58 protein-coding genes (2 of these 58 only partly in view) are annotated in these 57,671 nt (G+C 32.4%); 10 read left to right on the top strand and 48 right to left on the bottom strand.

Annotated features, from left to right (window positions below):
- Nucleotides 1-374, bottom strand: partial view of a translocation/assembly module TamB domain-containing protein gene (locus Q0829_RS01000; RefSeq protein ID WP_298538891.1) — the 5' end (the start) only. It extends 4,051 nt beyond the left edge of the window; 374 of the gene's 4,425 nt are visible here — the first part of the coding sequence; its start codon is at nt 372-374; its stop codon lies off the left edge, out of view.
- Between the two features lie 81 nt (nt 375-455).
- Between Q0829_RS01000 and tsaD the strand changes: the two genes are divergently transcribed.
- The 3 genes from tsaD (at nt 456) to Q0829_RS00985 (ending at nt 4,762) form a co-directional block, all read left to right on the top strand.
- A complete protein-coding gene (gene tsaD, locus Q0829_RS00995; protein ID WP_298538889.1) occupies nt 456-1,478 on the top strand; it encodes a tRNA (adenosine(37)-N6)-threonylcarbamoyltransferase complex transferase subunit TsaD in 1,023 nt (340 codons plus the stop codon).
- Between the two features lie 68 nt (nt 1,479-1,546).
- On the top strand, nt 1,547-2,251 hold the full coding sequence (locus tag Q0829_RS00990) for a 16S rRNA (uracil(1498)-N(3))-methyltransferase (protein WP_298538888.1): 705 nt from the start codon (nt 1,547-1,549) through the stop codon (nt 2,249-2,251).
- A gap of 447 nt (nt 2,252-2,698) precedes the next feature.
- The gene (locus Q0829_RS00985; RefSeq protein WP_298538885.1) at nt 2,699-4,762 is read left to right on the top strand and encodes a T9SS type A sorting domain-containing protein; all 2,064 of its coding nucleotides are present in this window, start codon (nt 2,699-2,701) and stop codon (nt 4,760-4,762) included.
- An 84-nt stretch (nt 4,763-4,846) separates the two neighbouring features.
- On the opposite strand, the gene Q0829_RS00980 is transcribed toward Q0829_RS00985, so the two are convergent.
- The 9 genes from Q0829_RS00980 to Q0829_RS00940 all read right to left on the bottom strand — a co-directional run bounded on the left by Q0829_RS00980 (nt 4,847) and on the right by Q0829_RS00940 (nt 12,162).
- Entirely contained in the window at nt 4,847-5,581 is a 735-nt protein-coding gene (locus Q0829_RS00980) for a GNAT family N-acetyltransferase (protein WP_298538884.1), read from the bottom strand.
- A gap of 87 nt (nt 5,582-5,668) precedes the next feature.
- On the bottom strand, nt 5,669-6,046 hold the full coding sequence (locus Q0829_RS00975; RefSeq protein WP_298538881.1) for a nuclear transport factor 2 family protein: 378 nt from the start codon (nt 6,044-6,046) through the stop codon (nt 5,669-5,671).
- A 9-nt stretch (nt 6,047-6,055) separates the two neighbouring features.
- Nucleotides 6,056-6,499 carry a GNAT family N-acetyltransferase gene (locus Q0829_RS00970; protein ID WP_298538878.1) on the bottom strand — a complete coding sequence of 148 codons (444 nt, stop codon included), beginning with the start codon at nt 6,497-6,499 and terminating at the stop codon, nt 6,056-6,058.
- A gap of 6 nt (nt 6,500-6,505) precedes the next feature.
- Nucleotides 6,506-8,341 carry a DUF885 family protein gene (locus Q0829_RS00965; protein WP_298538876.1) on the bottom strand — a complete coding sequence of 612 codons (1,836 nt, stop codon included), beginning with the start codon at nt 8,339-8,341 and terminating at the stop codon, nt 6,506-6,508.
- A gap of 94 nt (nt 8,342-8,435) precedes the next feature.
- Entirely contained in the window at nt 8,436-8,792 is a 357-nt protein-coding gene (locus Q0829_RS00960) for a VOC family protein (RefSeq protein ID WP_298538874.1), read from the bottom strand.
- Nucleotides 8,793-8,919: 127 nt separating this feature from the next.
- On the bottom strand, nt 8,920-9,345 hold the full coding sequence (locus Q0829_RS00955; RefSeq protein ID WP_298538873.1) for a DUF2262 domain-containing protein: 426 nt from the start codon (nt 9,343-9,345) through the stop codon (nt 8,920-8,922).
- 52 nt (nt 9,346-9,397) lie between these two features.
- Entirely contained in the window at nt 9,398-10,333 is a 936-nt protein-coding gene (locus tag Q0829_RS00950) for a hypothetical protein (RefSeq protein ID WP_298538871.1), read from the bottom strand.
- A 73-nt stretch (nt 10,334-10,406) separates the two neighbouring features.
- Nucleotides 10,407-11,228 carry a hypothetical protein gene (locus Q0829_RS00945; protein ID WP_298538867.1) on the bottom strand — a complete coding sequence of 274 codons (822 nt, stop codon included), beginning with the start codon at nt 11,226-11,228 and terminating at the stop codon, nt 10,407-10,409.
- A 214-nt stretch (nt 11,229-11,442) separates the two neighbouring features.
- Nucleotides 11,443-12,162, bottom strand: coding sequence for a thioredoxin family protein (locus tag Q0829_RS00940; protein ID WP_298538865.1), 720 nt, complete (start codon nt 12,160-12,162; stop codon nt 11,443-11,445).
- 43 nt (nt 12,163-12,205) lie between these two features.
- On the opposite strand from Q0829_RS00940, the gene Q0829_RS00935 reads away from it, so the two are divergent.
- From Q0829_RS00935 to Q0829_RS00915, 5 genes are read left to right on the top strand one after another with little or no spacing between them, the layout of a single operon-like run.
- Complete coding sequence (locus Q0829_RS00935; RefSeq protein ID WP_298541185.1) at nt 12,206-12,853, top strand: DUF4159 domain-containing protein; 648 nt, start codon at nt 12,206-12,208, stop codon at nt 12,851-12,853.
- A gap of 4 nt (nt 12,854-12,857) precedes the next feature.
- Nucleotides 12,858-13,376 carry a TrmH family RNA methyltransferase gene (locus tag Q0829_RS00930; protein ID WP_298538863.1) on the top strand — a complete coding sequence of 173 codons (519 nt, stop codon included), beginning with the start codon at nt 12,858-12,860 and terminating at the stop codon, nt 13,374-13,376.
- A 58-nt stretch (nt 13,377-13,434) separates the two neighbouring features.
- Nucleotides 13,435-14,523, top strand: coding sequence for an AI-2E family transporter (locus Q0829_RS00925; RefSeq protein WP_298538861.1), 1,089 nt, complete (start codon nt 13,435-13,437; stop codon nt 14,521-14,523).
- 32 nt (nt 14,524-14,555) lie between these two features.
- Nucleotides 14,556-15,143, top strand: coding sequence for a GrpB family protein (locus Q0829_RS00920; RefSeq protein ID WP_298538859.1), 588 nt, complete (start codon nt 14,556-14,558; stop codon nt 15,141-15,143).
- Nucleotides 15,144-15,198: 55 nt separating this feature from the next.
- Nucleotides 15,199-16,380 (top strand): class I SAM-dependent methyltransferase, encoded by a 1,182-nt coding sequence (locus Q0829_RS00915; protein ID WP_298538857.1) that lies wholly within the window; start codon nt 15,199-15,201, stop codon nt 16,378-16,380.
- 128 nt (nt 16,381-16,508) lie between these two features.
- On the opposite strand, the gene Q0829_RS00910 is transcribed toward Q0829_RS00915, so the two are convergent.
- From Q0829_RS00910 to Q0829_RS00740, 35 genes are all read right to left on the bottom strand, one after another.
- Nucleotides 16,509-17,177: a response regulator transcription factor gene (locus Q0829_RS00910; protein WP_298538854.1), complete on the bottom strand. Its 669-nt coding sequence runs from the start codon at nt 17,175-17,177 to the stop codon at nt 16,509-16,511.
- A complete protein-coding gene (locus Q0829_RS00905; RefSeq protein WP_298538852.1) occupies nt 17,174-17,980 on the bottom strand; it encodes an ATP-binding protein in 807 nt (268 codons plus the stop codon). The genes Q0829_RS00910 and Q0829_RS00905 overlap by 4 nt, the downstream gene beginning before the upstream one ends.
- Nucleotides 17,981-18,578: 598 nt before the next feature.
- The gene (locus Q0829_RS00900; protein ID WP_298538851.1) at nt 18,579-19,001 is read right to left on the bottom strand and encodes a hypothetical protein; all 423 of its coding nucleotides are present in this window, start codon (nt 18,999-19,001) and stop codon (nt 18,579-18,581) included.
- A 618-nt stretch (nt 19,002-19,619) separates the two neighbouring features.
- Nucleotides 19,620-20,357: a hypothetical protein gene (locus tag Q0829_RS00895; protein WP_298538848.1), complete on the bottom strand. Its 738-nt coding sequence runs from the start codon at nt 20,355-20,357 to the stop codon at nt 19,620-19,622.
- Nucleotides 20,358-20,515: 158 nt separating this feature from the next.
- Nucleotides 20,516-21,799 (bottom strand): AMP-binding protein, encoded by a 1,284-nt coding sequence (locus Q0829_RS00890; RefSeq protein WP_298538845.1) that lies wholly within the window; start codon nt 21,797-21,799, stop codon nt 20,516-20,518.
- Nucleotides 21,800-21,878: 79 nt separating this feature from the next.
- Entirely contained in the window at nt 21,879-23,546 is a 1,668-nt protein-coding gene (locus tag Q0829_RS00885; protein ID WP_298538843.1) for a C45 family autoproteolytic acyltransferase/hydolase, read from the bottom strand.
- Complete coding sequence (locus Q0829_RS00880; protein WP_298538841.1) at nt 23,546-25,087, bottom strand: NAD(P)/FAD-dependent oxidoreductase; 1,542 nt, start codon at nt 25,085-25,087, stop codon at nt 23,546-23,548. Before Q0829_RS00880 ends, Q0829_RS00885 begins: the two co-directional genes overlap by 1 nt.
- The gene (locus tag Q0829_RS00875; protein ID WP_298538840.1) at nt 25,088-28,768 is read right to left on the bottom strand and encodes an MMPL family transporter; all 3,681 of its coding nucleotides are present in this window, start codon (nt 28,766-28,768) and stop codon (nt 25,088-25,090) included.
- On the bottom strand, nt 28,761-29,969 hold the full coding sequence (locus Q0829_RS00870; RefSeq protein WP_298538836.1) for a DUF2062 domain-containing protein: 1,209 nt from the start codon (nt 29,967-29,969) through the stop codon (nt 28,761-28,763). Before Q0829_RS00870 ends, Q0829_RS00875 begins: the two co-directional genes overlap by 8 nt.
- Before the next feature lie 57 nt (nt 29,970-30,026).
- On the bottom strand, nt 30,027-30,467 hold the full coding sequence (locus tag Q0829_RS00865; protein WP_298538835.1) for a hypothetical protein: 441 nt from the start codon (nt 30,465-30,467) through the stop codon (nt 30,027-30,029).
- Nucleotides 30,468-30,544: 77 nt separating this feature from the next.
- Nucleotides 30,545-33,037, bottom strand: a complete 2,493-nt coding sequence (locus Q0829_RS00860; RefSeq protein WP_298538832.1) for a T9SS type A sorting domain-containing protein — start codon at nt 33,035-33,037, stop codon at nt 30,545-30,547.
- A 75-nt stretch (nt 33,038-33,112) separates the two neighbouring features.
- On the bottom strand, nt 33,113-33,583 hold the full coding sequence (locus tag Q0829_RS00855) for a hypothetical protein (protein ID WP_298538830.1): 471 nt from the start codon (nt 33,581-33,583) through the stop codon (nt 33,113-33,115).
- A gap of 8 nt (nt 33,584-33,591) precedes the next feature.
- Nucleotides 33,592-33,957, bottom strand: coding sequence for a 3-hydroxyacyl-ACP dehydratase (locus Q0829_RS00850; RefSeq protein WP_298538828.1), 366 nt, complete (start codon nt 33,955-33,957; stop codon nt 33,592-33,594).
- Nucleotide 33,958: 1 nt separating this feature from the next.
- Complete coding sequence (locus Q0829_RS00845; RefSeq protein WP_298538825.1) at nt 33,959-34,582, bottom strand: hypothetical protein; 624 nt, start codon at nt 34,580-34,582, stop codon at nt 33,959-33,961.
- Nucleotides 34,563-35,192, bottom strand: coding sequence for an outer membrane lipoprotein carrier protein LolA (locus Q0829_RS00840; RefSeq protein ID WP_298538822.1), 630 nt, complete (start codon nt 35,190-35,192; stop codon nt 34,563-34,565). The genes Q0829_RS00845 and Q0829_RS00840 overlap by 20 nt, the downstream gene beginning before the upstream one ends.
- The gene (locus tag Q0829_RS00835; protein WP_298538820.1) at nt 35,185-35,958 is read right to left on the bottom strand and encodes a polysaccharide deacetylase family protein; all 774 of its coding nucleotides are present in this window, start codon (nt 35,956-35,958) and stop codon (nt 35,185-35,187) included. The genes Q0829_RS00840 and Q0829_RS00835 overlap by 8 nt, the downstream gene beginning before the upstream one ends.
- Complete coding sequence (locus Q0829_RS00830) at nt 35,952-37,013, bottom strand: beta-ketoacyl synthase N-terminal-like domain-containing protein (RefSeq protein ID WP_298538817.1); 1,062 nt, start codon at nt 37,011-37,013, stop codon at nt 35,952-35,954. The genes Q0829_RS00835 and Q0829_RS00830 overlap by 7 nt, the downstream gene beginning before the upstream one ends.
- Nucleotides 37,013-38,209 carry a beta-ketoacyl-[acyl-carrier-protein] synthase family protein gene (locus Q0829_RS00825; protein WP_298538814.1) on the bottom strand — a complete coding sequence of 399 codons (1,197 nt, stop codon included), beginning with the start codon at nt 38,207-38,209 and terminating at the stop codon, nt 37,013-37,015. The genes Q0829_RS00830 and Q0829_RS00825 overlap by 1 nt, the downstream gene beginning before the upstream one ends.
- Nucleotide 38,210: 1 nt before the next feature.
- Nucleotides 38,211-38,468 carry a phosphopantetheine-binding protein gene (locus Q0829_RS00820; RefSeq protein ID WP_298538811.1) on the bottom strand — a complete coding sequence of 86 codons (258 nt, stop codon included), beginning with the start codon at nt 38,466-38,468 and terminating at the stop codon, nt 38,211-38,213.
- A gap of 2 nt (nt 38,469-38,470) precedes the next feature.
- Nucleotides 38,471-39,085: a 3-oxoacyl-ACP synthase gene (locus tag Q0829_RS00815; protein WP_298538809.1), complete on the bottom strand. Its 615-nt coding sequence runs from the start codon at nt 39,083-39,085 to the stop codon at nt 38,471-38,473.
- Nucleotides 39,082-40,221, bottom strand: a complete 1,140-nt coding sequence (locus Q0829_RS00810; protein ID WP_298538806.1) for a beta-ketoacyl synthase N-terminal-like domain-containing protein — start codon at nt 40,219-40,221, stop codon at nt 39,082-39,084. Before Q0829_RS00810 ends, Q0829_RS00815 begins: the two co-directional genes overlap by 4 nt.
- Complete coding sequence (locus tag Q0829_RS00805) at nt 40,218-40,664, bottom strand: thioesterase family protein (protein WP_298538803.1); 447 nt, start codon at nt 40,662-40,664, stop codon at nt 40,218-40,220. Before Q0829_RS00805 ends, Q0829_RS00810 begins: the two co-directional genes overlap by 4 nt.
- The gene (locus Q0829_RS00800) at nt 40,642-41,931 is read right to left on the bottom strand and encodes an ABC transporter permease (protein WP_298538801.1); all 1,290 of its coding nucleotides are present in this window, start codon (nt 41,929-41,931) and stop codon (nt 40,642-40,644) included. The genes Q0829_RS00805 and Q0829_RS00800 overlap by 23 nt, the downstream gene beginning before the upstream one ends.
- Entirely contained in the window at nt 41,924-42,682 is a 759-nt protein-coding gene (locus tag Q0829_RS00795; protein ID WP_298538798.1) for an ABC transporter ATP-binding protein, read from the bottom strand. Before Q0829_RS00795 ends, Q0829_RS00800 begins: the two co-directional genes overlap by 8 nt.
- A gap of 7 nt (nt 42,683-42,689) precedes the next feature.
- Nucleotides 42,690-43,688: a BtrH N-terminal domain-containing protein gene (locus Q0829_RS00790; RefSeq protein ID WP_298538795.1), complete on the bottom strand. Its 999-nt coding sequence runs from the start codon at nt 43,686-43,688 to the stop codon at nt 42,690-42,692.
- Nucleotides 43,685-44,086, bottom strand: a complete 402-nt coding sequence (locus tag Q0829_RS00785; RefSeq protein ID WP_298538794.1) for a hypothetical protein — start codon at nt 44,084-44,086, stop codon at nt 43,685-43,687. Before Q0829_RS00785 ends, Q0829_RS00790 begins: the two co-directional genes overlap by 4 nt.
- A gap of 28 nt (nt 44,087-44,114) precedes the next feature.
- A complete protein-coding gene (locus Q0829_RS00780; protein WP_298538793.1) occupies nt 44,115-44,570 on the bottom strand; it encodes a hypothetical protein in 456 nt (151 codons plus the stop codon).
- The gene (locus tag Q0829_RS00775) at nt 44,570-45,706 is read right to left on the bottom strand and encodes a beta-ketoacyl-ACP synthase III (RefSeq protein ID WP_298538791.1); all 1,137 of its coding nucleotides are present in this window, start codon (nt 45,704-45,706) and stop codon (nt 44,570-44,572) included. Before Q0829_RS00775 ends, Q0829_RS00780 begins: the two co-directional genes overlap by 1 nt.
- A gap of 13 nt (nt 45,707-45,719) precedes the next feature.
- Nucleotides 45,720-46,643, bottom strand: a complete 924-nt coding sequence (locus tag Q0829_RS00770; RefSeq protein WP_298538790.1) for a dialkylrecorsinol condensing enzyme DarA — start codon at nt 46,641-46,643, stop codon at nt 45,720-45,722.
- Between the two features lie 3 nt (nt 46,644-46,646).
- Nucleotides 46,647-47,537 carry a lipid A biosynthesis acyltransferase gene (locus Q0829_RS00765; RefSeq protein WP_298538789.1) on the bottom strand — a complete coding sequence of 297 codons (891 nt, stop codon included), beginning with the start codon at nt 47,535-47,537 and terminating at the stop codon, nt 46,647-46,649.
- A gap of 8 nt (nt 47,538-47,545) precedes the next feature.
- On the bottom strand, nt 47,546-47,791 hold the full coding sequence (locus tag Q0829_RS00760; RefSeq protein ID WP_298541182.1) for a phosphopantetheine-binding protein: 246 nt from the start codon (nt 47,789-47,791) through the stop codon (nt 47,546-47,548).
- A gap of 26 nt (nt 47,792-47,817) precedes the next feature.
- Nucleotides 47,818-49,035, bottom strand: coding sequence for a beta-ketoacyl-[acyl-carrier-protein] synthase family protein (locus tag Q0829_RS00755; RefSeq protein WP_298538786.1), 1,218 nt, complete (start codon nt 49,033-49,035; stop codon nt 47,818-47,820).
- A 6-nt stretch (nt 49,036-49,041) separates the two neighbouring features.
- Nucleotides 49,042-49,773, bottom strand: a complete 732-nt coding sequence (fabG, locus tag Q0829_RS00750; protein WP_298538784.1) for a 3-oxoacyl-ACP reductase FabG — start codon at nt 49,771-49,773, stop codon at nt 49,042-49,044.
- 139 nt (nt 49,774-49,912) lie between these two features.
- The gene (locus Q0829_RS00745) at nt 49,913-51,052 is read right to left on the bottom strand and encodes a WG repeat-containing protein (RefSeq protein WP_298538783.1); all 1,140 of its coding nucleotides are present in this window, start codon (nt 51,050-51,052) and stop codon (nt 49,913-49,915) included.
- 101 nt (nt 51,053-51,153) lie between these two features.
- The gene (locus tag Q0829_RS00740) at nt 51,154-52,683 is read right to left on the bottom strand and encodes a histidine ammonia-lyase (RefSeq protein ID WP_298538782.1); all 1,530 of its coding nucleotides are present in this window, start codon (nt 52,681-52,683) and stop codon (nt 51,154-51,156) included.
- A 103-nt stretch (nt 52,684-52,786) separates the two neighbouring features.
- Here Q0829_RS00740 and Q0829_RS00735 point away from each other — a divergent pair, with 103 nt between their 5' ends.
- Entirely contained in the window at nt 52,787-54,025 is a 1,239-nt protein-coding gene (locus Q0829_RS00735) for an NAD(P)/FAD-dependent oxidoreductase (RefSeq protein WP_298538781.1), read from the top strand.
- A gap of 77 nt (nt 54,026-54,102) precedes the next feature.
- On the opposite strand, the gene Q0829_RS00730 is transcribed toward Q0829_RS00735, so the two are convergent.
- Both Q0829_RS00730 and Q0829_RS00725 read right to left on the bottom strand, forming a co-directional pair.
- A complete protein-coding gene (locus tag Q0829_RS00730; RefSeq protein WP_298538780.1) occupies nt 54,103-55,758 on the bottom strand; it encodes a hypothetical protein in 1,656 nt (551 codons plus the stop codon).
- A gap of 127 nt (nt 55,759-55,885) precedes the next feature.
- Nucleotides 55,886-56,686, bottom strand: a complete 801-nt coding sequence (locus tag Q0829_RS00725) for a hypothetical protein (RefSeq protein ID WP_298538779.1) — start codon at nt 56,684-56,686, stop codon at nt 55,886-55,888.
- A 62-nt stretch (nt 56,687-56,748) separates the two neighbouring features.
- Between Q0829_RS00725 and Q0829_RS00720 the strand changes: the two genes are divergently transcribed.
- The gene (locus Q0829_RS00720) at nt 56,749-57,405 is read left to right on the top strand and encodes an outer membrane beta-barrel protein (protein WP_298538778.1); all 657 of its coding nucleotides are present in this window, start codon (nt 56,749-56,751) and stop codon (nt 57,403-57,405) included.
- 18 nt (nt 57,406-57,423) lie between these two features.
- Here Q0829_RS00720 and Q0829_RS00715 read toward each other — a convergent pair whose 3' ends face one another.
- Nucleotides 57,424-57,671, bottom strand: the final stretch of a protein-coding gene (locus Q0829_RS00715) for a hypothetical protein (protein ID WP_298538777.1). It continues 1,348 nt past the right edge of the window; the window shows 248 of its 1,596 coding nt (coding positions 1,349-1,596); its start codon lies off the right edge, out of view; it ends in the stop codon at nt 57,424-57,426.

The raw sequence follows: 57,671 nt of genomic DNA, 5'->3' as shown, positions 1-57,671 counted from the left end.
AATTTTCTAATAAAAGTCATTAGGTTATCACTACGCTCATCTTTATACATTTTCATTCTAAATGTGAGATCATCTATAGAAACATCACCTAATTCCGGTTGGCCTTTAGAAATTTCTCTAATATTCAGAACTGATGTGGCGATGCTTTTAGCGTATAACAATGTATCCTGATGATGGTCTTTTACAAAAACCTCTTTAAGGCTAACATCTCCTGAATATGTTAATCCTACACGACCAACATTTATATCTACTCCATATTCTTTATTAAGATAGTTTGTGATTTTTCTGCCAAAAAAAGTTTGAACAGCGGGAATGGAAAATAAGATCACCAATAGTATAAATAGCGAAATAAGGGTAAGTAAAACCCTCTTCAATATTTTCCCGAATTTTTTGATACGTTTTATTGTTTTAACTTTGCTGACAATATTAACAATTTCTATGCCCTTTTCCTCATAATGAGTTCACAAAATGTATACATCTTAGGTATTGAATCTTCTTGCGATGATACCTCCGCTTCTATATTATCCAACGGTACAGTATTATCAAATGTTGTAGCCACACAAAAAATTCATGAACAATATGGTGGGGTGGTTCCCGAATTAGCTTCTAGAGCGCATCAACAAAACATTGTTCCTGTAATTGATCAGGCTATAAAACAAGCTAATATTGATAAATCTGATCTAAGCGCTATAGCATTTACCAGCGGCCCTGGTTTAATGGGATCATTATTAGTAGGAACATCATTTGCTAAGTCTCTAGCGTTAGCTTTAAACATCCCTCTAATCGATGTAAATCACATGCAGGCACATATACTCGCACATTTTATTGATGAAGACGCATTTGAAAAACCAGATTTTCCGTTCCTTGCTTTAACAATTAGTGGGGGTCATACCCAAATTGTTAAAGTGAATGATCATTTTGATATGGAAATTATTGGTGAAACTATCGATGATGCTGTTGGAGAAGCATTTGATAAAAGTGCCAAAATACTAGGTCTTCCTTATCCTGGTGGACCTTTGATCGATAAACATGCACAATCTGGTAACCCTAAGGCATTTCCATTTACAAAACCACGTGTAGATGGATTAAATTTTAGTTTTAGTGGACTTAAAACTGCAGTATTATATTTTGTTCAAAAACAGGTAAAAGAAAATCCTAACTTTATTAAAGAAAATCTGGAAGATGTTTGTGCATCTATTCAATATACAATTATCAATATCTTAATTGATAAATTAAAAAAAGCTTCTAAAGAAACTGGAATAAAATCTATTGCTATCGGTGGTGGTGTTTCTGCTAATTCGGGAATACGAAAAGCTCTTAAAGAAGGTGAACAGAAATATGGCTGGAAAACTTTTATACCAAAATTTGAATATACTACTGATAATGCGGCCATGATAGGGATCGTTGGGTATCTAAAATATCTTAAAAAAGATTTTACTGATATGAGTGTTGTCGCAAAAGCTAGAATTAAGTTTTGAATAAATTGTTAGATTATTCAATTATTATAGCCTTGGATTGTTATAAATGAGAAATCAGAAATTAAAACATGCAATTATTCTATAGCAAAGATATTACAGAAGCTACTAAAGAATTTGAATTCTCTAGAGAAGAAAGTAAACATATTTCTAAAGTATTACGAAAAAAAGAAGGTGACATGCTTCAGATCACAAATGGCTTGGGATTACTTTGTAAAGGGGTAATAACATTTTCTAGCCCTAATAAATGCATTATACAGTTAAAACATAAAGAACTCCAAACTCCTAAAAAATATAGATTACATCTAGCAGTTGCTCCAACTAAAATGAATGATCGATACGAATGGTTTTTAGAAAAAGCCACTGAAATCGGAATTGATGAAATCACACCAATCATTTGCGATCATAGTGAGAGAAAAGTTATAAAAACAGAACGTTTTGAACGTATTTTACAGAGTGCTATGAAACAGTCTTTACAATGTTATTTACCTAAACTGAACCCTGCTATTTCATTTTCCGAGTTTATACAGAAAGAAAATACAGATCAACTACTCATTGCCCATTGCGAAGAAACTAAAAAGCAATCTCTAAAAGATATATTGACTATAAAAAACAGCAGCACCATATTAATCGGTCCTGAAGGTGATTTTTCTGCTAAAGAAATTGAAAAAGCAATAAAGGTAGGATATAAACCAGTCACTCTAGGAGAAACCAGACTTAGAACGGAAACTGCTGCTATTGTTGCTGCACATAGCGTTGCTTTTCTAAATTCGTAATACGATAATTTGGTGTCTTTATTATTACCAATAAAAATATAGTATTAAAAATTAGACACTTAAAATGTGTCTTTACACCTTTTGATGGTTATTTTTAAATTGATGACACTACAGAACCTGCCCCCATTACATCAGTTAATACCATTAGCAGTCTAAAGTTTATCAATGAATTCATTATTTCAGTTCAAGATATTAATGGAATACCAATTGGTGGTTTCTAAGAATAATTTTAATGCCTTTTTACATCAATTAAGTCAATTAATTATTTTTAAGGTGTTTCCTTAGCAATCGATGTTTCTTCTGAATAAATTATTAACTTTAACTTACAAAAGTAAAATTATTGTTACGTAATAATTAAGGTTGATAAATTACTAAAAACTATGGTTTTACCCTTCTTATTTCTTCGTATATTTAACGCTCAATTTTCACTCAATTATAATTACTATTATGAAAAAACTTTATTTTTTACTTTTTACTATTACACTCTCTTTAGCTTCTTATGGTCAAAATCCCATAATAACTGCTATTGTGGATGGAGATTGTTCTGGAGGAAATCCGAAATTGTTAGAGATTTATGCTGACGGAATGGTTGATTTTTCTTTATACTCTTTAGAAAATCAAATTAATGCTGGTACAACTTGGGGAAACACTCAGGATCTTTCTGGACTTGGAACAGTAACAGACGGGTTTGTTTATATCACTACTACGGGAAGCGCAACTAGTATTACTTCAGAATTCCCCTCATTGGCTACTGCTAATATTATTACCTCTAATACTATAAACCTTAATGGGGATGATAGAGTTAGAATTATATTAAATAGTTCTGGTGCAACGGTAGATCAATACGGTGTAGATGGTACGGATGGAACTGGTGCTACTTGGGAATATGCGGATTCTTATGCTAAACGAGTTGATGGAACAGGGCCTGATGCTGGCTTTATAGAAGTAAACTGGACGATACCTGGAGTAAGAACTTTAAACAATCTTGGAACTTGTCAAGGCGGCACAGATACATTTGAAACACTTATCGGTGGTATCGGAACATATACAACTACTGTGTCTACAACACCTTCAATAAATGTTGGTGGTGCAGTTTCAGGGTTAAATTATTTTGAAGCAAATGGCCCTTCTAATGAGGGTACATTTACAGTTTCTGCTTTAAACTTAACCGCAGATCTTACAGTAACTGCTCCAATGAATTTTGAAGTTTCACTAACTACAGGAACTGGTTTTGGATCTTCCGTTGCAATTACTCCTAATATGGGAACAATCGCAACTACTACAATTTTTGTACGTTTAGCGGCTGGTTTAACATCTAATTCTTATATGGGAGATGCTACTGCATCATCTACAGGAGCCGCTGATCAAACTGTGGCATTAAGCGGAACTGTTTCTCCAGCTGATCCTCAATTTACAATTACTGGATTTATTGGTGATTTTTCATATTTTGAAGGAGCAGGTCCTTCTGCTGAAGACAGTTTTAACGTAGAAGGTTTATTCCTTACTAATGACATTACTGTAACTGCACCAATGAATTTTGAAGTTTCGCTAACTACAGGAACTGGTTTTGGATCTTCTGTTTCTATTACGCCAACTACGGGAACTGTAAATAGTACTGAAATTTTCGTAAGAATGGTATCTGGTCTTACTGCTAATTCATATACAGGAGACATTATAGTATCTTCAACTGGCGTAGCAATGGATGAAACCATTGGATTAAGTGGCACAGTATCTCCAGTTGCGACATGTGCAAACGTTGGTGATATTATCATTACAGAAGTGATGCAAAACCCATCAGCTGCTGGAAATGATCCTAATGGAGAATATTTTGAGCTATATAATACTACAGGAAGTCCAATTGATATACAAAGTTGGATCATTAAAGATGAAACTTCTACCACAGAAATACATGTGATAGCATCATCAGTAGTTGTTCCAGCAATGGGATATGTGTTGTTAGCTAATGAAGCAACTCCAAATGGGGGAATTACACCGGATTATACTTATGATGTAATTTCTCTAGGAAATTCTACAGATGGGCTTATTATAGAATGTAGTTCTACAATTATAGATCAGGTTATCTGGGATAATGGAGCTACGTTTCCTGATCCTACAGGAGCGAGTATGGAATTATCCATTAACGATTTAAATAGTACTGCTAACGATGATGGTGCTAATTGGGCCGAAGCTATTACAGCATTTGGTAGTGGTGATCTAGGTACTCCTGGCGCTGCTAATGATAATGCAAGTACACTATCTGTTGATTCGTTTGATGAACCTACAAATAACTTCGCTATATCTCCTAACCCTACAAATACAGGTTTTGTAAATATTACTACAAAATCTAACACTACTGTTAGTGTTAGCATTTTTGATATGTTAGGGAAACAAGTTATTTCTAAAACTTTAAACGATACTCGTTTAAATGTATCAGACCTAAATACTGGTATTTATATCGTGAAATTAGATCAAAATGGCACATCGGTTACTAAGAAATTAGTGATCAAATAAGCTTTAAATTATACTAATTAAAAAGAGCATTATCATTGTTGATAATGCTCTTTTTAAATTCTAAGTTTTAGTATTAAAATAAATCTAAGCATAATAAATCCAAATATTTTCTTCCTTATATTCTCCAAAATTGTTTTTCACATCTATTTTTATCAGATTCAAAGCTCCATCAACCATATAAGTCCCCGATTTTATTATTTTTATATCTAGTAAGTTTTCCCAGAAATGAATATCACCAATAACATTCATAGACTTTTCACATACTTTAATAATCTTTGCTCCACTCTCTAAATGAGTTCGGATCCAAGGATCCATAATCTTACCGTTCTCTTGTAAGCTCATATAATTCTTCATCTTCATCTCAGGAAATTTATATTTTAGAATTGGTCTTATAGGGATTATAAAATTCTTATGCCCCAAATCTTCCTTGACTTTTTTAGCTCTTGCTATTAATAATTTACTAAATCCCTGCCCTTGAAACTCTTGAGTAACAACAATCTGCAAACCACCTAAACTATTTGGTTGTATACCGCTTTCAAAATCACTAATTCCTTTTTTAACAAGCCAATCCCATCCTTCTTCAGGTAATTCCGTAAAAGGTTGGTCCCAAAAAATAGGCACTATATTCATAAAGCCAATGAGCTTATTATCCTCTCTTATCATAAAAAGTTGGGTATTGGGAAAGTACTCCTCCAGCCTACTCCAATATTTTTTGGTGGTTTGAGAATTTAAAATAACTTCTGGGAATGCAAAGTTTATCGCGTTTCTGTATTGTTCCAAAAGGTGTGCATCTAAATCAGAAAACGTTAGATATTGCATCTATATTCTTGTTAATTAGTAAATGAGATTATGGTATTTTATGGAACATAATAAAGTTCAAACAACCTATGGTTCCACGCTTTCTTCTTAATACATGGTATTAGGGTTTGCTGATTTTTTTGGAATCTGCTGAATGGAATCCCAATGTTCACATATTTTTCCATGCTCATCAAACCGAAAAAAATCCATCGTAACATATTCGTCATTACCAGGCCAGGTTTGATGGGTATGAAGTGCCACCAAATTGCCTTCAGCAATACATCTCACAAACTTAATAGACTTATCCGGATACTCTTTTTGCATCCTGTCAAAGTAAGCAATAAACCCTTCGGTACCATCTGCAACGTCCGGATTGTGTTGAATGTATTGATTGCCAAGATATTTTTTCACTGCTTCTTTTGGATTACCTTCATAAGCCATTTTATAAAAAGCAATGGCATTCTTTTTATTTTCTTGTTGGTTCATATTTCTCTTCTATTTCTGCAATTCCATATGCAAAATTGGATACGGTTTTCCCGAAGCATCTAATTCAGAACGACTGATAGTTTTAAATCCAGAATGCTCATAAAATCCAACTGCCTGTTCATTCTGGTCATTTACATCTACTTTAGTTATATCGAGTTCATTAATCGAATATTGCAATAGTGTTTTGCCTATACGCTTTCCTCGATATTCGGGATGAATAAAAAGCATCTCCAAATTCTGTTCCGCTACCCCTAAAAAACCAACAATATCTTTGTGTTCATTTCTGATGCATCGTAACTCTACAGCATCTAAATATTGGTTTAAAATTAACGGTTTAAAATATGCTATATCTTCCTCCTTTAAAAAATGATGAGTAGCCCTGACTGAAGCTTCCCAAACTTCTACAATCTCTGGATATTCAGTTTTATCAACCTTATCGATATTGTATTTCATATTGTATTAACTTTCGCTGCTTTTCAAAGTTTGATCAACATAAGCGTCTATAATCTCTTCCAAAATATCCAAAGGAACGGCTCCGTTTTTTAGTACCGCATTATGAAAATCCCTTAAATCAAAACGATCACCAAGCTTTTGTTTCGCTTTTTCTCTAAGTTCTAATATTTTAAGCATCCCTATCTTATAGGCACAGGCTTGTCCTGGCCAAACGATATACCGTTCTATTTCTGTAGTTACTTCGCTAGTAGTCATTCCGGTATTTTGTACCATATAATCAATCGCCTGTTCTCTTGTCCATTTTTTATGGTGAATTCCTGTATCTACAACAAGACGTACTGCTCTAAACATTTCTGCCTGTAACCTTCCCAGATTTCCAAAAGGATCATTTTCATAAAACCCTAGCTCCCAAGCTAACTGCTCAGAATATAATGCCCAACCTTCTATATATGAGGTAAAAAGTCCAATGGTTCTAAAAATCGGAACTCCTTCGAGCTCTGACTGAATCGCTATTTGAAAATGATGTCCAGGCACTCCTTCGTGATAAGCTAATGTTTTCATCCCAAATTTCACGGATTCATGAACATTTCTCAGGTTTGCATAAAAAACTCCACCTCGTGAGCCATCCATAGCGGGTCTGTTATAATATGCTCCAGCCGATCCTTCTTCTTTAAATTCTGGAACTCGTTTTACCTCCAAACCTGCTTTTGGTCTGATATCAAAAGCATCATCTAGACCTGCACTAATTTCGGATAGTATGCGATCATATTCATCGAGTACCATTTGTCTGCCTTCGTCATTATTAGGAAAAAGAAAACGTTCTTCTTTATTTAATTCCTGAATAATAGCTCCCAAGGTCTTTGTAGAATCGACATATCCTTCTGAAGTGAGAATTTCTTGCATTTCAGCTTTTATTCTTGCTACTTCAGATAATCCTATTTGATGTACTTGTTCAGGATCTAAATCTGTTGTGGTACGCTGTTTTAGCTGATAGCGATAGAAAGCTTCTCCATCAGGCAATTTCCATACGCCATCATCGGTTGTAGCCTTTCCTTTAAGTTGTTCGAAATAAGTAATTAGTTTCTTATAAGCACCAAAAACAGTAGTTTCTATTTCTTCTTCAACTTGTGTTTTAAGTACTTCTTTTTCTTCTTGAGATAGTTCCTCTAATTTGTCAATTTTGGTTTCAAAATTAGTATATAGAATATTTGATTTTTTCTTCTCAATGAAACCATTCATCTCATCTAATACCCGATCGATAACAAACTTAGGAGGAATGACTCCTTTTCCTTCTCTTATTTTTAAGTTATCGATTAATTGATTAAACTTTACTTCAAATAGTGATAAACGAGTGATATATGCTTCTGCATCACTTTTATCCCGAAGTTTATGCGAATTTTCCATAAGACTTGGCAGTGAGCTCTGTATACCACCCATTTGATTTACTGGATAATCGTGATAGAAAAAACGTTCGCCTTCCATGAGCCCTTCCAGATAAAATCCTAAAATCTTAGTGTTTAATTGATTGTTTTCTGACTGATTCTCAAAATTATAACTTTGTAAGGTTTCATAATCCTCTTTCATTTTATTGAAAGATTCCCATTGTTTTGTATCAGAAATATCATCCAGTTCATCCTTAGACCAATCATAGATCACCGGAATACCCATAGCTGTGGTAAGTTCCGGGCTATCTAAAGCTAGTTCTACAAATACTTTATCATAAAAATGACTGATATTAAAAGGTTTAAACCAAATTAGGTTGGTTAACCACAATAGTCCTAATACTAAAATGAGGAGAATGGTCCTTGAGGTCCAAAATTTCCAGCTACGTTTTTTTGACATGATGAATGATTTATGTGAATATGATTGATTGTTATGCTAAGATAGCGAATGTGAATGAAAACAGCTATCAAAGGGTAGTACGTGATCGGTTTTTCTAAATACTTTGTCCAAATGTTAATAGGTTACTATCAGGGTCCAGAACGGAAAATTCCTTTTGCCCCCAAGGCTTAATTTCTAATGGTCCATTTGGATGGATTTTAGTCTGCTTTTCCAACAATGAATTATAAAACTCTTCAATATTGTCTGTACGAATATAAACCTGTCCATAATTCCCTTTAGGATCCAGCTCCTTAAATTCGAAGAAATGAATTTGAATTTGGTCTTTTTCTATCATTAAATAACCATCAAAATCAGCACTCCCAAACTCTTTAAATCCTAGCTTATTAATATAAAATTCTCTGGTAATATTTTTGTCACGCATTGGTAATTTCGGATTGATATCTGTTAGCATAATTCTATTTTAAATTTTATAAAACCATTCTCTGAGTTTTTATTTTAACACAGAGCTTTGTTTTAAGTTTATACATTCATTGAATTATTTGAATTACTATTAATTAGCATTGTATCACCTGCATATTTTATCCATACATGGTTGTATCTTCAAAATTTACCCCATCAAACGATTGAGCAATCAAAGAATGATTTCCAAACATTCCACTTTCATTGAAAAAGACATCAATACTATCCTTTGATAAAAAATTAATTGCGCTTAACTCTAATTTATCTCTAAAACCTTGTTCGTTTAGTTCAGGAAAACCATTTTCACTATCAGACCAGTTTTCATTGTAATTATCCAGAAAGTCCTTTACGATAATATCTTCTGCATTTTTAAAATAAACATCAAAGTTTTCGAGCATATTATTTGCTAATATCAAGGTGTCATCAATGGAAACATCATCGGGATCAAGCCTCAATTTAATTTTTTTATCATTAAAGATAAATTCCGTAATAAAAGAATCTTCTATGTCTGGGTCTTGTTTAAGTATTTCTTTAGTTAATTTCATTTCGGTGTATATAACATTTAGCGGCACAAATAAACGACCATTTTAAGGGCGTTTATTTTGCGTTAACAACATTGTTTATTTTTTTAAGAGCTTCTTTAGCAACTTTTGATGTTCTATGAAATTCTTTGTAGCCTCTATCTAATTCACCAAATCGGTTAGTTAGAATGAGACGTTTAGGTTCCTTTTTTTTGTTTGCAATTAATTCCTTTAAATCAGGTATTAAATCAGTGTCTTTTAGTTCTCCGGCGTAGTATGCTCCTATGTTTTGAATACATAGGTCATTGTGCCCCATCATTTCTTTAAAATAGAGTGTTGCCTCTTTTTTATTGTTTTCTATTATAAACTCACAAAATGAATCTAGAGTAACCAGATGAAACTTTGCTTCTAAACTATGTATTTTACTAAAAAGCAGTGGCTTGTTATATAATCTATTATAGCGATAAGGCGCTCCTGAATACTCGTATTCCTTTTCTTTTACAATTTCCTTACTTAACCAGTTCTGTTCATCTCCTAAATAAAAAGATCCATACATTCTGCCATCTATGACTACGGTATTTCTATATAAAGTACCATCATCATAGTATTCACGGTCAATATTATTTTTTTTATTATACTCAAGAAGTAGCATTCCTTTTACATTCCTGATTTCTTTTTGTATCAATTCACCGTCAATATATTCCGTAACCATTTTAAACGGTGGTCTAATTTCTTCGTGAACCCCTATTTTGTTACCATCCTTATAAAATCCATTAAAAATGATCTCTCCTGAGTTTTGCTTAAGCTGACACCATCTTCCATGTGCGCGGCCATTTTGGTAACTCCATTCATAATATACGTTATCATCATCCTTATCATGCCAATCGTAATAATGTTCATAAACATTATGTCCATAAGCTGTTCCGCTAAAAGGTTGCCCTTTATACATAGCACCAACTTCAAACGTTGATACCTGGTCTTTAAATTCTATTTGCTCAATAGGTACTTTCAATTGTAAGAATTGCTGTTAACGTTTATTATATGTATCGTAGTGGACCAAAACGTTACCTTGTTTTCTAAATAAATTAATTCTTATTATTTTGGTGTTCCGAAATTCTTTCCCAAGCTTTTCTTGTCATAACAACTAGTTTATCCTTTTTACAGTCCCATAACGAAACATTGTTTTTGGAGATTACGATATGTTGTTTCCAATTCGCATATTTTTCATAAAGCATTATTGTACACAAATCCGTAGATGTAATTAGGTCTCCAGTAGTTTCTATATGGCTATGCATTGTTACTACATCTTTAGTTTTGTTATCATAGTCAATAGGGATAATGTTTTTATGCAATGATTTTTTCTCTTTAAGATTATTTTCCTCATCAAAAGTCAATAAATAATCATTTCCCAAAACAACAACTCCTGATATTGTCGGACCTGTTAAAACAAAAACCTTTCTGTCTTCTCCACTAATAATTGGAATAGGATTTAAGTTGGTATTATTATATTGCTTGAATAACTCATTGTCCGCATTTATTTCTTTTAAAGCATTTTTTCTTATTTGAAATAAATCCATTTCATAACTATCCAGTTTTCTTTTTGTTGTATCTACCACTGTTTTTGCTACATCAAAACTTTGGTCAAATGTAATTTTAGCAAGAATCTTTGGAGTTTCATCTTGATTAAAGAAAATACAATTATGATAATCGTTTTCTGAATACGAAAAATACCCGCCGATAAGATTTCTCTTTTCCGGGAATTGTTCCAAAAATATATCGGTTCCGTTCCAGGATGCTTTCTCTAAGTTATATAACAAATAAGCTTCTGCTAAAATCTCATCCTCTGTTTGTCCATAGGAGATATTAAAGCAGATTAACGCTAGATTAAGAATAATTATCGACTTCATAAGGTTATTTTTCATTTAGTAATAACAGGTGGATTTATGCAATATTACACATACTTTGTCTATACATCTAATTGTGGTCGTTTAGCACATCCCATAATAATCGGTTACGACTATGACTAACTCCATTTTTTATTAAAGAAAAGCAAAATTCATTTAACAAAAAAACCACAACAATTACTGTTGTGGTTTCATTACTATTTATTCAGGAACTATACTATATACTTATTTTACTTGCTCCCATAGTTACTAGCTTATTATTCTGGGTATAGGCAATAATAGACAATTCATCATTAGGATCAATCCAATCAGGAACGGATAACATAACTGATCCTGTTGTATCCATTTTTACCAAACGATTCGCTACAATATTTGTGTTTTTAAGCGTTCTATTACGATTTTCTCCTCTACCGATTTCAGTAATCCGTTCTGATACAACTAGTGCTATAGTAATCTGATCAAATGACGCCCCTTCTACGTTGTAGGTCAAAGTAATCTTATTATTTTCCCGTTTTGGTTTTATGAATTTGATAGTATTGGTTCTTTTTGATTTTGAATAGTTTCTTATTGCCGCCAATGCTTTGGTACTATTGGCCCCTGTAAAATGTTCACTCCCATTCACTACCAATTGTGGTGTATAAATAGATCTACTATTAAACTGTTGGGCATAATCTCTTTGATAATCGCTAAATGCTGCATCACTAAAAGGATCTCTCCAGCCTAATCGGTTCCAATAATCCACATGATAGGATAACACATACACATTGTCTTTTTCGTAGCTCTTCTTAATCGCATCTAATAATTCATCGGCTGGTGGACAACTACTACATCCCTGTGAGGTAAATAATTCCATCACTACAATTGCTTCGTCATTGTTCTGAGCGTTAACTAATCCAGAAACTGTGATCGTTAATAGTATGAAAAGGTTTCTTATCATCTCGTTTATTTTAGTACTTTTAAAGTCTATTATTTAGACGATGATGATTAAGAAACTTACAGGTTTTATCTGCCTTTTGTTATTTTCTGGAGTTGTATTAGCTCAAGATATTGCAGTATTACAATATAATGGTGGTGGTGATTGGTATAGTAATCCTACTGCATTACCTAATCTAATTAGCTTTTGCAACCAAAATATTCGCACAGCGATGAGCTCCAAACCCAAAACTGTAAAACCCGAAAGCGTAGACATTTTTCAGTATCCGTATATTCATATGACTGGTCACGGAAATGTTTTTTTTACAGAACAAGATGCTGATAATTTACGAAACTACTTGCTAAGCGGTGGTTTTTTACATATTGATGACAACTATGGTATGGAGCCATACGTCAAAAAAGAATTGATTAAAATATTTCCAGATAAAGAGTTAGTAGAACTGCCCGTTTCTCACCCTATTTTTTCTTCAAAATATAAATTTCCAAAAGGATTACCTAAGATACACGAACACGATGGAGAACGCCCACAAGCACTAGGAATTACTCACGAAGGGAGGTTGGTATTGTTATTCACTTTTGAAAGTGATCTAGGTGATGGTTGGGAAAACCCTGAAATTCATAATGATCCGGAAGAAGTTCGTCAAAAAGCACTAAAAATGGGTGCGAATATTATCAAATACGCTTTTGAGAATTAAATAGATGACCGCACAATTACATCACGAGAATACTATTTTTGTTAAAAAACAATTTCCTATCATACTGATTTGCGACCGTGTTAATGCTCCAGCAAATATTGGTAGTATTTTTAGAATTGCTGATAGTTTTGGAATCGAAAAAATATATTTCTGTGGAGAAGATATCACAGTGATTAGCAAAAGAATGCAGCGTACGGCTAGAGCCACTCATGAGATGATCCCTTACGAACAAGAAGATCAGATTATACCGGTTATTGACACATTGCAATCTGAAGGATATAAAATCATTGGATTAGAAATTACACAAAATAGTGTTCCTGCGTCCGAAATGTATTTTTCTGCTAATGATAAAATTGCCCTTGTTATTGGAGAAGAAAGCCAAGGAATTTCTGAGGAAGCATTAACCAAAATAACAAAAAGCATACATATTAATATGTATGGTACCAATAGCAGTATGAATGTGGCTACGGCTACTGGAATTGCACTCTATGAGATTACGAAACAGTTGATGGTTGATGGTTGATGGTTGATGGAAAATATTAATACTAAAATTAAACTTTCTTTTTTTAAAACATTTGAATATGAATTCAAAAACAATCGCATATGGTATTCTGAGAGCAATAGCAGTACTGGTTGGTGTGTTAATGTTACTCTGGTTTTTATATAAAATACAATCCATTCTTCTTTATATAACCTTTGCAGCAGTAATTTCATTAATGGGAAGACCTCTGGTACAATTCCTAAAAAGAAGATTGAAATTTAATAACACATTGGCTGTAATGTTTGCTTTATTCATTACTATAGGATTGTTTCTTAGTTTGTTTTTATTATTCGTTCCTATTGTTACGGAGCAAGGGCAATTGATTGGCGAAATTGACATTAATGAAGTTGGTGATGATCTTGACCGTTTAAATCAGGAGATCAGTGATTATTTTAATGTCGAAAAACTAAATTTCGTAGAATTGATCAAACAAACTGATCTGATGCAGTTCTTTGATCTTAAAGTAATCCCAAATGCTATCAATACGTTCTTAAGTGGTTTTGGCGCGTTACTCATTGGATTGTTTTCTGTATTATTTATTTCGTTTTTCCTATTGAAAGATAGCAAGTTATTAGAAAACAGCATGCTTGTTTTTGCAAAGAAAGAAAATGAAACAAGGTTTATGCGTGCTTTTACTAAAATCAAGGACTTACTATCTCGCTACTTTGTTGGCTTATTGCTTCAGGTATTGATTCTGTTTATATTATATACTGTTTTATTGTTAATTTTTGGTGTTAATAATGCAATTGCAGTAGCATTAATTGCAGCTATTTTTAACCTTATTCCTTATGTAGGACCATTATTTGGTGGTGCTTTGGTACTAATATTAGCAACTACCAGTAATTTAGGATATGATTTCCAATCGGTGATTTTACCAAAACTAAGTTATATTTTGATTGGGTATATTATAATCCAATTGATTGATAACTTTCTGAATCAACCTTTGATTTTTGGAAATAGTGTAAAATCACACCCTTTAGAAATTTTTCTGGCAATTCTTATTTTTGGAGCTCTATTCGGAATTGGAGGATTGATTGTAGCTGTGCCATTTTACACAGCTATCAAAGTGGTTGCAAAAGAATTTTTATCTGAGTATAAAATTGTTAAACAATTGACTAAAGAACTATAATTACCCATCTCCTAGTTACAAAACACCTATATATGAAAACACTTTACGATTTAACCAAAGAAGACTGGAATACTTTATTCCCAATCCAATTAGTAGATCATAACCCTGCTTGGAAAGCTATTTTTGAGCAAGAAAAACAACTTATATTAGATACTATATCAAGGGAAGCGATCATACAAATTGAACATTTCGGAAGTACTTCTATTCCTTCTATTAAATCCAAACTATATATAGATATTATCATTGAAACTCCAGAGAAATTACTATTTGATGATACTATTATCAAACAATTTACAAAAATTGGATATACTTATTTTTTAGTACCAAAAAGAGAGCAGTTCGATGCTTATATGAGTTTTGGGAAAGGCTATACCTTTGATGGCGCCAAAGAACAAATTTTTCATATTCATATGTGCTCAAAAAATAATCTAATGTGGCAACAGTTAAAGTTTAGAGACTATTTAATCGAAAATCCAATTAGAGCTAAGGATTATGAAAAACTAAAGATATCATTAGCTGAAAAGTATAGAAATGATAGAGGTGGATATGTATTATCCAAAACCGACTTTATTAATGAGACGATAGAACTAATAGAAAACACTTCGACAAGATCAGTGTGACAAATACATTTCAAAAACAGGTATCTCTAGAATATTTAATACTGACATCAGAAAATTGAACTCCGAAATCCTACATACAGAAATACAAGAATATATCTTTAAAAAATCTGATGAAAATGTAGATCTAACCAAGTTGATATTATCAGGGAGTCCTTTTGAGCACATTAATATTCAAGAATTGGCGCAACAGATCAATGGAAGATTAAAAGCTAAAAATAAATTACCGCTATGGCATCAAACAAAAGGTATTTATTATCCTCCTACTCTCAACCTGGAACAAACTTCCTCTGAGACTACTGCTATTTATAAAAGTGAGCTAGTTTCTGGTGATACATTGATAGATCTTACAGGAGGTTTTGGGATCGATGACTATTTTTTTTCTAAAAAAGTAAAGCGTATCATTCATTGTGAATTAAATCCAATATTAAGTGAGATCTCATCTCATAACTTTCCTGTTTTAGGTGTTAATAATATTGAAACATATACTGGTGATGGCTTAAAAATCCTAGAAAACCATGAGGATATCGATTGGATTTATATCGATCCATCCAGAAGAAATGATAGTAAAGGCAAAGTTTTCTTTCTGGAAGATTGCTTACCGGATGTACCAGCTAATTTGGATTTTTTGTTTTCAAAAAGCAATCACATTTTGATTAAAACCTCTCCGTTGCTTGACATCCATTCTGGAATAAAAGCATTACAATTCGTCAAAGAGATTCATGTTGTTGCACTAAACAATGAAGTAAAAGAACTGTTATGGATTCTGGAAAAAGGAACTAAAATGGACACTACCATCCGTACGATCAATCTTGTGAAAAATGAACAGATACAATTTTCCTTTTCACTAAAGGAAGAAAGTGACATTACACCAAAATTTTCTTTACCCAAAAAATATATCTATGAACCTAATGCCGCTATTATGAAAGCAGGAGGTTTTTGTAGTATCTCAAAAGTTTATGAACTAGAAAAACTTCATAATCATTCTCATTTATATACTTCGGATCAGAAAATAGAATTTCCTGGAAGAAGTTTCGAAGTACTTTCGGTACTACCCTATCAGAAACAGACTATTAAGAAAGAAAAAATTACCAAAGCTAATATCACTACCCGTAATTTTCCTGAAACTGTTTCTGCAATACGCAAAAAGTTTAAAATTAAAGATGGTGGTACGACATATTTATTCTTTACAACCAATTGTAATGATGAGAGAATAGTTTTGGTTTGTAATAAATGTTAGTTGAAACAAGTATGTTGCGAGTACAAATTCAAATACAATTTTAGTTTCTTATCAACATACTTGTTTCAACATTTTACATTTCTCTTTTCTCTCTTTTCATTTTAAACTTTTCGCTTAAAACTTCTCATTTACAACTCTGCATTACGTACAAATATTTGATTTTCTATGGCATGTATTACTAAACCGGCAATATTCTTGGAACCTGTTTTAACTAACAAATTATTACGATGTCCTTCTACAGTCCTTGGACTGATAAACAACTGTTCTCCAATTTCTATAGTAGTTTTTTGTTCACAAATTAGTTTTAAAACTTCTCGTTCTCGTTTGGTTAAATACTCATCATCTCTGGATTGTTTATTTAACTTCAAAGAAGCTTCCTCCAGAATACTCATCACATTTTCATCATAATAAAAGCCTTTTATAGCTACATGGTTTATAGTAGTTATAACCTCTGTAGGTGTAGCATTTTTGGCAAGATACGCCACTGCACCTTGCTGCATCATATTAGTAATAAAAGGTTTACTATAATAACTTGTTAGTGCGATTATTTTGATTTCGGGAAATTTTTTCTTGACAATCTTAGTGGTTTCTACTCCATTGAGATCTGGCATTTTAAGATCCATTAAAATAATCTCCGGTAAATCTCTTGTTAGATTCAGTTGTTTGATCAGGTCATTTCCGTTTTCTGCCTGAATACTAATCTCTATATTACTTTCTTTATCCAGGATGAAAGTGATTCCTTGTCTAAATAATGTTTCGTCATCGGCTATGGCAAGTTTAATGATATCTTTTTTCATGGTTTAGGTTTTTTAGTGCTAATATTAAAAGTCGCTCCATTACCGATCTCACTATAATATGAAAGCTTCCCATCGAGTATCTCTACTCTACTTTCTATATTTCTGAGTCCTATTCCCTTATTTTTATTTACAGATTTTATATCAAATCCTTTTCCATCATCAGTGTATTCTATGTCTAACTGTTCATTCGTATCATTTATTTTTAATGTTATATTTTCGGCTTTACCGTGTCTGACCGAATTATTCAGAAGTTCCTGAATAATCCTGAAGATATGCAATTCGTCGCTTTTAGACAATAGATTATTATATTTAATCTTATAATCTGCTTTTACTTTTTTACTACTTACAAACTCATCACAGAGTTCTTCTATAGCTGCCTGAAGGCCAAAATTCTCCAAAATTGGCGGTAACAAATTGTGCGCCAATCGTCTAGAACTTTCTAAGGTTTTGGTAGTTACAGATAATATATGGTGTAAGGTTTGCTCCTGTTCATTTTTCTCTAATTTACCATCAATTAATACATTGGTACTAAGACTTACTACATTAAGTTTAGCACTAATGGCATCGTGTAAATCCTGTGCAATTCGCTTACGCTCCTCTTCTTGGGTTTCTATAGTAGCGTGTAATAAGTCTTTTTGGTAAGACAATTCTAGCGTTGCTTTTTCTAGCTCAGTAGCAATGATTTTTTTACGAGAAAAGAAAAAGAAAAGTACTAATGCCACTGCCATAAGTAATAAGACCAAAATAGCAATTAAGATAATCACGATGATCTGCGAGTCTTCTTGTAGTAATTCTTTCTCCATTCAATAAAAATTAGGATTTGGAAGATAATATATAAGATGGCATTAACCTTCAACAATAGTAAATAGGTGTTTTCTGGAATATTCACATTAAACACTAAATTACCAGAAGCATAAATTAAAGTACTACATATAAGGTACAAGAATACTCCTATGTTAATTAATAGAAATTTAGGTTTTTCATGGTTTAATGAATTATAAAAATAAACTAATGAATAAATAATAATAATAGATTGGGTAAATGTAATTCCTATTGGATTATAAATACTGAATAAATTTAAATCCATTAGATATTGATATAATAAAAAACTAAGACCAATTAATAAAACCAATAAAACAACTTTTTTTTTCAATAAATAATAATAAAACATTGACAATAAAACGAATTGTATTACCAAGAATATATTATTCATAAATAAATTATTCTCATGTAGTACCCCTCCAATATATCTCATTAAAAGCTGTATAGTCGCGCTAAAAACAAGAAAAAAAGTAAAAAATATGAGAGCCTTATCCTTAGATAAAGCTCTTATAAATATTATTGCATTAAATATTAAAAAAATAACACCTATCCAAAAAATTATCTTGTAAAATAAAGGCATTAATACAAAGGGCTATTATCATCACAAAAAGGTGGACAAGGAGCAGTTACATCATAAAGTCCACTGCTAGAACCATCTTCAAGACCTGCTGATTTAGCATCTATTGTTCCATTAATAATATCGCGATAAACACCATCTTTTCCTTTTTTAGTACCTACCAAAATTACTTTTTCTAGGGTTGCACCATTTTTCTGCATTTCAATCGCCATATAAGCACGAACATCTAATGCATTATCACTAGCATTTTGCTGTGCCTCAGCAGCAGCAGTATCCGATAAAATTTTCATTTCATTTAATACCTCGATAAGATCTACTGCAGGAATTAAATAGGCTTTACTGTTCTCCGGATATTGTGTTCTCCATCTTTGAGTCCAATCTTGAGCTGTTTCTAATGAAATTGTGTTTTCGTTGTTCGGATTCATTTTGTTTTTGGTTTAAATTAGTAATATGATTAAATAAGCTTACAAAATACGGAGTAATTGATATGTAAATAGTTTACTTGGTTTATGTCTAAAAGCCATTGGTTTTTTAAACTTAAAAAAGTATCCTATAAATTTATAATAAATACTATTGATATCGTTAAATAAATGTGAAAAATTTATTCGATTCATAAGAGAAATCTCCCTTTTGATTGAAAATCAAATAACTAAAAAACTAATTTATAAGTAATCTGAAATAAATCCGTGAAATATTCACATCCTCACCTAGACTCTCCTTCGAAGTTTTTGGTGTACCCCATCCTAAATCCTTCCCAGAGGGAAGAACTTTTAGCTAAATAATATACTCCCTTCCACTTGGGAAGGGCTGGGGATGGGATGTTTTTTTAGCCTAAAACCACAATTACAACTAATTAGATTTTTTAATATCTTTTCTTCATTCATATTCCACATCCTCACCTAACCTCTCCTTCCAAGGAGAGGAATAATATCCTACAAACAATAAAAAGACCTGACAGCACGCCGTGGCGTGCTGTCAGGTCTTACTACTTATAAATCAAATATTATTTTAAGCTTAGAATTTTAATTAAAATAATATTTTAATTAATCAGGATCACAAGCTGTTGGACAAGGTAAAGTAAAATCATACGCTGGTCCATTACCTCCATTTTTGGTAGCAGCTTTTATATGGTTATTGGTAATAGGTACAAAAACTGTAGTCAACTTTTTTTCTGAATTGATGCCCCAAGAAAGGCTAATTGTATCCGATTCTAAAGCTATCATATGTTTAATAACCACCGGCTCTAAAGCAAAATGACGGATACGCATTCCATTATATGAGGTCATTTCATCAATATATAAAGATGATTTTTGCATCCAAGAATTTAGATAATTTGCTGCATCATTAAATGGTAGTATATGTTTAGACACCATTGAATCTGTAATAGTTTCTTTGTCAAAATCAGAGGTGCGCAATTTTTCTAATTGATTATGTAATGTCAAGTCTTTGGATTGTTTTACCAATTCTTCTGCCAAAACTTTACCTGTAGCATCTATACTTACCACTTTTACCAGTAATTCATTATTTAAAATGCCCGGCACAAAACGTATCTGATATACATCTTTGTGGTTCAATACATTTTTTAACTGTTTATTAGAAATAGGGTAATTCATTTCTTCTCCTGTAAAGAATTTGGAGAGATCTGCTTCTTGCCAATTTTTAGCAAATAAGTCTTCTGTTGATTGTTCGACTGTTTCGACAGCTGTTTCTTCTTCGTTACAAGAAACAAATAATAAAAGCCCAAAAACAATAAACGCTCGTGTGAAGTGTTTAATTTTCATAATACATAGGTTTTAAATTAGTATTCTTTAAAACTACAAAAAAAGACTATAATTTCCCTTAAAAAAACACAGCAAACTTCTTTATTCTATAAGAGAAATCTACCCCTTTATTGAAAATCAAATAACTAAAATTTATTTTTTGAATAATTCTAATTGGATTATCTAGAATCTATAAAAGAAATAGGCTTACGACTCATCTCAGGAAATTTTTTTGCTTTTAGAGTCTCTTTTGTGTTTAATACTAAATCTGGTACTACTCTGAGATTTGCTCTTAGATGTTCTTTCAACTCTTTTTGTTGCAAAGCGCTTAAAGAATTGGATACATGTATCAACAATTTATCCGTACCAAGCTCACCAATCACGACTTCGATTACGTACATTCCTAATCCTTCGAAACTAGTAAGTACTTCTATGACACTCTGTGGATATAACGTAGTTCCTTTATACTTAATCATGTGCTTCTTTCTCCCAAGTACAGGACTTAAACGCATGGTATTCCTTCCACAACTACACGGTTCTGTATGTGCTTGTACCATATCACCAGTAGTATATCGTAATAAAGGCATTGCTTCTATACCTAGTGTAGTGATTGCCAATTCTCCTACTTCACCTTCTTCAACAGCATTTCCGCTTTCATCAAGAATCTCAGTAATGATCAACTCAGGACGGTGATGTCCTCCTTGATGTGCTTCGCACTCCGTAAATGCCGTACTCATTTCTGTGGATGCATAAGTAGAATATAAATCAATATCCCATTTCTCCTTGATCTTACTACCTAAAGTATTTAGTTTAAAATCCTGATCTCTTAATGGTTCTCCTATACATATTGCGGCTTTTACAGAAGAGTTTTTATAATCTATCCCATGTGCCTCTGCATAAGAGATCAATTTTAATAAAAATGAAGGGACTACTACCAAATATGTTGACTGAAAACGTTCTATAGAATCCCATTGTAATTCAGGAATTCCGGATCCTACGCGAACCATTGCTGCACCTAATTTTCTAGTGCCCAAAAAATATGCCAGACCCGCCATAAATCTACGATCTAAAGTTGTGGTTAATTGTACAACATCCGTTTTAGTTACTCCTGCAGTTGTGAATGAAATTGCTTCGTTATAAGCCAATCGCTCCAAGTCTTTTTCTGTTAGAGCAAATGTGACTGGTTTTCCTAATGTCCCTGAAGTAGTTACATAATCCGTGATTTCTGATTTAGGTACACACAAAAAATCATCATTATACTCCTGTAAGTCATCCTTAGTAGTAATAGGTAGTTTTTTAAGATCTTCAACGGTTTTAATATCATCTATAGAAATATCAAGCGTAGCGAACAATCTTTTATAGTAAGGAGAATATTGCGAAACAAAACCTACTAACTCCCGAAGTTTTTCATTCTGAAGATTTGATATTTCTGTCGATGTAGCTTTCTCTATGTTCTTGATCATATTATATCTATACTTTCTATTCAGACCTCACAGTGCGCCGCGGCGTACTGTGAGGTCTGGTTGTATAAGTTACTTTATTTTACATTTTTCGCTCACACTTCCTGATATACTTTTTTAGATTCTCCATGTCAGGAACTGTAGTTACTTCTCTTTTTATAGCTTGTTTAAAAGCTATTAATGCTTTTTTATAATCTTTTTGTATGTAATGATATTCACCAAGAACAAAATACGTTGCCCAATAATTAGGGTTTAAACTTTGAAATTTCGAAAGCTCATCTTCAGACACCTTTTCTTCATTATCTGTTGCTGCTTCAATTTTTCTACTTAACACCCTAAACGCTTCATAATTAGCATACGTTTCTGTGTGAATAAATGCATCTTCAGGAACGTTCATTGATTCTGAAGCAATAACAACTTCTTCTTTTTGTTCTTTTATTCTTTCGAAAACTTCATCCAGATCGTATGCTACAAATTCTCCCATCTGATAAGGATTTGTAGAAACCCATACTTTTCGTTCTTCTGGTTGGAATACAATTCCATGATGTGCTAGCATCTGATTTAAGGCTTTTTCATTACCATATCCTATCAACGCGTCATCCAGACCATCTCTGTTTCTCAATATAGCTACTGCTTTTTCGGGGTTTAATTTATCATTTTCTGATAAAAGCTCTGTCATTCGTTGATATCTATATAAAGAATGACTTTCTGCTATTGCTTTTTGATTACGCTTATCTTCGGTATATGTATCACTCTGAAAATGATTAGAACACACCAATTGATTGGTATTCTGAACATTATAGACTCCAAAATTATTAGGTGAAACCTCTATCAATGCTGCTCTTTTGTCTTTGGCACTACCTATCATAATAGATTCTGACACAAAAACTTCTCTTTTTTTAGCAATCTCTATAGCTTCTTCAATTGTAGAAGCATATTGTAATATTTCTCTTGTTAGAATTGATATAGGTGTTTTAGCTACCAGTGGAATTTTAGATTTACCAGCGTTAATCGTAATAGTCAATCCTTCTTCATTCATTCCGGATAAAGCTCCCATCATTCCTGCCCATCCATAAGTCATAAACTTATACCCTTCTGAAGGATTCATGAAAGTGACTAATTTCTCTTTGGAAAAATCATCTCCCGCATAGAAATCAAAATTACGTCCGATGAGCAGTTTACCATCTGTTGTTTTATCATCCCAGGCAGCAAAAGAAGTACATCCTACTAGCATCAAATCTTGTAATGCATGTCCTATATCGTGAGCTCCGTGTGCGTAGAGCATACGCACATAAGGTTCTGCAAAATCATTATAATCATTGGATGCATACCTAGAAACTCCATAGATTTCAGTTTTAAACTCTTCTGGAACATTCAAATGTAACTTACGATTATACCAAGCTATAATTTTACTTAAAAACCTAAGATACCCTTCTGAAGGGATTAGCTCTGTAATCTTTCCTATAAAAGCATCTTCCTGTATTTTGATCAATTCTCTCCCTAAACTTCCAGCTGCAATTCCTCTTTCTAGTGGTTTTCCTTCAAGGTACATTTCCCATAATCCCTGCTTATTTTTACGAAGAAGGTTATTATTAAGGGTAAAAAAAGTGGGACTATGTTTTATTCTAGTTGTATCAACACTTTCAATTCCAGAAATATCTGGTCTCGCTGCCAATGATTTCTTTACACCACAAGATGTTGAGGTCATTACAACAAATAGAAGAAATATATAATAGAAAATATGCTTCATTATGAACCTTCTACTTCTTTTTTAGTCAAAGTATTTTTAATTTGTTTCAATAAATGTTCTTTACCGACTAATTCTCCACAAGTTACTACTGCACTTATTGTTACTCCTAGCACACCGTGCATATTTAACCCTTGACCTGTAAATAATAAATTAGGAATCTTAGTTCTTGGTGATAAAAAAGATTTCATTGGATTATCTGCATCTTTTGCAAAACCATACATTGAACCCTCATAGCAACCAATATAATCTCTATAAGACAGCGGTGTAGAAGTATGCACTGATTTGATACAAGATCTAATATTTGGAAATTTTTTCTCTATCTCTTTTAAATATGCCTCAATTTTACGTTGTTTAAATTCCTCATAATCCTCTCCTCTATCATTCTTTTCTGCAACCGTATTAAAAGTGTCCGTCCAAGGTTCCATTTCCTCAAATCGCATATAAGCAATAGAAGTCAAATTTTCTGCAAAACCTGGATTTTTAAGGTCCTCATTGGTAGAAATCAAATATGCTTCTGGCCAATTTTCTTCTTTATACTCTTGTGTAGTCCATACTTTCTCTGGTGTGCGCGTATGGTAATAGTTTTTATTGATATAAAGAAAAGTTCTTTTTTCGAAAACTATATATATGCTAAATGAAGATATAATACTTTCTGTGTTTTGAATCCTTTTATAATATAAATTCCTAAAACGTTCTTTACCAATAATCTGTAAGGTAAGTTTTGGATCTACATTAGAAATAAAATTATCTCCAACAAAAGTGTCACCTTTGGTGGTGGAAACCGATACTAATTGACCTTCGTCAAAATTGAATTTATTTACTTCCTGATACTTATAAATTTCACCTCCAAGTGCTCTAAATCTTTTTACTAACAGCTTAGCAATCTGGCTTCCTCCTTGAATACACCTCCATGCACTTTCCATGTATGAGTTAACTGATAATGCATGTACATAAAACGGAGTTTTATCTGGATCACCTGCATACAATAAATTGGAACCGGCAAGAACTGCTCTTAATTTAGGATCTTTTACAACATCATCTATATAATCCTTGGCTTTAAGGGTTAACAGATCTTCTCCATAATATCGATCTCCTTCTTGTAAATTATACAACGGAAACCTGTAACAAGTATCTCTTACTTTATTAACATATTCGTTTATTCCTTTTTCTTCTTCTGGAAAAAAACTCACTAACTGTTTTACAAAATTATCATATCCCTGGGCGTGAGGATATTCAAACTCGTCATCATCAAAAGTAACAACATCATAACCATCAATATCCATTCTTTTGATTTTCAGATCATCCATAATATCCAGATATTTAAAATACTGATATAGATTCTGTCCTTTATCTAAACCTCCTATATAATGAATACCGGTATCAAATATACTTTTGTCTCTAACAAAAGTCTGTAGATTTCCTCCAAACTGGTTGTTCTTTTCTAAAACACATACACTCTTACCTTCTTTGGCAAGGATATTTGCAGAAACCAATCCTCCTAATCCACTCCCAATAATGATAACATCAAATTTATTTTGCATCTATTTAATTCTATTCAAAACTGTCAACCCAAACTCTTGAATAACTACACTAAAAGTAGTTTTCAATAATTCGGTAAACTCCTTACTTTCAGAAAATATAATAATTCGATTTATATCTTCTGATAGTATTTCTTTTATGTATTGTGGTTGTATTGGTGTAGTTGTATTAAGCAAAAGTACATCAATTTTTTTCGATGTCAAATCTTGATCATCTACAAACTCCACTTTATTTCTTTTAGTACTGTAACAGTTTTTTGCTATAGCCAGCTTTTCATCTCCAATAAGCACTCCCGTTAACTTGGCATAAGGTCTTTTAAAACTTAGGTATAGTAAAAATTGTCCATAATCATCACTGTATTGCAAAACACGATCTTTATGATCGATAAAGCTTGCAGCCTTATAATATTTTTCTTTATGCAATGCGTAATCAGCTTTGACTTCTTTAAAACAACTTTTGTATCTATAATTATTCAGTATCGCATTTTTATAATAGTCTACTCCTTCTAGATCTTCTTGTAATTTAAAAAATTGTTCTCTAAAGTAAGCACTTATCTTTTTAGTTCTTTCCGCATAACCAGTTCCAAACTCCTTATTATCTGAAGTAATTCTTGGCAAAATCTTTAGTTGTATCGCACCATCGTGAATTATAAAATCTCCTTTGGGAGATACAAGAGCATTCCCATGAATTACGACAGGAAGTATATCCAAGTTTAATTCTTGAGCGAGATAAAATGATCCTTTATGAAACCGGCTCATCTTAGCGGTGTCGGTTCTCGATCCTTCTGGAAAAGCTATCAAGGAATATCCTTGTTTTACTTTATTCCTTAGATGTTCTACTCCACCTTCTATCCCTGATGACACAGGATAAAACCCTGCTAGTTTTGCTGCTCTTCCGAAAACCGGATTATCATATACCCAATCTTTTACTAAGTATATAAGTTTAGGATATAACATTCCAATCGATATAATATCCAAAAATGAAGAGTGATTGGCAATAATGATACATTGTTTACTAAAATCCTCATTTTCTGGATTATATACTCTTTTCTTTACAAAAGGGTTAGAATATAAAACAGACCTCATTAACCTAGATGTAACGCTATGAAAAACAGCCATTTTCTTTTTCATACGTGCTGGAAACCAAGGAATAATCAAACTGCTAATTAGTGATACAATAAACCCTCCTATAATAAAATATCCAAAGCTAAAGAGTGACCACAATGTTTGACGCATTCTAAGTGGAGTCAACCCTTTTTTAACACGATTAGTAATGAATGTTCTAAATAACATTGGTTGGATAGTAAACGCCACAAAAACTGCCGACAAAATCCCAATTAGTGATACTATAGAAATAGATCGAAGCGCAGGGTGTTTAGCAAATATCAATACTCCTACTCCTAAGATAGTTGTTATTACAGATAGTAAAATAGAGGTTTTATATGTGGGCAATTCTTTTGCCCCGTATGTAAATTCTTTTACGAGGCCATTCGTTATAAAAATGCTATAATCCACTCCTAGACCGAAAACAAATGTAGAAATAATAACATTAAAAATGTTAAAATCTATCTCCAACATTTTCATAACTCCTAATGTAATCACCCAGGTAATTGCAATAGGTAGCGCTGTTAACAAGGTTAGCATAGGATCTCTATAAAACAATAATAACAATAGGACAACCGCTACAAGAGAATATCCTATTAATGAATTAAAGTCATTTTTAAGGTTTCCTAATAAAGTTTCATTTAATTGCTTTCGGTCAATAACCACCGTATTTGCAATCTTACTCAAAGAAGCATTGATATTATCTGCATTTTCGTGATCCACTTTTATCGCAGAAACCACTGTTGAAAAATCAGATTCATTAGTCACAAATTCATCAAGATATAGTTCTTTAATATTTTGATATTCATGAAAACTTATAGGATTAATTTCTGAATTTAATGTTTTATAAAACTGAGTAAATGTTTCTGGTTTAAAACCAACAACTTGTCCTTTCTCTTTCAATAAATTAGTGAGAGTATCTATACGCTGTTTTGTCCAGAATTCACTCCATAACTTTATTTTTTCAATTTGTGCTTCTTGAGAAAGAACAACTCCTCCTACGGAACTGAAATTTATTAATTCCTTATTTAACTTCTTTTGTTGTAACGTCTCAAATAATTTATTGTTGGCATTTAAAGCTTCATTTAGCGATGTTCCGTATGAAACCAGATAGATTGATTTTGCTTTATTATTATTAATTCTATCCAAATCTTCTTCTGCCGCTACCAAATCTTCTGGTTGATAATTCATTCTACTTAGATCCGTATTAAATCCCACTTTATGAAACAGAAATAATCCAATAATAAATACTATTCCAACAATCGAAATAAGAATTTTACTCTTATGAAAATCTGTTTGAGAAATTCTATCTATGAATGTTTTTCTTTTAGTTTTTTTATTTTCAGAAAAACGATATACTTGTGGAATAAATATCAAAGCAAAAACGGATGCTCCTACAACGCTTACAGCAGCAAAAATCCCAAGATCATTTAACGCTTCAGACTTTACAAAAATCAAACACAAGAAAGCAACAGCAGTAGTTAGACTACTCATAATAACAGGCATAGAAACGTCTCTATACAGTTCTTTTACATTATTATTATTTCTAAAATGTGTTAGAATATGCAACGAATAATCTAAGGTAATACCCAGCAACACGGAACCTATACCTAAAGATATGGCAGATATTTTCCCTTTGATTAAATACAATATTGCTATAGCAATGATTGCTCCAAAAACCGTAGGAGTAAAAATAATGAGTGGTACTGTAAGTTTTCTGTAAAAGAAAATTAAAATAAGCAGTAAGATGCTCATCGCGATACTAACTGTAAGCTGTATATCGCGCTTTATTTGTTTTGCATTCGCTACAGCATATAACGTAGCTCCAAATAAAACGGCTTCCGCTTTTTCTGAGTATATGTTATTTAGATTTGTTGTGATTTTTTTTAACTCTTCAACAAAAAATGTATTTTCTCCTGTTTCATTTGTTGCTAACGCAGGTGTAATAAATAATAATAAATTTTTTCGGTCTTTAGTAATTAAAAAACCATTATATAAATCATAATTATCCCCTAACTGCAATTGTGCTAGTTTTTGAAGTCCTTTTGGAGTTAACCCTAAAGGATCCTTAACAATAAACTTTTTAGTAACTAAACCTGCCGGGGAAATCAAAGTTTTATAATTGTTCTCAATAACTTTAGTTATAGAATCCGGATTGATTTTCTGATCTATATTTTCATAATCAGATTCAGCAAGAAAAAATGGAAGATGTTGATATACAAAATCATATAATTCCATTACATTATCATCTGCAACTTTACCTTGTATTTTTTTTACATATTTAGGAAGATGCGTATTCATCGAATCTATGTAGGCAGAAGCATACGCTACAAGGTCATCTGGATTTTGGTTTTTATTAGTGATATTAACCACTATTTTATCCGAAAATGATACTGTTTTTAAAACTTTCTGTGTAACCTCTGATTTATCACTATTAGGAATTAGTCTAGTAATATCTTCTTCGAACCCAATGTTACTTGCCAAAAATGCAAATATGGCAAAAACACCAATAATCACAGGCCAAGCAATTAATCTATTATGCTTGATATACTGATATAATAAAAGAAAAAACTTATGCATCTATCGCATTACTTTTGGATTTGCGAGAGCTAAAATACAAATACGCAATGACTCCTGAAATCGATGATACCAATGTTGCCAAAATAAAACTTCCTAAAATATATTGCCCTAAACTTTTAAAGATATCAGTACCAGATTTTATATCTTCTATATTAAGCGTAGCATCCATTTCTTTTCCCATTGCTATTGCCCCGATCTGATAGCTTCCATAAATAATAAATGGAATTAACGGAGGTATACTTATATTAGAAAACAAAAACGCAATTGGTTTATTTAGCTTGAAAGCAATTGCTAATGATATAACCAAAATTGTTTGAAATCCCCATAACGGTGCAATACCTATAAACAAACCTAAAGCAATGGCACTCGCTTTTTTTATGGGAGGGTCATTGCTTCTTAGTACATTTTCTCTCCAGTATTGCTTAAACCCTTTTTTTTTTACTCTATTGATAAGTCGTTTGGGTAGATAAAAGAATAAAGTTAATGTTACTAACCACGTATTCAAGATGCTAATTCGAGTAAAATCTTTGAAAGGTCTAAAATGAGATACTCGTTCGGTTTCATCATATAGAACTTGGACAGGTATATTCCGAACTTCTACGTTTCTCCAGGCAAGCTTAACAATCACTTCTATTTCTAACTCGAACTTTGTTGTGAATAGCCTAAGTTTACTAATCTCCTTTATTGGATATAACCTATATCCAGACTGTGTATCTTTTAGTTTAATACCGGTTTCTATATAATACCAAAAGTTAGAGAATTTATTTCCAAAACTGCTTTTACCAGGTACCGACGGGTCATCCATATTTCGAGAACCTATCAACAACAATGGCGAACTAGAGTCTTGTCTCTCTAACTCATCCAAAAACAAGGGTAAATCACTTGGAAAGTGCTGACCATCGCTGTCTATGGTGATCATATAATCATATCCTACATGGTTTGCTTGTTTAAAAGCCTCCCTCAAAGCCATTCCTTTGCCTTTATTCTTTGGAAAAGTAATTATTGTAAAATGTTCTTGATAGCTTTCTAAAATACTAGCAGTAGCATCAGTCGAACCATCATTTATAATTATAATCCTATCCGTATACTTCAGAACACCTTGAATAACTCTATCCAAAGTTTTCTGATTATTATATGTTGGAATGAAAACACAGCAATTTAGTGTCTTAAAACGATGATCTAGTAATTTAGTTGTGGTCACAGTGCTATTTTTTCCATTACAAAAATAGGATATGATACGATTAAAAAAATAGAAATATTATCTAATTCTCTTTGTTTTTTCAACAAAAGATGAAATTTTTATTTGTTCTGTCTTATTATTCACTACCAAAGAAATTATTATTTCATCTTTTTTAGTGGTTATCATTTGGTTTTGAAATTCATTATCGGGTTTAATATTCAATAGATACTTTCCTTTTTTAGTAATATTAGAAATAATCAAGTTAGAGTTCATATCCATAATATCAAATCTCAGTCTTTCTTTTTTGACATCCAATTGAGGGAAATTAATATCTTCTATTTTAAAATTTTGATCATTTTTAGTTACTTCAAATTGTATCTTATATTGCACAAATTGATCTTGATTTGGTCTTCCTGGTATGGTTATTTCCTTAACAGCAGATGTTAATAAAATTTCTTCTTTACAAGACAGGAGTGTACAAAGCATTAAGAATGTAATTATTACAGATACGTATTTCATTTTAGTTAATTTCATTAAATTAAAAACCGGTAAAGAAATTAAGTATTCTTTACCGGTTTAAAAAATTATGGTTTCAATTATTTCACTATAATTTTTTTCACTATTCTCTTGTTGTTATTTTTAAGATCAACCAGATAAACTCCCGAACTATATGATGATAAATCAACATTAGTATTGATTTTGTCTGTTTTAAAACTTTTAACTACGCCACCAATAATATTGTATATAGTAATTTCGGATTTACTGTCAAAATCAGCTAATTTTATGGTAAACTCTCCATTTGAAGGGTTTGGAAATACGGTTAATACATTAGGGTCTTCAAATTCTCCAATTCCTAACACAGCAGAACCTATAGGGATTTCCCAAATACCGCGCCCGTATGTAGCTACTCTTAATTTATTGGTTCCATAATGTACTTCTAAATCATTAGATATTACATTAGGTAATCCTTCTCCATAAACTTCCCAATCTGTACTTGAGTTATTTCTATGAAAAACTCCAATATCTGACCCTAAGAAAAGATCTCCATCTCCTCCTGTTAAATATAAAATTTTATGCATTGGCACATTAGGTAACGTTCCAGATATGTTAGTCCAACTAGTTCCTGAATTATCAGATTTAAAAACTCTATTTCCATCATTATATCTTCCATAGCAAATATAAACTTCTGCCGGATTAGTAGAATTGACAGCAATACTGGTTACAAGACCGTTTACAGGCAATGTTAATGTATCCCAATTTGAACCTCCATCGGTAGTTGTATAAACACCGTTTCCATCAGTTACATAAATAACTTGATTATCTGAAGGAGCTACCGTTATTGCTCTTGGAGATGCACCAGGAGAATTAAGATTAGTCCACGTGTCTCCTGAATTAGATGAACTATAAATGTTACCAAATCCTCCATAAATAGTATTAGGATCCGTAGGATCTATCTCCAAAGGCCAAACAAATCTTGCTCCACCTGGTGTATTAAGTCTTGTAGTTCGTGTTGCCCATCCGTCTGTAGTTCTTTCTACATATCCTGCCTGGCTGCAGGTCCAAGCTACATTAGAGTCACTATAATTCCATAGTGCTTCTACTCCATCAGACCCAAAATTTCTATTAATCCACTCTGTTCCATTATATTGGGTAATATCGTTGTCCTGAGCACCAGCTAATAAGAAATCTGCATTTTGTGGTGTCCCCGCTACTTTATAATATTGAGTGATTGATAAACCAGAAGATAAATCTTCCCAAACATCATTAGTAGTAATATCACCTTTAAACAATCCTCCGTCATTTGCCGAAAAAACTTCCGTAGTACTTCCTGGTAAAAATTCTAAATCGTGATGATCCGAATGCACATAAAAAAATGGGTTTCCTGGCACCCAATATCCATCAAGATATTTTTGCCAGGTACTTCCTCCATTAATACTCCTCCATCCATCTACTCCTCCAATAATAATTAGATCTTTATTATCAGGAGCAACTAATAATGTTTGATTATATCCTCCTTGTGTACTTAAACCAGAAGGTGTAGATATAGCTAATGAATTCCAAGAAGCTCCTCCATCGGTAGATTCGTAAACATTTCTGTTGTTCATACCTACTACATATTCTGAATCAGCAGCGGTAGTAGCGATATCAAAACGACCAGAGTTACCCAAACCGGTAGAAGAATCGGTCCAATTCTCTCCATTATCTGTAGAAACATAAAAAGTCGTTGATCTACCTCCAGTTGCAAACAAAGTGGTAGTCGACCCCTCTTTATACATTATGTCATTAAAACTTGCAGTAGTTGTTTTTAAACTCCAATTAACTCCAGCATCGGTTGATTTATATATCCCACCATTAGTTGTGGCAAAAATCGTATCTGGGTTATTTGGATCGATAAGTAAATGTGCAATTAATCTGGTTTGCGTAACTTCATAATTTAACCCAGTTGCCACCCAAGTTTCTCCGTGATCAGTAGATTTTAAAACTCCAATAGAAGTATTTTGAAATCCATCATAGTCTCCTGTAGCCATATACATAATATCACTGTTGGTAGGATGAAAAACGATATCTGATACACCAAGATTAGGAATATTATCTCCCTTAGGCGTCCAGTTTGCTCCTGCATCATCAGATCTCCAGATCCCACCTCCTGGCGCTCCTACCCAAATTTCATCACTATTAGTTGGATTAAATGTAACTACATTCAATCTTCCCATTCCTGCATAAAAGGTAGTCCCAGATTCTGGAATTACTTTAGGACCTATAAGTGTCCAACTTATTAGGTTTTCATTCTTTTCTGCAGGAACATTCTGTTGATACTTATTCCACTCATTATAAGTATTTAATGGACTTGGAAAAGAACCATCTTCATTGATACGGCTCTCCCAAAAATAAGCCCAACGCTCAAATTGTTTTATTTTTTTTCTATCTGCTCTATTATTACTTTTACTAATTGAAGTATATTCCTGTCGTTTTTTATTTACTACTTCGAAATAATTACTATCATCTTTAGCTGGTGATTTACGCCAATCTTGGGCCGTTATTATATAACAACTTAAAACTGTTATAAAAAAAAGGAAATTTCTTTTCATTTATGTGTTAGTTAGAATTAGTCTATACTAACTAAAACAATACAAGCATGAAAAACCCTACTTTTTTTTGAAGAATTATTTTTTAAATGCCTTTGAAGTCGATATAAAACCTTTGATAAATTTCTTTAATTCTGGAGAAGGAACGTTATCTATGTTTTCTTTCAGAAAGCTTTTATCGGCATCTATATCTTTATAATATCTGGTAATTCTAGGAGCACTGATTTGTACACTTAATCTAATCATCCTTAATTCTATATTATTAGGATCGGATGCTATTGCTTCTTCAATTAACTTTTTTCCTTTTTTAAAAAAAGATATTTTATCTCCTCTTTTTTCAGAAAAAGAAGCCTTTAGAGTTAGTGCACATCCGTAATATGCTGATAACACAGAACTCTCTTTATAGTTTAAACTCTTTGTTAATTCATAAAATTTCTCGGTATTCTCTTTAGAACCCTTTGCATATTTGTATGAACTTCTTACTTGGGTAATATCATTTACAGTAATATTTATAAAAAGTAATCCAATAAATAAAACAAAAAATTTCATATCGTAATTTATAATTTAACAAAAGTAACTACAACTTTTAGCGCTATGGTATCATCATACTTTACGGTACTTTTTACTTTAATCTCCTCTTCATTATCAGTAAAATCATTCGTAATCACCAAATCCGGAGTTTTTTCAGGATTAATCACAGCCATAAACTTCACATTAGAAGCCTTTTTCATAAATAAAGAACATCCTTTCCTTTTTTCTGTAAGCTCCTTAATAATCTGTAATGTACAAACCCCGGGAGTTATAGGGTTACCAGGAAAGTGACCTTTAAAAATATCATTTTCAGGATTTAAAGATATCCTCGTGGTTTGTATACCATCTGTTACAGAATCTTCATTGATTTTATATAAATCAGCTATTAGCATATTATTTTTTTAGGAAGTTTAAATCTATATTTAATTTAATGTTTTTATGGTCAATACTTATATTTCTAGCTATCAAATCTTTAGAAATATCCTTGAAAAATATCATAAACTTTTCTTTACTCTTAGTTGTATGAACTATTTTATATAATCTCAAATCTGATTGATTATAAAAGTAGTAATTACTTCGTTTGTCGCTTTCGTTTTTAAGAACATTATATGCATCATCATAATACTTTTCCTCAACCGTTCCTTTTTCTTTGATTAATAATGCAAAATCTCTGATTAAAGTATTCAGGATAATTTTTCTATTAAGCTGATCTACAATTGAGTTAATTCTATATTGACCTTTCTCAAACTCTATATCAAAAAATGTACTTCCAAATTGTGAAGTAAAAACGATGCGATGCTTTTGTAGGGCTACTTTTTTTAAAATAAGAATACCACTAAACTCATTACCATACACCTTTATATCTGCCTTATATACATAATCTATATCAGGGTTTGAAAAATATGGGTTTTGCACCATATCATTTGTTTCCACTTTAGACTCCGTAAAATCATCCACCGTTGTTACTTTACAACCTAAAACAGATACAATCAGTATACTAATGAGCAAATATCGCATCAGGAATAGGTTTATTTAAAGATGTATTCTGAAATTTTATAAGTGTATAATCTCCTGAAGGCTCTATTAATTTAACACTGGTAACTAAATATTTTTTTGACTCAAAGTTCAAAACGATCTGTTTAAACATACTTTTTAGAGTCTGATCTTTTGGAAATAATTTTGCTACATATTGCGCATTATTCTTAAAAAAACTCATAGAAAACTGAGTATCATCTAGCATATCCCCACTTACACTTTTTGCGATCAAATCATTTAGTTTTTTAAAGACTTTATTGGAAGCAAGGTTAATATCACTTTTTTTACCTGCATCATTTATAAACAACTTCTTATCCTTAAAAATCACGCTATACTCATATGGCTTTGTGTAAGACCATTTGATAATATTGGGTGATTTGAAATATAAATCCCCACTACTTTCTATATCATTAGACAGGAAATCAATATGCTTTAATTGTGTAAATGTATTTACGATTGTTTTAGACTGTTTTGCACTGGTACTTACAGCATTCTTAAAAGTATCTATTTCTAATCCAGAAAGTTCCACTTCTTGAGCTTGCAGCCAAGCAAAATTCATGAAAAGGAAACCAAATAATAAAAATCTAAGCATATGCTTGTATCGAAAATAGTTCATCTATAGTAACTGTTGTAAAATTATTCCTTTGCAAAAATAGCAACAATTGTTCCAATACTGCCACAGTAATTATTTTTGTGTCGTGAAGCAGTATAATATCTCCTCCTTTTAGGTTTTTTGTAATCCTCTGAAGTATTACTTTTTCTGAAGGAATTGTAGTATCAAACGACCTCTTATTCCATCCAATAACAGTATGTCCAGTCTTTTTAACAGCTTTGGCTATATTAGGATTAGTAATTCCATAGGGAGGTCTAAAAAATAGTGGTTTTAATTCAGAATTTTTTTCTATTATAGTATCTGTTTTCTGAATTTCACCGATAAACTTATCCGTGCCGTAGGTATCTATCAGTTTATCATGAGAAAAAGTATGATTTCCAACTATATGATTTTCCTGAATAATTTTTTTAAGTATATCAGGGTACTTTTCAATTTGTTTTCCGATACAAAAAAAAGTTCCTTTAACATTATACTTATTTAAAACCTCTAAGATCTTTAGAGTATTGAGATCCGGGCCGTCATCAAAAGTAATGGCTATTTTTTTCTCTGTAAGTGTTGGATTACTATTTAAACTTTTCAGAAAGTATCCGGATCTAATATTAGCAACTCCATAAGCAGTAATTAGGAGCCAAAGAAACGCCAGTACAAGTAAACTCCACGAAGGAAGTTCATTGAAATAAATTGCGGTAACCATAAGAATACCAGCAATACTAGATATAATATTAACTATTTTTCTAATTAGCATCGTTGCAACAACGCAATACTATGATTTTTTCCTAGATATTGATTATACAAAAGTACATTATTATGATTCTTTGCTGTAACATCATTAACCTTTAAGACAGAAGGTATCTGATTAGTTGCAAAAATTTTACAAGCAAGCCAAAAACCAAAACTAGAAGCAACATAATAATCACCTATCAAATGCTTATAACATAGTTGTTCTATATTTGAAAAAATCGAAGATTGTAAGTTTTTATAGTAATTATCGTATTTTATATCTCCATTATTACCCAAAACTACGGCGTCTATATCATCTACAGATAACCCTTGACGCAAAAGAAATTTTTCAATATCTGCTTTTATTTCATCTGGTGTTGCTTCACTTATAGTTTCTACATCAATAATATTAGCTAAACTTTTATCAGTTTTTGCACCTAAAACCATAAATGTAGCACCTTCACTTGCAACTGTACCGGATGTATTTGAGTCCAATAAGGTAATTATATCAATATCTTCTTCTTTAATTTGACCATCTAATTTATGTAGTAAAGTAGAGTTTTTAGCAATTTCATCAATACCTCCAACTAAGATATTTTTGCCAGATTCTTCTGATAACATTAGCTGAGCGTCCATTACAGAAGTTTCAAACGAAGCTGCTCCTTGAACATAAGTAACGTTATACGCTTTACATCCTAATCCCAATGCTACTTGACCCCCAACAGTATTATGTGTCGATTGAATAAACAGTGTTGGTGTTAAAAACTGCTCATCATTATGAAGAATGTTTTCTAAAAATTTCTCGGAATCTTGTTTACACCCCATTCCTGTACCTGTAATTATCGCATCAGGTATTTCTACTCCAGAATCTTTTAAAGCCATTGACGCAGTTGTAACACCCATCTTTACAGATTTAGACATTCGTCTCATAGCTGCTGGCTTTATATAATCTTTATAATTAGGATCGTGACATCTAAATATATTTTCGTGGTAAGAAATTAATTCCTCTAAAAACATATCTGGATCCGTCGTCGGCTGCGCAGAAATGCTAGCAATACCATTAATAAAACAATCGCTCATTATTTTGTAAAGATTAAAGTGGAACAATTGCCTCCAAAACCAAAAGAATTGGATAAAATAGTTTTTACTTCTTTAGAAACCAATTCAGTTTGTGGGACTAATGAAAACTCTTTCATTTTAGTTTTAAAATTCAAGTTCGGGAAAATTAGATTTTCCTTCAGCGATAAAAGAGAATAAACCGCTTCTACAGAACCTGCAGCTGCTAGTGTATGTCCTGTAAACGCCTTTGTAGAACTGAATAGCGGAGTATCTTCTTCTCCAAAAATTCTAGTCATAGCTACACCTTCTGATAAATCATTATTAGGAGTTGCAGTTCCATGAGCATTTACATAATCAATATCCTTAGCAGTCATATTGGCAATTTTCAATGCTTTATTCATAGCAAGAAATGCGCCTTCTCCATCGGATGACGAAGCTGTTTGGTGATAAGCATCGTTAGCATTTGCCCAACCAGCAACACGACCGAGTACTTTTTTATTTTCTTTTTCAACCACCGAATCACTTTCCAACACCAAAAATGCTGCTGCTTCTCCTAGGTTCAATCCTTTCCTATTATCGTCAAAAGGAGTACACTCTGAATCCGACAAAATCATTAAAGTACCAAAACCATTTATCGTAAACTTAGACAAAGCATCGGTTCCTCCAACAATCATTCTATCTATCTTACCCGCTTGAATCATACGTGCTCCAAGCATTATTGCATTTGCTGCTGAAGAACAGGCCGTACTTATAGTAGAAACATACCCATTTATTCCTAGATAATTAGAAATAGATTGCGTAGTAAATCCAGCATGTTGTGCCCGAATGAATCTTCTATTATCTTCAATTTCTGTATACTCTAAATAATGTTTTTCGGTAGTATCCATTCCACCCACACTGGTTCCTGAAACAAAACCAGTTCTATATTTATTTACATCCGAAATCTGCGCATCCTCTAATGCCTCTTTTGCAGCGATAGCACCAATCATAGCTGTTCTAGAAAAACTATGTAAAGGTTGTAAACCTAATTCTTCTTCTAAGACACTGTTGGTTTTTTTTATCTCCCCAACCATAATTTGATCACTATGACGAGTTTGCAACATCTCCACTCTGGAAATTCCAGGAGACACTGATTTTAAAGCATTAAGATTTTCTTCAACCGTGTTTCCGATTGAAGATATTATACCCATACCAGTAATGGCAATGCCTTTGTTCATATTACTTTGTACGGTGTTTTGAAATATAATCAGCCATTACGCCAATAGATTCAAATATAGCTTTACCTTCCTTTGGGTCTTTCAACTTAATCCCATAGTCTTTTTCTAATAATACAATTAGTTCAAGTGCATCAATAGAATCTAATCCTAAACCGTCTCCAAAAAGAGGATCATCATCTCCTATTTCACTTACCTCTACATCCTCAAGACTTAATTGCTCTATTAATTTCTCTTTTAGCTCTTCTCTTAATTCAGCCATACCTATTGATTATATAAATTATTTAATTCCTCTTTTGTTAGCTCTTTTTCACCTTTTTTTGAAAGAAAAGCCAAAAATACGTCATATTTATCATTATCCAAATCTACCCAGCCACAAATAACATTGCTGGCTTTTCCGGTATTCATTAAAATTTTAGAATAATTAGACATAAAATCGGTATCAAAATTTTCTGTTACAAAAAATGCATTCTCACTTTTAAGATTATTCTTAATACTTATCTCTCCCATAATAATATTGGGAAGTGTATACACAAAAACCGCTGGGGATGGATAAAAATCTTCACGATCCTGAATACTTATTTGATGTTTTCTATCCGTATCAAGACTTGATGATCTATTAGATAATACAAGTGCGGTATCTCGGTCTACTTTTTCTCTGTCTTTTAATAAAACTTCTGACGCTAAAAACCCTAACTTACACAACTCATCCATTTTGTGAAATTTTGGATATTTTAATTCTAAAAATTTATAAACTCCTTTTGCAAAATCCTTCAGATTATCTGATTCTAAATCAATATGTAGTTGATCTCCATTCTTAAAGATCTTTTTATCTCGAATCGAACAAAAATCTGATATATAATATTTTTCTTTAATCACGATACTTCTTTTTCAATAATCAGTGCAACGTTACATCCACCAAAGCCAGATGCCGTTTTAAGAACCCTTTTCAATTCTTTTTTATGATTCTTATCAATTACATTAATTGGTTCTGAAACTCCTAATTCTTCAAAACCTAAAGAAGCGAAGAGCTCATTATTAATTAGACAATGTCTAGCTATGATACTTTCTATTAATGCTGAAGCTCCTAATGTATGTCCATAATATCCTTTTAGACTATTAATAGGAACACTTTTCATTCCTGCTCTATTAAAAGCAATAGCTTCCATTTCATCATTATACGGAGTTGCCGTACCATGCGCAGTAATATAATCAATCTGATTACTCTCTATACCTGCTTCTTTTAAAGCTTTAGTAATACTAATAAATAATCCTTCACCTGTTCGTGAAGGTCCAGAAATATGATTCGCATCATTAGCGGAAGCATCTCCGGTAATACTGATCGCTTCTTCTGTTACATTCTTTTTATTAGAGCTCAACCATGCACTTGCTGCTGCTTCTCCTAAACTTATACCCGTCCTGTTTTTACAAAAAGGTTTACAAGGTGCAGTACTTACGGCTTGAAAAGAAAAGAAACCAGAAAGTGTAAACTCAGAGAGTAAATCTCCTCCTATTACCACTACGTCTTCAAAAAGTTCTGACTGAATCATCCGCTTTCCAACAGCCAGAGCTAATCCTCCAGAGATACAGGCATTAGATAAGATCACCGGCGTATGATCTAATTTAAAATAACGCTGAACAGTTTTGGAAATACTTGCCAAATAGGCCTTCTCATCAGAGTCACCTCTCAGACTATTAATATTTCCTTTTGTAGTAGAAATAATAACTCCACATTTAGTAATATCTAAAGAAGGATTCTCTGTTAGTAGTTTAGAAACAGATAATAACATCATCTTCTCTAACTTCGTATATACCGAATCATTTGAGATTGTATTCCAAGCTACAGAAAGTTTATCGTTATCAATCACTGCTCCAAAAAATGGTTTTGACCAAATATCATCATCATCCACTTTTTTGATTCCGGTCTTATTTAAACGAAGATTTTCTATATTTTCTTCAGTAGAAAACCCAAGTGGAGAAATTATATTATCAGCAATTAAGTAGACTTTTTTCATAATAATCCTACTTTACGTTTCCAATCAAGAAAAAACTCAGGAATAGTAAGAGACATATTACCATCCATATCCAAGAATACCTGCGTTGTTTCCCCTACACAAACTAGTTCTTTGTTTTGATTATATACATTATATCTAAAAATCATTTTCGCAGCGGGACTATCTACATATACTGTTTCTACTGTAGCAATATCTCCGTACTTAAGAGGTAATTTATGATTACAATTAGAATTAACAATTGGTGTTACATAATCATTATCTTTAAAATGAAGATATGAAAGACCATGACTTCGCCCAAAAGCTTCGCGTCCTTCTTCAAAATAGGTTATATATATACCATGCCAAACGATGCTTAAAGGATCACAGTCATTAAATCTGACCCTTACCTCATGGACATGTTTGATATCGGTTATAATTTCTTTAGACCGCCTTTTTCTTTTCATAGTATAGTATAGCGATTACGATAGTACTAATAAAAAACCCAATTAACAAACCAATTTCGGGAAGAATATCTATCAAACTACCTTTTCTTAAAAAACAATCATAAAAAGCCTCTAATCCCCAGTTCATAGGAGAAATTTTAGCTATGAGTTGCATCGTATCAGGCATTGCAAACACAGGAACCCAAACTCCTCCAATTGCAGCCAACAAAACAACCAATACGGCTCCAAAAGGAGCTGCTTGTTCATGCGAACTAAAGACTGTTCCTAATAAGATCCCTAAACCAATAGCTCCTAATCCCGAAGATAAAGCTACAAGATATAACAATCCCAGATTATCTCCCAAATCTAAAATAGGCAACCCTAATTTCGGAAACACATAAATCCCTAATAACAAAATCAAGGTAAACTGTAATAAGCTTACGAATAGAAACAAAAATGCCTTACCCGCTATAATTGTTAAGTAATTGATAGGCGTAGTTTGTAAACGAACAAATGTTCCTTGTCCTTTTTCATGTACAAGATTCAATGATAATGGTAAAATCATAAAGAAAATAGCAAACAAAGTCCAAGCCGGTATGTTATGTTGTACAGAGTTAGGCAAAATTGATTCTCCTGATAAAGAAGGGTTTATCTGTTCATATTTTACAAAATTATCTCGATTAAAAGACTTAAGACTTTCTGATTCTCCTAATTCTTTTTCGAAAGCTTCGTAAATAGATTTAGTCTCAATGCTCGCCACCAATTTATCTACTGCAAATATCACAGAACTTCTAAAAGTTTCTTGTGTTATAGGATCAAAATACAACTTCACTACCTTACTCGGTAGTTTTTCTTGAACATCTTCTACTTTTAAAGAATCAGCTACTCCTTCAAACTCTTCAAGAATTTTAGTTATGTTTTTATCTATTTGTTTCTGTAGTTCATCACTCAATCCTTTAGGAATAACAACTGCCAGTTGATAGTCTCCAGAAGCCACAAGAAGACTTGCTTTTTCTTCTGTTAAAAGGTTATTATCTATTTCTGAAATAGGTTCCAGAAACTCTATTTCAGAAAAGCTTTTTCGAATTTCACTTGATAACTTTCCTTTATCATTATCTACCAATAGAATTTCGATAGAGTTACTTGAAATTGATTTAAAAGTAGCATCCTGAATCAATGTAATCGCAACTACCAATATAATTGGCATTATAAACAAAATAATCAACCCTCCAGGATCCCTTAGAAGCAATAAAAACTCTTTTTTTATGGAAGCTAAAAATCTATGCATAATCACGAAGTTCTCTTCCTGTAAGTTCTATAAAAACGTCTTCTAAATTTCTTGCATCCTTGGTATCAGAAATTAATTTGGATGGTGTATTTTGTGCTATAATTTTTCCTGAATCAATAATTCCTACTAAAGAACACAAATCTTGTGCTTCCCTTAGATGGTGAGATGTATAGATTATAGTTGTCCCTTCTTTATTTAATTCTTGAAGTTTAGTCGTAATTGACTGTTTGGACTGAACATCTACTCCTACAGTAGGTTCATCTAAAAATAATAATTCTGGGTTATGAAGTATTCCTGCAATAAGGTTTACTCTTCTTTTCATTCCACCAGAAAATGTTTTAATTTTTTTATCTGCAAAAGGTAGCAATCCTAACTGATCCAAATGAGATAAGACAATTGGTGTCAATTCAGTTTTTGTCATTCCGAACATACTCCCAAAATACAGTAAATTCTCTTTTGCGGTTAATTTTGGATACAATGCATACTCCTGAGGTACCACACCTATTGACTTTCGAATTTCTTTAGCTTGTGTCCTAAAACTCTTGCCAGCAATCAATACTTCTCCAGAAGTTGGCTTAATCAAACCACATAAAATAGATATTAATGTAGTCTTTCCCGCTCCATTAGGTCCCAGAAGACCATATACCTCTCCTCTTTTAATTTCTAAATTTACAGTATCTAACGAAAGAAAAGCGGCACCTTTATATTGTTTAGAGATATTTTTTATTTGAATAAGAGGAGTAGCATCCATCTTAAAACTATTTAATTGCTTTCTTAAGATCTAAAAAGAAAGCTCTCTCTGCCAGAGCAATCGCATCTAACTTATCTGCAATTTTATTATATGCATCAGTTTCTCTACTTCTATTCTTATATAACCTAGAAGCATCAATGGCAAAATCTCTCCATTGATCACCAATTTCGGTCATTTCCTTCGAAAGTTCTGCGAGCCTAGAATTTTCCATAATTACAGAAGCTTCTTGCAAAAACGTAGCGAAAATAAATCGAAAACCTCCACCGCCAGTTCCTATTTCTTCTTGCATACGTACCAATTGACCCAAGTAATGATTTGTCTTTTTTACTCCAATCTTATCAGGCCATTTACGAATTCTCTTTGCTACATATCTAATCCCCCTATAACCAACTAATGGAACCGGAGCTAACATATGTCTATATGCTTGTTTCATCCCTTTAGTAATTGCTTTTTTAAGATCAATCTGATCTGGCAATTGTGTAGGATAATAAATATGACCGTTAGGCGCAAACGGACCTTTAGCAAATCGTACTTTTTCTAATTCTCTAGAAGACAAAGTAGTTACTTCTGGCATTACCGGATCACTGATTAAATAATCATCTCCTTCTTTTCCATAAACAACCAGATTATGGGCATTAAAGTGGAAACGATACTCATCAGGAAAATATGACAGGTTATATACTCCTACTTGTAAACCTACCGGGTTATTCTTTGACAACTCTACATCTAACGTTTGTTGTGCTTTTTCTGTAGATTTAAACTTATGTCTTTTAATCTTAAAACCTAATCTTTTACTTACTCTAGAGAAAATAAAACCAGGAACAGGTCTAAAACTAAACATAGGTGCGAAATTCACCTTTACAAAAGGTATATATATAAAGAAAACTCCAGAAGCAATCCCAAAAACCATTGGTTCGCTTATCTTGAGTCCATTATAATTTAATAAATTAGAAACCACTCCATTTTCGCAATGAGCGGATTGGTTATGTTCAAAGTTTATTTTCAAATCTTTGGATTTTTAAGTTCTTCTAAAGAGATCTCGAAAGCTTCGGCATATTTTTCCAACTTCTTTTTACTTAGTTTTTTAAATGTTTTGGCTTTTAAGTGTCTTTTTACTTTCCATTGCCAAAAACCAACATATCCAGATAACACTACAACATCCATTCGTTGTAATTCCATATAATATGCTATTGGACTAAGCTCTCCTTGTTTTATTTTTTGGATAGTCTCCTGAAGCTGTTCTTCTATCAACTCTAAAGATTCGTTCAATGCAATAGTTTTTGCATCCCAACCAGAACTGAGTGCTTTACCATACTTCCCATCTTGATCAACTGCATATACCACCTCTCTAATATTTGCTTTAGAAAGGCTACTTTCATCCTGTGGTACGTCTTCTTTCTTCATAGTGTTTAAAAGTTAAGGATTCACAAAACTAAGAATCTACTATAATAGTTTTCATCTCTGATGAAGCAATTAGATTTCCTTCTGTATCATTCACCTCGATTTTAACTAAAGATACAAGCATTATTTCCGCAACGATTTCTACGGTAGTTATAAGTTCAGTGCCTATTTTCGGTAATGAATAAATAGTAGCATGTTTTATAGAACCTATAAACCCTGTTTTAGGTTTTTCGTCTTTCCCACGATTTATATATCCTCTATATCCTCTATGCAAAGCGATACTTTGTGCCATATTTTCTATAAGGCCTCCTTCTGTAAAATTTTTATCCGAGGTTAATATGTTATCAGATGTTATTTTTAAACCAGAAACAACCTTTTCCGTATCGAAATACAATAACTTATCAATCATCACAAAAGGATCTTTTTGTGGAATCAACTTCTTTATGAAATCAACATCTGTTATATCACTTTCTAATTGATTATCCATTAGCACACAGTAAACAAAATATGAAAATATGAAAAACGTCCACTCTCGGGAACCATCGCAACAACTTTATCTCCTTTTTTCAATTTTCCTGAGTTTTTCAACTCATTTATCATTAAATAAATAGAGGCAGAACCTACATTACCAACTTTTTCCAGATTAGTAAACCATTTACTTTTTGGAATCGAGATTCCTTGATTTATCATTTCATTATTCAACCTTTCTTCAAAATAAAATGAAGATATATGAGGCAAAAAATAATCTACCTCTTCTTCTTTAAAATTATTTTTCTGAAAAGCATCTTTCATGCTAGAAACAGCTTTTGGAACTACATACTTATCTAGTATTTTCACATCCTGTTTTAACGAAAAAACAGATTCTGATAACCATTCCTCTGGCTCATATTCACTCCAAGGTTTAAGACTTCCATCTTGATTTTTATCTCCTCCAGCATACATACAAGCTTCTAGTTCATGTGCAAATGAATACGCCTGCATCCAATCAATACGCAATGGATTTTCTCCTTTAGGTTCACTTTCTAACAAAAAGGCACCTCCTCCATCCGACAACATCCAACGCAGAAAATCTTTCTTAAAACCAATAATTGGTTGTTCTTCTAAAGACTTTAAATTCTCTACTTCTTTATCAAATTTTTTGGATTGCATCCAAGTCGAAACTCTTTCTGTACCAGTACACACAGCATTTCTCGTACTTTCAGATTTAACAGATAGAAATCCATATTTTAACGCACTCATTCCTGAACAACATACCCCCGAAGCTGTATTTAATTCAATACTATCCTCTGTATCTAGTAATCCATGCACCATAGAAGCATGAGAAGGTAACAAATTATCTGGAGTTGATGTTCCACAAGAAAGTAACTCTATTTCATTTTCGGAAAAATCAGAATTACATAAATTTTTAATTGTTTCTTTTGTAAGCTGAGCATTATTATGGGTGATATTACCATCATTATCTACAGCATAGTATCGTTCTTTAATACCATTATTCCTTAAAACAATTCTTCTGGCCCTTGAAGGTTGATCATCAATCATACCTAGTCTTTTTTCCATTTCATCATTAGAGACTGGCTGATTTGGCAAAAAATGGCCTGTTTTTGTTATATAAACGTTTTTCATAAATAATGATTACTTATCGTAACCTTGTTGATTGATAATATTTGATGTCCTTTTTTATACGTGTATAAAAAGGCAAATAAGTCAACAAAAATATAACAAAAACTATTGGTACAAAAACCCAAATAGCAAATTGGAGGTAATACTCAAAAAAGTTTAACCATTTCGCTCTTCTTTTAGGTGATTTTAGTCCTACCTTATATATATGTGCTGACCACTTACTAAAGATATGATTTCCAGATTTATCTGATCTAATTAAGAAAGGTTTTATCCGAACCGCTCCCTCTTTTACCAACTCTTGTTGTAATTGTTCAAAATTTTCTTGAAAAAGGTGTTTTTTTATAGTTAATCCAAATTTTCCAGCCTCCTTTATATCCTTATCCGATACTCCTGGCTTTGGAAAAACACCTAAATATTTAGTTTTCTTACCTCCTATCATCCAATGTACAATGGTAATCACGCTAATATGATTCCAATGTCGATCTACAAAAGCAATATTTCCAACCAATTCCGCTTTACAATCTACCAATAACCTTTTAACCTTCTCTTGGGTCAAAATCCACATATTCCTAGAACCATTAATGGTTATAACGGGAGTATCTTTTAATAATACTTTCGCATCATCTCCTTTTAGGAAAGAATTAATTGGAATCGATGGTGAAAGATACCAAACAGTATAACCAAATATGATTAAATCATACTTTTTATTTTTTATAGCATCGGGAATCGGCTTGTTAGGTTTTGGTATCTGTAAATATGATTCAGGAAAGACCTGTAAAAAGTCTTTCTTATCCCATGGAAATTGATAAGGTTCTTCTGGATAAATTTCCTGTACTGTAACAGTGCAGTTTTCGTCTAGCTCTAAGGGTCTAACAAGATTTGTTAATATCTCACCTAATTGACCACTTTGGCTATAATACAATACCAGTATATTCTTCATACATTAGGTTTTAAGATCATCCCAATAATCATAGTAATTAAACCATTGTAAGGGATACTTTTTAACCATAATTTCAGCATTTCTGACATACTCTTTTAATACATGGCTAGGTTTGATTGATGATTCTGAAAATTCAGGTTCGCGCGCGTATAAATTATATCGCTTACCTGAACCTTTCATAATATACATAAAAAGAATAGGTTTTTTCTTTCTGGCTGCTAATTTATATGGTCCCGAAGGGAATTTTACAGACTTTCCAAAAAACTCATGTTCGAGATATTGAATTCCTTCAACATATCGATCTGCAGCAAAAACAATTACTTCTCCATTAGCTAAAACATCGTTCATTTGAAAAATATGAGACATATCTTCCTTTATTACAATAAATTTCATTGTAGTATCGGTCGATACCGCTCCAACATACTGTTTGATCTGTTCATTTTCTTGATCAGTAACTATCAGATTAACTCCGGTATCGGTCATATCAAATTCATCAAAAAAATAACGAGCAATATTAAAACTACCGACGTGTGCACTAAAAACAATACCGCCTTTTCCTTTTTCCAAAAGTTCTTGTATTTTTTCTTTACCATCATAAGTAAATGCGAACTTTTTCTTTAATCCAAAAGAAATAGCAGTACGATCTATAAGTGTCTGTCCAAAGACAAAATAGTTTTTATAAACGCTTAATATGGATTTAAAGGAAGACTGTTTTAACCTTTTATTGTAGAAATAATAACTTGCCCTGGTTGTAGTATAAGAGAATACCAAATAGTAAGCAGCTACAAATATCAAAACAGAATAAGCAGCATTCAGACCTAAATTCTTTATAAAGAATATGAATATTTTATATCCTAAAGGAGTCCCTTTAGCTTTACCTTCCCATTGGGCCATTATGTCTCTTAAATATTGACTTTACGTTCTATCAAATCATAAAAATCTTTGAAGCTTTCGATACCGACAAAATCATCTCCTACCAATTTCACTCCAAAAGTAGCCTCAATAGCCACTACAAGATCTACATAGTCTAAACTATCCAAATCTAATGTTTCCTTAAGGTTAGCATCAGGAGCAATATCATCCGCTTCAACCTCGAATTCCTCTATCAAAAAGTCATCAACTTTTTCGACAATTACACTTGTTTCCATCATCTTTCTAGTAATTTTTTTCTATTCTAAACCTTTTTTATGACGATTGCAGAATTTGTGCCCCCAAACCCAAATGAATTCGACAAAAGTACATCAATTTTTTTATCTACCGTTTCTTTTACTAAATTTAACTTTGTAGAATCTTCATCAGGAGATTCTAAATTAATATTAGGTGCTATAAATGAGTTATTCAACATTATTAATGAGTACACTATTTCACTAGCCCCTGCCATCCAACATTCATGTCCGGTCATTGATTTTGTGGAACTGACATATGGTTTTGAACCACCAAAAACTTCATTTATTGCTTTTGCTTCATTTGCATCTCCAATTGGAGTTGATGTCGCATGTGCATTTACATAATCAACATCTTCTGGCTTGATATTAGCCTGTTCTACAGCTCGTTTCATAGCTCTAGCCGGCCCCTCTTGATTAGGTGTTGAAATATGATCTCCATTAGAAGAAAAACCATACCCCGCGACTTCTCCTAAGATGGTTGCTCCTCTTTTCACAGCACTTTCATAAGATTCCATAAACAGCGCTGCACCACCACCACTTGGCACTAATCCATCTCTTTTGCTATCGAAAGGTCTTGATGCTTCCATCGGATTATCTTCATTTATAGAAAAAACTCCTAACCCATCAAAACTACCAAATGCATAATCATTAATTTCCTGTGCTCCGCCGCACAATACGTAATCTTGTAAGCCTTGTTTAATTAATAGATACCCCATTCCAATAGAATGAGATCCACTTGCACAAGCTGCACTAATTGTAAAATTAACTCCTTTTAATTTAAACACTGTAGAAAGATTCATTGTCACCGTAGAGTTCATAGATTTAAAAACTCCACCAGATCCCACCAAAGTAGTATCTTTCTTAACTCTTATTTTATCAATTGCTTGCATTACTGATTCTGCCGTACTATCATTACCAAAAAGAATACCAATCTCTTCATTCTGCAAAAACTCTTCATCAACACCGGCTTGATCAAACGCTTGTTTTGTAGCTATATATGCATATTCAGATTCTGAACCAAAACTAACACGTTGTCTTCTACTTAACTCTTTTTTTAAATTTGGTTTTGGCACTGTTCCAGTTAACGCAGATCGATACCCAAACTCTTTACGAGAAGGCTCAAAAACAATACCAGATTTCCCTTGATACAATGACTCTTTAACCTCATCAACATTAGTACCAATACAAGAATAAATTCCCATTCCAGTGATAACTACTCTTCGCATAATCTCTTATGAATAAATTCCTCCATTAATATTAACGACTTCTCCTGTTATATATGATGCTTTTTTGGATGATAAAAAAGTCACCAAATCGGCTACTTCTTCTGCTTCTCCAAAACGATTTACAGGAATCATACGCTTCAATTCTTTTTCATCCATCTCAGCTGTCATATCTGTTTTTATAAAACCAGGCGCAACTGCATTTACCGTAATTTTACGTTTTGCCACTTCATTAGCTAAGGCTTTTGTAGCGGCAACCAGTGCTCCTTTTGCTGCAGAATAGTTAACTTGACCTGCAGTCCCCTTTACTCCAGAAACAGAAACAACATTTACAATACGACCATAACGGTTAGTTAACATTTTCTGAATAAGATGGTTTGTTACATTATAAAAACCGTTTAAACTAATATTCAAAACATCATGCCAATCTTCTGGTTTCATCCACATGAATAAACCATCTCTAGTTATACCTGCATTGTTAACAATCACTTCTATGATTGCATCTGGATTATCTGCAATCCAATTATCCAACACTTGATGTGTATTTTCTACATCTGCTACATTAAATTTTAGCAGCGTACACTGACCTCCTTCATCTTCTATTAAATTCTTTGTCTCATTGGCAGCAGCATCATTAGATTGATAATTAATCAAAACAGGATAGTCTAGCTCTTTTGATAATTTCACAGCTATTGCTCTTCCTATTCCTCTGGATCCACCAGTAACAAGGGCGTATTTCATTTACAATTTTGGTTTTAAGATCAAATAATTATTGAATTTAAAAAAAGCAACAATTATTCCAAATTAAGATTTAATTAACAAATTTAAAAGATTCCTAACGATTTTAACAATCGTCTAATGTTACAACACATCAAAATCTCTATTTAATTTTCACAAAAGGCTCTGCATTTTCAAACCATTTGTTCCCTAACAACTTTCCATCTGGTGTTAAAAAACCCCATTTTTTGTCGTATTTAACACGTGCAAGACCGTCGACAAAACCTTTTTCAGGAACTCTTCCAGATAAAAATCCGAAGCTACCTGCTGTGATTCCATACTTAGTTTCAATAACTAATTCTCCTTTTGCATTTACAAATCCCCAATCTTCAATTTTCACTGGAGCCATTCCGTTAGCATCAAAAAAATCAACATCATCATACTTATTTTCGACAACCACTTTACCATTAGTATCAATATACCCCCATTTGTTACCATCAAAAACACCGGCATATCCATTTTTAAAAGTTTTTGCCTTTACAAACTGAGGTTCTATCGCCCATTTACCTTCTTTATCGATAAATCCTATTTTTTCATTTTTACGTGCAATCGTATACTTCCCTCCATCTCTAAAATCCCAAAGTTTAGTCGCCCCATCAACTTTATTAAAAGAATTAGCCGTCGCTATACCAAAAACTTCTTCTCCTTTTTCAGCACGAGCCACTCCGTTTACATAATTACCAATTGAAGTATATTCTGGTTTTATAACTATATTCCCTTTATTATCTATAATACCCCATTGACCAGCTAGATTTGCAAATCTAGCATATCCATTTCGAAATCCTTTAATAATCTTATAAGCAGGTTTTACTATAATTTCTCCTTTTGCATTCATCAAACCAACCATTTTACCCTCTCTAACAAAAGCTACACCATCTTTAAAGGGGTATAATTTTTCGGCATTGGAATAAGACAACTCTTTGCCTTGCTTATCTATGTAGATCCATTTTTTATCTTTTAGAACCATAGCAACTCCACTATTAAAATCTTTAGCTTTGCTAAATTGAGGCTCTAGAAGCCAAGTACCATCTGGATTTATGTATCCCCATTTTTTACCATCCAAAACTAATGCTACACCGTCTGCAAAATTATTTGCCTTCTTATATTTTGGCGTAATAACAAACTCTGCTTTTTTATCAATATACCCAAATTTCCCGTCTTCTCTTACTTTTGCAAGTTCTTGGGAAAATGCGGTTTGTAAACCAAATACTAATGCTAGTGTAATTAAAAGTGCTTTTTTCATCATATTTATATTTAAGGTTTATTTTTTAGTGCCTAAAATTAAACATAAGTAAACATGCATAATTTTATATGGTTTATAAGCTAAATCTTAATTCCAAATATTTAGTATGCATCATTCTCCTTCAAAAAGTCTTTAACTTTTTGAACAAAAGGGTATGTAATATAGTCTTTAGTAAAAGGAGGAACTATCTTTTTGATATCTTTAACCAACTTCTGAGTTCTACTTGACAACTTATCTCCAAAATCAAGATATTCTAAAGCTTGCACAATAGTCATTAATTCTATTGCCAAAACCTCGAATGTATTCTCTATAACGGTTCTAGTCATATTTGCAGCATTCGTACCCATACTAACAATATCTTGATTATCGTTATTATTTGGGATACTATGCACATACATAGGGTTAGAAAGCATTTGATTTTCTGCTGTTGTAGAAACAGCAGTGAATTGAATTCCTTGCATTCCGAAATTAAATCCAAGCTTTCCTAAATTAGCAAAAGGAGGTAAAATATCATTAAGTTTAGAATTCAGAAGATAGTTTAATTGGCGTTCTGCGAGCATTGATAATTTGGTCACTACCAACTTAAGCTTATCCATTTCTAAAGAAACATAATCTCCGTGAAAGTTACCACCATGATACACGTGCTCGGTTTCTACATCTATAATAGGATTATCATTTGCAGAATTTAATTCTTCGATTAATATTCTACCTACGTGTTTTATTGTATCACAAACAGGACCTAAGATCTGAGGAACACAACGAAGTGAGTAATACTCCTGTACCTTTTCTTTAAAATAGGTGTCTCCATTTTGACCAGAATACAAATGCTCTGTTCGGTCTCTAGTAAGTTTACTATCTGATAAATGTTCTCTCATTTTACGAGCTACATCCTGCTGTCCTAAATGGAGCTTACTATGATTTAATTCTTCTGAGAGGTGATCATCATAAGCCTCTACTATTTCATTTATCGCTGAAGAACAGCTAATGGACCAATCTAATAATTTTTGAGCGTTAATAACATTAACAATACCTATTCCGGTCATTGCAGATGTACCATTCATTAATGCCAGTCCTTCTCTAATTTTAACTTCGATTGGTTTAAGGCCTAATTCTTTAAAAACATCAGCAGTATTTCTTCTTTCTCCTTTATAGAAGACCTCACCTTCTCCAATAAGAACAAGTGCCAAATGTGCTAATTGTACTAAGTCACCACTCGCACCTACTCCTCCATGTTCAAAGATTAATGGTGTAACATTATTATTAATAAGATCTTTTAATCCATTAATCACCGATATATTAACTCCAGATTTACCTAATGACAGTGTGTTAAGTCTAGCTAACATTAATGCCTTTACATAATCAGGTTTCATAGCCTTTCCTGTTCCCGAAGAATGACTTCTTATCAAGTTAAACTGTAGCTCTATTCTATCCTTGTCATCAATCTTATATTGAGCCATTGGACCGAATCCTGTGTTTACTCCATAGATCACTTTATTTTCAGAAAACTTTTCTAAAAACTTAAAACTATCATCTACTCTTTTCACTATAGATTCATCTACGGCGAGCTTCTCTTCGTTAAAAATTACGCTGAGAAAATCTTTTATTTCTAACCTTTCTTTTAGTATTAGCATTCGCGAATTAGTAAGTTTTTTCCAATATTTGTAAAAAAATTCAAGTTTACTCTTTATTTTTACAGAGGGCAAATGTAATGTATTTAATATACCTTTGAAAATTATGAAAAAAGAAAATGTAGATGTACTGGTTATTGGTGCTGGTCCGTCAGGCAGTGTGAGTGCTGCATATCTTAACAAAAAAGGAATAAATGTAAAGGTGGTTGAAAAAACGAAATTCCCTCGCTTTCAGGTTGGGGAAAGTTTGATCCCCAGATGCATGGATAATTTCAAAGAAGCAGGTCTTCTTGATTGCCTTATGAAACAAGGATATGAAAAAAAACACGGTGCCCGTTTCATTAAAGATGGAGTTCAGGGATGTTTTGATTTCAGTAAAAAATATGGAGAGGGTTGGGACTGGACTTGGCAAGTGCCTAGGGATCATTTCGACAAGACCTTAATAGATGAAGCTATTAGACAAGGAGTTAGTGTTGATTTTGAAACCGAAGTAACCAATGTAGAATTTAATGGAACTGATTCTTTAACTACTGTTAAACACAAAAATGGTTCAGAAAGTCAGATTGAAGCTAAATTTATTATAGATTCTAGTGGTTTTGGACGTGTAGTAGCTAAACAACTAGGTCTTGAAGCTCCATCCAAACTTGCAGAACACGGATCTATTTTCACACAGGTAAAAGACGTTAATCGTCCTGAAGGTATTGAAGGTACCAGCATTACTTTTGAGATTATCGAAACCGAAGTATGGTTTTGGTATATTCCTTTCTCAAATGGCAATACCAGTATTGGATTTGTTGGCCCAATGGACTGGATAAATAAGTTTGAAGGAAACAAAACAGAGGTATTACAACAAATGATGAAAACTTCTCCTTATTACTATGAGCAGTTTAAAGACGTTCCTTATTTATTCGAACCTTATAAAGTAGAAAACATTGCAAAAAATGTCACTAAATTATATGGTGATGGTTTTGTACTTACTGGTAATAGCGCAGAATTCTTAGATCCTGTTTTCTCATCTGGAGTTTCTTTTGCTACCGAGACTGGTTTATTATCCGCTAAACTAGCTATCAAACAACTTAACAATGAAGAAGTAGATTGGCAAACTGATTTCGTAGATTATATGAGGCAAGGTGTCGATGTATTCACAACATATGTAAAAGAATGGTACACTGGAAATTTACAAAAGATTATTTTTCACGATAAACCTAATGAAGAGTTTAAAGAAAAAATCTGTGCGGTACTAGCTGGATATGTATGGGATAAAACAAATCCATTTGTTAAAAAGCACAAACACATTTTACGAAGTGTTGCCAAATTAGTAGAAATGGAAGAGAGCATGTCGTAGTAATTTTTTATAAACACATATACTAAAAAAGGAGGCACTTGCCTCCTTTTTTAGTATATGTGTTTATAAACTTTCATTTATTTTTTTGCAGAAACTTTTACCAGGAAATCCTTACTTCTTCCCTCGAAACCTTCTATTAATATTTCTGAATCAGAAAGTGGTAAAATTTTATCGGTTTCAAAATGTTCTAACTCAACCCCATTAATATCACGGGTATTAAAAATCGCTTCCTTCTTAACTTCTCCCGTTTTATCATTTATAATATATGCTGTAAAATACCCACCATATCCATCAGAATGCAAATAAGGTTCTTTATCTTCTGGTAAATCCAAGTTTTTAACATTATCCAAATACATCAAATAATGATTATCATTATTTCGCATATGAGTATAAGACATTGTACCTTTCCCTTTCTTTCCTTTTTGTCTTTTAGGAAGTTTATGCATCCAGGCCAGTGTTCCATCTGCTTCTATTTTAGCAGTCATTATATCATCAAAGAAATAGGTGACATCAATACGTGATCCCTTCACCTTTATCTCAACATTTCTTTGTTCTCCTAATATCACACAACTCCCATCACTATTCGCTACTACACTATTTATTTGCAAACGCTCAAAAGAAGGTACTTCATCTTCTCTTTTATCATTCTTTTTTATCGCACGCTTTTCTTTTCTGGAAGCATATTTTCTTAATAATTCTACTGGAAAATCATAACTTTTCAGATCACTAACATCTCCTTCATTAGTTAGTTTAATATTAAAAATACCTGTAGCCTGTCCTTTTCTTTTACCAAATAATCTTCCTCTTTTTGAATCCGGGTTTTTTGAAGTTCCTGTAATAACAATGTTAGATTCTGAATCACCATATAGGAAAACTTCATCAATCAGCTTTTCTCCTAAACTTATTTTACTTGTTATTATCGAATTCGTATTCTTTTTAACTTTAAATAATTCTAAGTGATAATTAGCCTGTTTTTCTTTTTTCTTTTTTTCATCAGTACTATCATCCTCATATACCGAAGCTAACATATAAAAATCACCGTCTTTATTTATAGTAAAGTCTTCATTATTCATTTTTTTCTCTGTATACGGCATAGTAACTTGTTCTTTCCATATAAGAGAAAGTTCTGTATCAAATACACTAATTACAAACCTATCATTTCCTTTAGAGTCACGCCTCGATTTCGGTTTCAACCTATAGGTAATAAGTAATTTTTCATTATCGAATGATTTTCTTACTAAATATTTTTTTCCGCCATCACTATATCCAGTTCCTCCCAATTGACGGAAAATTGAACCATTTCTTGCAACCTTTCCTTGCTGCTCAATAATAACAAATGGCTCTCCAACGGTTAGATCTTCCATCGAGATTTTAACCCCCATTAATGATTCTATTTTTTCTTTTCTATTCCATTGTGCGTATAAAAAAACAATCTTATCTCCTATTTTGATAAGTTCCGTATTAAAACCAATCTTACCTTTAATAAACTTTTTAGTTTCAACTCTATCAAGTTCTTTTAATGTTAAAGGATCAAATTTCTGAATTACTAAGTCATCTTTATGACCATTTACAGCAATTACTTGATCTTTATACTTAAAAAACTTTTTGAAACGACCATCTGTTTCACTGTATTCTTCACCTACTTCTAAAACAAAATTATCAGACAATTTTGGATCTTGTGCGAACACATTAATTACAGCTAGTAGTATTAAGAATAAAATTCTATTTTTCATGTTTAAATATTTGGGTTATTATTTTTTATTGTTTTGGTTACTTTTTATCTTTTTCTCGTGCGCGAAATTATTAATAATAGCTTATGACTTCCCTACCCGAAAAGGGTAGTTTTTTTTGCAAAAACTCCTATTCTGTATACGTGAATTTTCCATTTAACAAGTATTTATCACCTATTAGTGTATCACAGAAGATAAATGTTACCCTGTTATTTAAATTTTCTACATATATTTTAGTCCCTGACTCAGCCAAGAAACTACTTGGGTCAAAAATATTCCTATCAGCAACCAGTATTAAAACATTTCCTTGTGATTTTTCATCATTAGAATCAAAACTTCTTACAGCAATATATTCTCCAGTGCCAGGCAATATTTTATCTTTCTCATTAAACCCTAAAATGATTTCTACTCTAGAATAAGGATAAGAATCTGAGGTGAACTTTATATTTGCATCAAATACAGAATAACCGTTTGGATCTAAAGTAACATCCGTTATTGGTATTGGAAAAGAATCCGTAAACACCCCAAGATTAATAGAATTATCCACATCTGGATCACACGGGGGATCAGGATTAGTGGTAAACTCATAAACCTGCCCATAACCAGCACCTGCTTCACTAATTCCATATACACTATAATAATAAGTAGTACCTGATTCGAAAACATCATACAACTTAGAAAAAGAACCTAAACGTTCTCCTTCAATTATTTTATTATCATTGATTGTTGGAGGGTTATTCACACTCCAAACAATACCAAATTCTGTTATATCTTTACCTCCTTCTCCCAAAGCTTTACCACCAAGAATTGCTGAATTAGCTAGAACATTCTGAGGCTTATCCGTTACCATAATAGGAGCCAGATAGTTAACATTCTCAATTTCACAACTAATCGACAAGAAGCACAAAAAAATAAAAATTAACTTTTTCATTAGAATAAATTTCCCGCAAATATAACAATCTATATATTTGCCGATCATTATTAATTTTAAATATGAAAAAAACTTTTACTTTTTGTTTTTTATTAATTTCTTTACATTCCTTCTCTCAGTTTACTGATGGAAGATTAGGGATTACAGCGGGAATTACTAATTATTCTACGAAAACGGATTTTCTTTTTTCTAAATCAGGTATTGGATATACTTTAGGGGTCATGGGTACTGCTGAATTTAGCGATCGTTCGGAATTATTTGTTGAAGTAAATTACACCAAACATTTTGTAAAATTTATCGGTAGAGAAAATGAAACTGCACCTCCGCAAGACTTAAAATTCAATCTTCAAAACGTGAATATCGGATTTTTATTCAATTATAATTATTTAGTAATTGATGAATATAAGTTAGGAGTTAATGCTGGACCTACCTTTTCTTTCTTGTATCAATATGAACTGGTTGATGATTCTAAGAGTGAGTATGTTTTAGATCCTCTTTACGCTTCTCCTAATGATCTTCAATTTGATACTCGAAATGAACAAATATCTTTTAACACTTTTCTATCCATTGGATTAAGCGCACAATATGATTTCCTGATGGCTAATCTACGATATCACTATGGCTTGACCGATCCATATCGCAATGCTCCTGTTGTTGCCATTATTGATATAAATGGTAAAGATAGTTTTCTAAGTTTTACCGTTACCTGCTTTCTTTAAACAAGAAAAAACTAACGACTATTTAGCAACTGAAACTTTTAGTAATAAATTATTCTTTTTACCATCATATGCCTCAAAAATCATATCCTGATTAGGCAAGGTAGCTACTTTATAAACCTCTAGATTATCTAAACGAGAATTTCTAATATCACTTCCGGTAAGAATTGGATCTTTAGTTACTTCTCCACTAGCATCATCTATTGTATAAGAGGTTAGGTATAAAAACTCTTTTTTACCATCAAAATATCGTGTAGGATATTCGTCAA

It is taken from the genome of uncultured Aquimarina sp., assembly GCF_947492405.1.
Classification (GTDB): Bacteria; Bacteroidota; Bacteroidia; order Flavobacteriales; family Flavobacteriaceae; genus Aquimarina.
Note: the sequence above shows the minus strand (reverse complement) of the source record. Positions and strands in the feature narration are given on the sequence as shown.

What these genes read in the sequence shown, in the direction of transcription:
- tsaD (WP_298538889.1), top strand. Translation starts at nt 456, where the DNA reads ATGAGTTCACAAAATGTATACATCTTAGGTATTGAATCTTCTTGCGAT.
- Q0829_RS00990 (WP_298538888.1), top strand. Translation starts at nt 1,547, where the DNA reads ATGCAATTATTCTATAGCAAAGATATTACAGAAGCTACTAAAGAATTT.
- Q0829_RS00985 (WP_298538885.1), top strand. Translation starts at nt 2,699, where the DNA reads ATGAAAAAACTTTATTTTTTACTTTTTACTATTACACTCTCTTTAGCT.
- Q0829_RS00980 (WP_298538884.1), bottom strand. Translation starts at nt 5,581, where the DNA reads ATGCAATATCTAACGTTTTCTGATTTAGATGCACACCTTTTGGAACAA.
- Q0829_RS00975 (WP_298538881.1), bottom strand. Translation starts at nt 6,046, where the DNA reads ATGAACCAACAAGAAAATAAAAAGAATGCCATTGCTTTTTATAAAATG.
- Q0829_RS00970 (WP_298538878.1), bottom strand. Translation starts at nt 6,499, where the DNA reads ATGAAATACAATATCGATAAGGTTGATAAAACTGAATATCCAGAGATT.
- Q0829_RS00965 (WP_298538876.1), bottom strand. Translation starts at nt 8,341, where the DNA reads ATGTCAAAAAAACGTAGCTGGAAATTTTGGACCTCAAGGACCATTCTC.
- Q0829_RS00960 (WP_298538874.1), bottom strand. Translation starts at nt 8,792, where the DNA reads ATGCTAACAGATATCAATCCGAAATTACCAATGCGTGACAAAAATATT.
- Q0829_RS00955 (WP_298538873.1), bottom strand. Translation starts at nt 9,345, where the DNA reads ATGAAATTAACTAAAGAAATACTTAAACAAGACCCAGACATAGAAGAT.
- Q0829_RS00945 (WP_298538867.1), bottom strand. Translation starts at nt 11,228, where the DNA reads ATGAAGTCGATAATTATTCTTAATCTAGCGTTAATCTGCTTTAATATC.
- Q0829_RS00940 (WP_298538865.1), bottom strand. Translation starts at nt 12,162, where the DNA reads ATGATAAGAAACCTTTTCATACTATTAACGATCACAGTTTCTGGATTA.
- Q0829_RS00935 (WP_298541185.1), top strand. Translation starts at nt 12,206, where the DNA reads ATGATTAAGAAACTTACAGGTTTTATCTGCCTTTTGTTATTTTCTGGA.
- Q0829_RS00930 (WP_298538863.1), top strand. Translation starts at nt 12,858, where the DNA reads ATGACCGCACAATTACATCACGAGAATACTATTTTTGTTAAAAAACAA.
- Q0829_RS00925 (WP_298538861.1), top strand. Translation starts at nt 13,435, where the DNA reads ATGAATTCAAAAACAATCGCATATGGTATTCTGAGAGCAATAGCAGTA.
- Q0829_RS00920 (WP_298538859.1), top strand. Translation starts at nt 14,556, where the DNA reads ATGAAAACACTTTACGATTTAACCAAAGAAGACTGGAATACTTTATTC.
- Q0829_RS00910 (WP_298538854.1), bottom strand. Translation starts at nt 17,177, where the DNA reads ATGAAAAAAGATATCATTAAACTTGCCATAGCCGATGACGAAACATTA.
- Q0829_RS00905 (WP_298538852.1), bottom strand. Translation starts at nt 17,980, where the DNA reads ATGGAGAAAGAATTACTACAAGAAGACTCGCAGATCATCGTGATTATC.
- Q0829_RS00900 (WP_298538851.1), bottom strand. Translation starts at nt 19,001, where the DNA reads ATGAATCCGAACAACGAAAACACAATTTCATTAGAAACAGCTCAAGAT.
- Q0829_RS00895 (WP_298538848.1), bottom strand. Translation starts at nt 20,357, where the DNA reads ATGAAAATTAAACACTTCACACGAGCGTTTATTGTTTTTGGGCTTTTA.
- Q0829_RS00890 (WP_298538845.1), bottom strand. Translation starts at nt 21,799, where the DNA reads ATGATCAAGAACATAGAGAAAGCTACATCGACAGAAATATCAAATCTT.
- Q0829_RS00885 (WP_298538843.1), bottom strand. Translation starts at nt 23,546, where the DNA reads ATGAAGCATATTTTCTATTATATATTTCTTCTATTTGTTGTAATGACC.
- Q0829_RS00880 (WP_298538841.1), bottom strand. Translation starts at nt 25,087, where the DNA reads ATGCAAAATAAATTTGATGTTATCATTATTGGGAGTGGATTAGGAGGA.
- Q0829_RS00875 (WP_298538840.1), bottom strand. Translation starts at nt 28,768, where the DNA reads ATGCATAAGTTTTTTCTTTTATTATATCAGTATATCAAGCATAATAGA.
- Q0829_RS00865 (WP_298538835.1), bottom strand. Translation starts at nt 30,467, where the DNA reads ATGAAATACGTATCTGTAATAATTACATTCTTAATGCTTTGTACACTC.
- Q0829_RS00860 (WP_298538832.1), bottom strand. Translation starts at nt 33,037, where the DNA reads ATGAAAAGAAATTTCCTTTTTTTTATAACAGTTTTAAGTTGTTATATA.
- Q0829_RS00855 (WP_298538830.1), bottom strand. Translation starts at nt 33,583, where the DNA reads ATGAAATTTTTTGTTTTATTTATTGGATTACTTTTTATAAATATTACT.
- Q0829_RS00850 (WP_298538828.1), bottom strand. Translation starts at nt 33,957, where the DNA reads ATGCTAATAGCTGATTTATATAAAATCAATGAAGATTCTGTAACAGAT.
- Q0829_RS00845 (WP_298538825.1), bottom strand. Translation starts at nt 34,582, where the DNA reads ATGCGATATTTGCTCATTAGTATACTGATTGTATCTGTTTTAGGTTGT.
- Q0829_RS00840 (WP_298538822.1), bottom strand. Translation starts at nt 35,192, where the DNA reads ATGCTTAGATTTTTATTATTTGGTTTCCTTTTCATGAATTTTGCTTGG.
- Q0829_RS00835 (WP_298538820.1), bottom strand. Translation starts at nt 35,958, where the DNA reads ATGCTAATTAGAAAAATAGTTAATATTATATCTAGTATTGCTGGTATT.
- Q0829_RS00830 (WP_298538817.1), bottom strand. Translation starts at nt 37,013, where the DNA reads ATGAGCGATTGTTTTATTAATGGTATTGCTAGCATTTCTGCGCAGCCG.
- Q0829_RS00825 (WP_298538814.1), bottom strand. Translation starts at nt 38,209, where the DNA reads ATGAACAAAGGCATTGCCATTACTGGTATGGGTATAATATCTTCAATC.
- Q0829_RS00820 (WP_298538811.1), bottom strand. Translation starts at nt 38,468, where the DNA reads ATGGCTGAATTAAGAGAAGAGCTAAAAGAGAAATTAATAGAGCAATTA.
- Q0829_RS00810 (WP_298538806.1), bottom strand. Translation starts at nt 40,221, where the DNA reads ATGAAAAAAGTCTACTTAATTGCTGATAATATAATTTCTCCACTTGGG.
- Q0829_RS00805 (WP_298538803.1), bottom strand. Translation starts at nt 40,664, where the DNA reads ATGAAAAGAAAAAGGCGGTCTAAAGAAATTATAACCGATATCAAACAT.
- Q0829_RS00800 (WP_298538801.1), bottom strand. Translation starts at nt 41,931, where the DNA reads ATGCATAGATTTTTAGCTTCCATAAAAAAAGAGTTTTTATTGCTTCTA.
- Q0829_RS00795 (WP_298538798.1), bottom strand. Translation starts at nt 42,682, where the DNA reads ATGGATGCTACTCCTCTTATTCAAATAAAAAATATCTCTAAACAATAT.
- Q0829_RS00785 (WP_298538794.1), bottom strand. Translation starts at nt 44,086, where the DNA reads ATGAAGAAAGAAGACGTACCACAGGATGAAAGTAGCCTTTCTAAAGCA.
- Q0829_RS00780 (WP_298538793.1), bottom strand. Translation starts at nt 44,570, where the DNA reads ATGGATAATCAATTAGAAAGTGATATAACAGATGTTGATTTCATAAAG.
- Q0829_RS00775 (WP_298538791.1), bottom strand. Translation starts at nt 45,706, where the DNA reads ATGAAAAACGTTTATATAACAAAAACAGGCCATTTTTTGCCAAATCAG.
- Q0829_RS00770 (WP_298538790.1), bottom strand. Translation starts at nt 46,643, where the DNA reads ATGAAGAATATACTGGTATTGTATTATAGCCAAAGTGGTCAATTAGGT.
- Q0829_RS00765 (WP_298538789.1), bottom strand. Translation starts at nt 47,537, where the DNA reads ATGGCCCAATGGGAAGGTAAAGCTAAAGGGACTCCTTTAGGATATAAA.
- Q0829_RS00760 (WP_298541182.1), bottom strand. Translation starts at nt 47,791, where the DNA reads ATGGAAACAAGTGTAATTGTCGAAAAAGTTGATGACTTTTTGATAGAG.
- Q0829_RS00755 (WP_298538786.1), bottom strand. Translation starts at nt 49,035, where the DNA reads ATGCGAAGAGTAGTTATCACTGGAATGGGAATTTATTCTTGTATTGGT.
- fabG (WP_298538784.1), bottom strand. Translation starts at nt 49,773, where the DNA reads ATGAAATACGCCCTTGTTACTGGTGGATCCAGAGGAATAGGAAGAGCA.
- Q0829_RS00745 (WP_298538783.1), bottom strand. Translation starts at nt 51,052, where the DNA reads ATGAAAAAAGCACTTTTAATTACACTAGCATTAGTATTTGGTTTACAA.
- Q0829_RS00740 (WP_298538782.1), bottom strand. Translation starts at nt 52,683, where the DNA reads ATGCTAATACTAAAAGAAAGGTTAGAAATAAAAGATTTTCTCAGCGTA.
- Q0829_RS00735 (WP_298538781.1), top strand. Translation starts at nt 52,787, where the DNA reads ATGAAAAAAGAAAATGTAGATGTACTGGTTATTGGTGCTGGTCCGTCA.
- Q0829_RS00730 (WP_298538780.1), bottom strand. Translation starts at nt 55,758, where the DNA reads ATGAAAAATAGAATTTTATTCTTAATACTACTAGCTGTAATTAATGTG.
- Q0829_RS00725 (WP_298538779.1), bottom strand. Translation starts at nt 56,686, where the DNA reads ATGAAAAAGTTAATTTTTATTTTTTTGTGCTTCTTGTCGATTAGTTGT.
- Q0829_RS00720 (WP_298538778.1), top strand. Translation starts at nt 56,749, where the DNA reads ATGAAAAAAACTTTTACTTTTTGTTTTTTATTAATTTCTTTACATTCC.